At 65.4% G+C, this 54,837-nt stretch carries 57 protein-coding genes, 1 other RNA gene and 1 pseudogene (2 of these 59 only partly in view); 26 read left to right on the top strand and 33 right to left on the bottom strand.

Annotated features, from left to right (window positions below; translation table 11 throughout):
* From ACT53N_RS14930 to ilvN, 4 genes are all read left to right on the top strand, one after another.
* Positions 1–341, top strand: the 3' portion of a protein-coding gene (locus ACT53N_RS14930) for a CinA family protein (protein ID WP_476064627.1). 139 nt of this gene lie to the left of the window's left edge; only the last 341 of its 480 coding nucleotides appear in the window; its start codon lies off the left edge, out of view; it ends in the stop codon at positions 339–341.
* 198 nt (positions 342–539) lie between these two features.
* Positions 540–587, top strand: a complete 48-nt coding sequence (locus tag ACT53N_RS14925) for a hypothetical protein (protein ID WP_024265762.1) — start codon at positions 540–542, stop codon at positions 585–587.
* 102 nt (positions 588–689) lie between these two features.
* On the top strand, positions 690–2,495 hold the full coding sequence (locus ACT53N_RS14920) for an acetolactate synthase 3 large subunit (RefSeq protein WP_476064626.1): 1,806 nt from the start codon (positions 690–692) through the stop codon (positions 2,493–2,495).
* Between the two features lie 42 nt (positions 2,496–2,537).
* Positions 2,538–3,095 (top strand): acetolactate synthase small subunit, encoded by a 558-nt coding sequence (gene ilvN / locus ACT53N_RS14915; protein WP_476064625.1) that lies wholly within the window; start codon positions 2,538–2,540, stop codon positions 3,093–3,095.
* A 15-nt stretch (positions 3,096–3,110) separates the two neighbouring features.
* Here ilvN and ACT53N_RS14910 read toward each other — a convergent pair whose 3' ends face one another.
* Entirely contained in the window at positions 3,111–4,022 is a 912-nt protein-coding gene (locus tag ACT53N_RS14910) for an AraC family transcriptional regulator (protein WP_476064624.1), read from the bottom strand.
* 184 nt (positions 4,023–4,206) lie between these two features.
* Here ACT53N_RS14910 and ACT53N_RS14905 point away from each other — a divergent pair, with 184 nt between their 5' ends.
* From ACT53N_RS14905 to ACT53N_RS14870, 8 genes are all read left to right on the top strand, one after another.
* Positions 4,207–4,359, top strand: coding sequence for a hypothetical protein (locus ACT53N_RS14905; protein WP_476064623.1), 153 nt, complete (start codon positions 4,207–4,209; stop codon positions 4,357–4,359).
* Positions 4,359–4,595 (top strand): Atu4866 domain-containing protein, encoded by a 237-nt coding sequence (locus tag ACT53N_RS14900; RefSeq protein ID WP_476064622.1) that lies wholly within the window; start codon positions 4,359–4,361, stop codon positions 4,593–4,595. The genes ACT53N_RS14905 and ACT53N_RS14900 overlap by 1 nt, the downstream gene beginning before the upstream one ends.
* A 5-nt stretch (positions 4,596–4,600) precedes the next feature.
* Positions 4,601–4,965, top strand: a transfer-messenger RNA (tmRNA) gene (gene ssrA, locus ACT53N_RS14895).
* Positions 4,966–5,223: 258 nt separating this feature from the next.
* Positions 5,224–5,712: an SspB family protein gene (locus ACT53N_RS14890; protein WP_476064621.1), complete on the top strand. Its 489-nt coding sequence runs from the start codon at positions 5,224–5,226 to the stop codon at positions 5,710–5,712.
* Positions 5,709–6,182, top strand: coding sequence for a PaaI family thioesterase (locus ACT53N_RS14885; RefSeq protein ID WP_476064620.1), 474 nt, complete (start codon positions 5,709–5,711; stop codon positions 6,180–6,182). The genes ACT53N_RS14890 and ACT53N_RS14885 overlap by 4 nt, the downstream gene beginning before the upstream one ends.
* 5 nt (positions 6,183–6,187) lie before the next feature.
* The gene (locus ACT53N_RS14880; protein WP_476064619.1) at positions 6,188–6,961 is read left to right on the top strand and encodes a C13 family peptidase; all 774 of its coding nucleotides are present in this window, start codon (positions 6,188–6,190) and stop codon (positions 6,959–6,961) included.
* 79 nt (positions 6,962–7,040) lie between these two features.
* Positions 7,041–9,191, top strand: a complete 2,151-nt coding sequence (locus tag ACT53N_RS14875) for a serine hydrolase domain-containing protein (RefSeq protein WP_476064618.1) — start codon at positions 7,041–7,043, stop codon at positions 9,189–9,191.
* A 76-nt stretch (positions 9,192–9,267) separates the two neighbouring features.
* Positions 9,268–9,654 (top strand): hypothetical protein, encoded by a 387-nt coding sequence (locus tag ACT53N_RS14870; RefSeq protein ID WP_476064617.1) that lies wholly within the window; start codon positions 9,268–9,270, stop codon positions 9,652–9,654.
* Here ACT53N_RS14870 and ACT53N_RS14865 read toward each other — a convergent pair.
* Both ACT53N_RS14865 and ACT53N_RS14860 read right to left on the bottom strand, forming a co-directional pair.
* A complete protein-coding gene (locus tag ACT53N_RS14865; protein WP_476064778.1) occupies positions 9,622–10,062 on the bottom strand; it encodes a RusA family crossover junction endodeoxyribonuclease in 441 nt (146 codons plus the stop codon). The genes ACT53N_RS14870 and ACT53N_RS14865 overlap by 33 nt on opposite strands.
* Positions 10,020–10,559: a DUF1697 domain-containing protein gene (locus ACT53N_RS14860; protein ID WP_476064616.1), complete on the bottom strand. Its 540-nt coding sequence runs from the start codon at positions 10,557–10,559 to the stop codon at positions 10,020–10,022. The genes ACT53N_RS14865 and ACT53N_RS14860 overlap by 43 nt, the downstream gene beginning before the upstream one ends.
* 85 nt (positions 10,560–10,644) lie before the next feature.
* On the opposite strand from ACT53N_RS14860, the gene fumC reads away from it, so the two are divergent.
* Together fumC and ACT53N_RS14850 are read left to right on the top strand one after the other, a co-directional pair.
* A complete protein-coding gene (gene fumC / locus ACT53N_RS14855) occupies positions 10,645–12,036 on the top strand; it encodes a class II fumarate hydratase (protein ID WP_476064615.1) in 1,392 nt (463 codons plus the stop codon).
* Between the two features lie 7 nt (positions 12,037–12,043).
* Positions 12,044–12,478, top strand: a complete 435-nt coding sequence (locus tag ACT53N_RS14850) for a GNAT family N-acetyltransferase (protein WP_476064614.1) — start codon at positions 12,044–12,046, stop codon at positions 12,476–12,478.
* 15 nt (positions 12,479–12,493) lie between these two features.
* Here ACT53N_RS14850 and ACT53N_RS14845 read toward each other — a convergent pair whose 3' ends face one another.
* The 3 genes from ACT53N_RS14845 to ACT53N_RS14835 form a co-directional block, all read right to left on the bottom strand.
* Positions 12,494–12,892, bottom strand: a complete 399-nt coding sequence (locus ACT53N_RS14845) for a YccF domain-containing protein (protein WP_476064613.1) — start codon at positions 12,890–12,892, stop codon at positions 12,494–12,496.
* Positions 12,893–12,980: 88 nt separating this feature from the next.
* On the bottom strand, positions 12,981–13,571 hold the full coding sequence (locus ACT53N_RS14840) for a hypothetical protein (protein WP_476064612.1): 591 nt from the start codon (positions 13,569–13,571) through the stop codon (positions 12,981–12,983).
* A complete protein-coding gene (locus ACT53N_RS14835) occupies positions 13,572–14,582 on the bottom strand; it encodes a polyprenyl synthetase family protein (protein ID WP_476064777.1) in 1,011 nt (336 codons plus the stop codon).
* Positions 14,583–14,680: 98 nt separating this feature from the next.
* Here ACT53N_RS14835 and ACT53N_RS14830 point away from each other — a divergent pair, with 98 nt between their 5' ends.
* Positions 14,681–15,427, top strand: coding sequence for a tRNA1(Val) (adenine(37)-N6)-methyltransferase (locus ACT53N_RS14830; RefSeq protein WP_476064611.1), 747 nt, complete (start codon positions 14,681–14,683; stop codon positions 15,425–15,427).
* Here the strand turns inward: ACT53N_RS14830 and ACT53N_RS14825 are convergent, their stop codons facing one another.
* Positions 15,428–15,811: a c-type cytochrome gene (locus ACT53N_RS14825; protein ID WP_476064610.1), complete on the bottom strand. Its 384-nt coding sequence runs from the start codon at positions 15,809–15,811 to the stop codon at positions 15,428–15,430. It lies immediately after the preceding gene.
* A gap of 70 nt (positions 15,812–15,881) precedes the next feature.
* Positions 15,882–16,442 (bottom strand): nucleoside 2-deoxyribosyltransferase, encoded by a 561-nt coding sequence (locus tag ACT53N_RS14820; protein WP_476064609.1) that lies wholly within the window; start codon positions 16,440–16,442, stop codon positions 15,882–15,884.
* 68 nt (positions 16,443–16,510) lie between these two features.
* Here ACT53N_RS14820 and ACT53N_RS14815 point away from each other — a divergent pair, with 68 nt between their 5' ends.
* Positions 16,511–17,308: a CAP domain-containing protein gene (locus ACT53N_RS14815; RefSeq protein ID WP_476064608.1), complete on the top strand. Its 798-nt coding sequence runs from the start codon at positions 16,511–16,513 to the stop codon at positions 17,306–17,308.
* A gap of 2 nt (positions 17,309–17,310) precedes the next feature.
* Here ACT53N_RS14815 and ACT53N_RS14810 read toward each other — a convergent pair whose 3' ends face one another.
* From ACT53N_RS14810 to ACT53N_RS14790, 5 genes are all read right to left on the bottom strand, one after another.
* Positions 17,311–17,889, bottom strand: a complete 579-nt coding sequence (locus ACT53N_RS14810) for a YceI family protein (RefSeq protein WP_476064607.1) — start codon at positions 17,887–17,889, stop codon at positions 17,311–17,313.
* 101 nt (positions 17,890–17,990) lie between these two features.
* On the bottom strand, positions 17,991–18,467 hold the full coding sequence (locus ACT53N_RS14805) for an SRPBCC family protein (RefSeq protein WP_476064606.1): 477 nt from the start codon (positions 18,465–18,467) through the stop codon (positions 17,991–17,993).
* Complete coding sequence (locus tag ACT53N_RS14800; protein WP_476064605.1) at positions 18,457–18,810, bottom strand: ArsR/SmtB family transcription factor; 354 nt, start codon at positions 18,808–18,810, stop codon at positions 18,457–18,459. The genes ACT53N_RS14805 and ACT53N_RS14800 overlap by 11 nt, the downstream gene beginning before the upstream one ends.
* A gap of 101 nt (positions 18,811–18,911) precedes the next feature.
* Positions 18,912–19,973, bottom strand: coding sequence for a ketol-acid reductoisomerase (gene ilvC, locus ACT53N_RS14795; protein ID WP_181242572.1), 1,062 nt, complete (start codon positions 19,971–19,973; stop codon positions 18,912–18,914).
* A gap of 248 nt (positions 19,974–20,221) precedes the next feature.
* Entirely contained in the window at positions 20,222–21,160 is a 939-nt protein-coding gene (locus tag ACT53N_RS14790; RefSeq protein WP_476064604.1) for an RcnB family protein, read from the bottom strand.
* A gap of 94 nt (positions 21,161–21,254) precedes the next feature.
* On the opposite strand from ACT53N_RS14790, the gene ACT53N_RS14785 reads away from it, so the two are divergent.
* Together ACT53N_RS14785 and ACT53N_RS14780 are read left to right on the top strand one after the other, a co-directional pair.
* Positions 21,255–21,815 (top strand): DUF924 family protein, encoded by a 561-nt coding sequence (locus tag ACT53N_RS14785; RefSeq protein WP_476064603.1) that lies wholly within the window; start codon positions 21,255–21,257, stop codon positions 21,813–21,815.
* Between the two features lie 97 nt (positions 21,816–21,912).
* Positions 21,913–22,755 (top strand): thymidylate synthase, encoded by an 843-nt coding sequence (locus ACT53N_RS14780; RefSeq protein WP_476064602.1) that lies wholly within the window; start codon positions 21,913–21,915, stop codon positions 22,753–22,755.
* Here ACT53N_RS14780 and ACT53N_RS14775 read toward each other — a convergent pair.
* A complete protein-coding gene (locus ACT53N_RS14775) occupies positions 22,752–23,774 on the bottom strand; it encodes a medium chain dehydrogenase/reductase family protein (RefSeq protein ID WP_476064601.1) in 1,023 nt (340 codons plus the stop codon). The genes ACT53N_RS14780 and ACT53N_RS14775 overlap by 4 nt on opposite strands.
* Before the next feature lie 102 nt (positions 23,775–23,876).
* Between ACT53N_RS14775 and ACT53N_RS14770 the strand changes: the two genes are divergently transcribed.
* The gene (locus ACT53N_RS14770) at positions 23,877–24,392 is read left to right on the top strand and encodes a dihydrofolate reductase (protein WP_476064600.1); all 516 of its coding nucleotides are present in this window, start codon (positions 23,877–23,879) and stop codon (positions 24,390–24,392) included.
* Here the strand turns inward: ACT53N_RS14770 and ACT53N_RS14765 are convergent.
* Positions 24,389–24,862 (bottom strand): hypothetical protein, encoded by a 474-nt coding sequence (locus tag ACT53N_RS14765; RefSeq protein WP_476064599.1) that lies wholly within the window; start codon positions 24,860–24,862, stop codon positions 24,389–24,391. The two genes, ACT53N_RS14770 and ACT53N_RS14765, sit on opposite strands and share 4 nt — an antisense overlap.
* A 135-nt stretch (positions 24,863–24,997) precedes the next feature.
* Here ACT53N_RS14765 and ACT53N_RS14760 point away from each other — a divergent pair, with 135 nt between their 5' ends.
* Positions 24,998–25,909, top strand: coding sequence for an SMP-30/gluconolactonase/LRE family protein (locus ACT53N_RS14760; protein ID WP_476064598.1), 912 nt, complete (start codon positions 24,998–25,000; stop codon positions 25,907–25,909).
* 164 nt (positions 25,910–26,073) lie between these two features.
* On the opposite strand, the gene ACT53N_RS14755 is transcribed toward ACT53N_RS14760, so the two are convergent.
* Positions 26,074–27,165 (bottom strand): NADH:flavin oxidoreductase, encoded by a 1,092-nt coding sequence (locus ACT53N_RS14755; protein WP_476064597.1) that lies wholly within the window; start codon positions 27,163–27,165, stop codon positions 26,074–26,076.
* Positions 27,166–27,311: 146 nt separating this feature from the next.
* Between ACT53N_RS14755 and ACT53N_RS14750 the strand changes: the two genes are divergently transcribed.
* Positions 27,312–27,752, top strand: coding sequence for a hypothetical protein (locus ACT53N_RS14750; protein ID WP_476064776.1), 441 nt, complete (start codon positions 27,312–27,314; stop codon positions 27,750–27,752).
* Between the two features lie 15 nt (positions 27,753–27,767).
* On the opposite strand, the gene ACT53N_RS14745 is transcribed toward ACT53N_RS14750, so the two are convergent.
* The 4 genes from ACT53N_RS14745 to ACT53N_RS14730 form a co-directional block, all read right to left on the bottom strand.
* Complete coding sequence (locus tag ACT53N_RS14745; RefSeq protein WP_476064596.1) at positions 27,768–28,979, bottom strand: acyl-CoA dehydrogenase family protein; 1,212 nt, start codon at positions 28,977–28,979, stop codon at positions 27,768–27,770.
* A gap of 6 nt (positions 28,980–28,985) precedes the next feature.
* Positions 28,986–29,276, bottom strand: coding sequence for a putative quinol monooxygenase (locus tag ACT53N_RS14740; protein ID WP_010919993.1), 291 nt, complete (start codon positions 29,274–29,276; stop codon positions 28,986–28,988).
* Between the two features lie 121 nt (positions 29,277–29,397).
* The gene (locus tag ACT53N_RS14735; protein ID WP_476064595.1) at positions 29,398–29,700 is read right to left on the bottom strand and encodes a hypothetical protein; all 303 of its coding nucleotides are present in this window, start codon (positions 29,698–29,700) and stop codon (positions 29,398–29,400) included.
* Between the two features lie 96 nt (positions 29,701–29,796).
* Positions 29,797–30,492 carry a TerB family tellurite resistance protein gene (locus ACT53N_RS14730; protein ID WP_310210036.1) on the bottom strand — a complete coding sequence of 232 codons (696 nt, stop codon included), beginning with the start codon at positions 30,490–30,492 and terminating at the stop codon, positions 29,797–29,799.
* 266 nt (positions 30,493–30,758) lie between these two features.
* On the opposite strand from ACT53N_RS14730, the gene ACT53N_RS14725 reads away from it, so the two are divergent.
* The gene (locus ACT53N_RS14725; RefSeq protein ID WP_476064594.1) at positions 30,759–31,559 is read left to right on the top strand and encodes a hypothetical protein; all 801 of its coding nucleotides are present in this window, start codon (positions 30,759–30,761) and stop codon (positions 31,557–31,559) included.
* An 8-nt stretch (positions 31,560–31,567) separates the two neighbouring features.
* Here the strand turns inward: ACT53N_RS14725 and ACT53N_RS14720 are convergent, their stop codons facing one another.
* From ACT53N_RS14720 to ACT53N_RS14680, 9 genes are all read right to left on the bottom strand, one after another.
* Positions 31,568–33,016 carry a GH1 family beta-glucosidase gene (locus ACT53N_RS14720; RefSeq protein ID WP_476064593.1) on the bottom strand — a complete coding sequence of 483 codons (1,449 nt, stop codon included), beginning with the start codon at positions 33,014–33,016 and terminating at the stop codon, positions 31,568–31,570.
* Between the two features lie 87 nt (positions 33,017–33,103).
* Entirely contained in the window at positions 33,104–35,269 is a 2,166-nt protein-coding gene (locus tag ACT53N_RS14715; RefSeq protein ID WP_476064592.1) for a putative bifunctional diguanylate cyclase/phosphodiesterase, read from the bottom strand.
* 132 nt (positions 35,270–35,401) lie between these two features.
* The gene (metH, locus tag ACT53N_RS14710; RefSeq protein WP_476064591.1) at positions 35,402–38,074 is read right to left on the bottom strand and encodes a methionine synthase; all 2,673 of its coding nucleotides are present in this window, start codon (positions 38,072–38,074) and stop codon (positions 35,402–35,404) included.
* Positions 38,075–38,230: 156 nt separating this feature from the next.
* Positions 38,231–39,307, bottom strand: a complete 1,077-nt coding sequence (locus tag ACT53N_RS14705) for a homocysteine S-methyltransferase family protein (protein ID WP_476064590.1) — start codon at positions 39,305–39,307, stop codon at positions 38,231–38,233.
* A complete protein-coding gene (gene blaCAU, locus ACT53N_RS14700) occupies positions 39,304–40,170 on the bottom strand; it encodes a CAU/MBL1b family subclass B3 metallo-beta-lactamase (protein ID WP_476064589.1) in 867 nt (288 codons plus the stop codon). Before blaCAU ends, ACT53N_RS14705 begins: the two co-directional genes overlap by 4 nt.
* Entirely contained in the window at positions 40,167–41,111 is a 945-nt protein-coding gene (gene metF, locus ACT53N_RS14695; RefSeq protein WP_476064588.1) for a methylenetetrahydrofolate reductase [NAD(P)H], read from the bottom strand. The genes blaCAU and metF overlap by 4 nt, the downstream gene beginning before the upstream one ends.
* Entirely contained in the window at positions 41,108–42,085 is a 978-nt protein-coding gene (locus tag ACT53N_RS14690; protein ID WP_476064587.1) for an ArsR/SmtB family transcription factor, read from the bottom strand. Before ACT53N_RS14690 ends, metF begins: the two co-directional genes overlap by 4 nt.
* Before the next feature lie 43 nt (positions 42,086–42,128).
* Positions 42,129–42,506, bottom strand: a complete 378-nt coding sequence (locus ACT53N_RS14685; RefSeq protein WP_476064586.1) for a VOC family protein — start codon at positions 42,504–42,506, stop codon at positions 42,129–42,131.
* A gap of 1 nt (position 42,507) precedes the next feature.
* Complete coding sequence (locus ACT53N_RS14680) at positions 42,508–42,861, bottom strand: winged helix-turn-helix transcriptional regulator (RefSeq protein WP_476064585.1); 354 nt, start codon at positions 42,859–42,861, stop codon at positions 42,508–42,510.
* Positions 42,862–42,892: 31 nt separating this feature from the next.
* Here ACT53N_RS14680 and ACT53N_RS14675 point away from each other — a divergent pair.
* Both ACT53N_RS14675 and ACT53N_RS14670 read left to right on the top strand, forming a co-directional pair.
* Positions 42,893–43,222: pseudogene (locus ACT53N_RS14675) on the top strand (carboxymuconolactone decarboxylase family protein); the annotation flags it as partial.
* The gene (locus ACT53N_RS14670) at positions 43,208–43,435 is read left to right on the top strand and encodes a carboxymuconolactone decarboxylase family protein (RefSeq protein ID WP_476064775.1); all 228 of its coding nucleotides are present in this window, start codon (positions 43,208–43,210) and stop codon (positions 43,433–43,435) included. The pseudogene ACT53N_RS14675 and the gene ACT53N_RS14670, both read left to right, overlap by 15 nt.
* Here ACT53N_RS14670 and ACT53N_RS14665 read toward each other — a convergent pair.
* From ACT53N_RS14665 to ettA, 4 genes are all read right to left on the bottom strand, one after another.
* On the bottom strand, positions 43,432–44,391 hold the full coding sequence (locus ACT53N_RS14665; RefSeq protein ID WP_476064584.1) for a 2-hydroxyacid dehydrogenase: 960 nt from the start codon (positions 44,389–44,391) through the stop codon (positions 43,432–43,434). The two genes, ACT53N_RS14670 and ACT53N_RS14665, sit on opposite strands and share 4 nt — an antisense overlap.
* A 143-nt stretch (positions 44,392–44,534) precedes the next feature.
* Positions 44,535–45,086, bottom strand: a complete 552-nt coding sequence (locus ACT53N_RS14660; RefSeq protein ID WP_476064583.1) for a type 1 glutamine amidotransferase domain-containing protein — start codon at positions 45,084–45,086, stop codon at positions 44,535–44,537.
* A 128-nt stretch (positions 45,087–45,214) separates the two neighbouring features.
* On the bottom strand, positions 45,215–49,759 hold the full coding sequence (locus tag ACT53N_RS14655; protein WP_476064582.1) for a hypothetical protein: 4,545 nt from the start codon (positions 49,757–49,759) through the stop codon (positions 45,215–45,217).
* 152 nt (positions 49,760–49,911) lie between these two features.
* Complete coding sequence (gene ettA / locus ACT53N_RS14650) at positions 49,912–51,579, bottom strand: energy-dependent translational throttle protein EttA (RefSeq protein WP_476064581.1); 1,668 nt, start codon at positions 51,577–51,579, stop codon at positions 49,912–49,914.
* 236 nt (positions 51,580–51,815) lie between these two features.
* On the opposite strand from ettA, the gene ACT53N_RS14645 reads away from it, so the two are divergent.
* On the top strand, positions 51,816–54,128 hold the full coding sequence (locus ACT53N_RS14645; RefSeq protein WP_476064580.1) for a TonB-dependent receptor: 2,313 nt from the start codon (positions 51,816–51,818) through the stop codon (positions 54,126–54,128).
* Between the two features lie 157 nt (positions 54,129–54,285).
* On the top strand, positions 54,286–54,837 hold the 5' portion of the coding sequence (gene lepB, locus ACT53N_RS14640; RefSeq protein ID WP_476064579.1) for a signal peptidase I. 216 nt of this gene lie beyond the right edge of the window; only the first 552 of its 768 coding nucleotides appear in the window; the start codon lies at positions 54,286–54,288; its stop codon lies beyond the right edge, outside the window.

Below are 54,837 nucleotides of genomic sequence, written 5' to 3'. Positions count from 1 at the left end.
CGATCGTCTACACGCCCAAGGCCCGCGCCGCCTTGATGGGGGTGTCCAGGGACGAGATGGGCGACATGCGGTCTGCCAGCGAACCCTACGCCCAGTTCATGGCCAGCACCGTGCGCGAGCGCATGGCGTCCACCTGGGGTCTGGCCGAGACCGGCGCTACGGGACCATCGGGCAATGCCTATGGCGATGCCGCCGGTCACTGTTGCGTGGCGGTCTCTGGTCCAGTGTCGCTAAGCCTCGTGATCGAAACGGGCCACGGTGATCGCGCCGCCAACATGGAAACCTTCCGTGACACAGCGCTGAAGCTGCTGCTTGAGGCGCTGAAGACCCAGCCCCTCTAGCGAGAAAATCGCAGCGGCGATGGCGCTAGCGTCGCCGCGTTTCGCGACAGCGGTCCTGACGGGTGAAACTTGCCCTTCAGACCCGCGCACCCCGGTAAGGTCACACCGCCTCGAAAGGCACATCCTTGCGGCAAAGGGTGCCTTGACGCTCCACCTAGCGCATGTCATGACCCTTTCCGTAGCTTTGGAGCAAGACTCGTGCGCAAAACCATGATCGTACTTATGGAGCGGCCGTTCGCGGGGTGACCTTGAAGTCACGTCGTAGCTCGGTCGCGCGCGCAAAGGTCCTTCGGGACCTTTTTTCTTTTCCAGCCCCCTCTTCCGCCCCATCTCCACCCGGATCGTCCCATGACCGCCCACCAGACCATCGAGAGCAAAGCTCCGACCGACACCGCCGATCGCGCCATGACCGGCGCCGAGATCGTGGTTCGCGGCCTTGTGGACCAGGGCGTCGAAGTCCTGTTCGGCTATCCGGGCGGCGCAGTCCTGCCGATCTATGACGCGCTATTCCACGAGCCGCGCCTGCAGCACATTCTGGTCCGTCATGAGCAGGGCGCGGCGCACGCGGCCGAGGGCTATGCGCGCAGTTCGGGCAAGCCCGGCGTCGTGCTCGTCACTTCGGGCCCCGGCGCGACCAACGCCATCACCGGCATCATGGACGCCCTGATGGACTCGATCCCGATGGTCGTCATCACGGGTCAGGTCCCGACCCACCTGATCGGCACCGACGCTTTCCAGGAAGCCGACACGGTCGGCATGACCCGTTCGTGCACCAAGCACAACTACCTGGTCAAAGACGTCCGCGACCTGCCCCAGATCATCCACGAGGCTTTCAAGATCGCGACGACGGGCCGTCCGGGTCCGGTGCTGATCGACATCCCCAAGGACGTCCAGTTCGCCAAGGGCGAGTACTATGGCCCGACCGAAGTGGCCTCGACCCACGCCTATGCGCCGCGCATCAAGGGCGACGCGGGCCGCATCGCCGAGGCCGCCAAGATGATCGCCCAGGCGCGCCGACCGATCTTCTACACCGGCGGCGGCGTCATCAACGCTGGCCCGAAAGCCAGCGCCGCCCTACGCGAGTTCGCCGCCCTGACCGGCGCGCCGGTCACCTCGACCCTGATGGGCCTGGGCGCCTTCCCTGCGGCGGATCCGGCGTGGCTGGGCATGCTGGGCATGCACGGCACGTTCGAGGCCAACAACGCCATGCACGACTGCGACGTGATGATCTGCGTCGGCGCACGCTTTGACGACCGCGTCACGGGTCGCCTGGACGCCTTCTCGCCGGGCAGCAAGAAGATCCACATCGATATCGACCCCTCGTCGATCAACAAGAACGTCCGCGTCGACCTGCCCATCGTCGGCGACGCCGGTTCAGTTCTGGAAGACCTGATCGCCGCCTGGAAGGCCGCCAACCTCCAGCCCAACAAGGCCGCTCTGACGGACTGGTGGGCGCAGATCGACCAATGGCGCGCTCGCCAGTGCCTGGCCTACAAGCGCTCGGACTCGGTCATCAAGCCGCAGCACGCCATCGAGCGCCTGTACGAGCTGACCAAGGACAAGGATGTCTACATCACCACCGAAGTCGGTCAGCACCAGATGTGGGCCGCGCAGTTCTTCCGCTTCGAACAGCCGAACCGCTGGATGACCTCCGGCGGTCTCGGCACCATGGGCTATGGCCTGCCCGCAGCCCTGGGCGTGCAACTGGCGCATCCGAACAGCCTGGTCGTCGACATCGCCGGCGAGGCTTCGATCCAGATGTGCATCCAGGAGCTGTCGACGGCGATCCAGTTCGACCTGCCGGTCAAGATCTTCATCCTGAACAACGAGTGGATGGGCATGGTCCGCCAGTGGCAGCAGCTGCTGCACGGGGAGCGCTACAGCCACTCGTACTCGGACAGCCTACCGGACTTCGTGAAGCTGGCCGAAGCCTACGGCGCGGTCGGCATCCGCTGCGACAATCCCGCCGAGTTGGACGGCAAGATCCTGGAGATGATCAACAGCGACAAGCCGGTGATCTTCGACTGCCGCGTCGAGAAGCACGAGAACTGCCTGCCGATGATCCCGTCGGGCAAGGCGCACAACGAGATGATCATGGGCGAGGTCGAGGACATCGGCAACGTCATCGGCGAGGACGGCGCGGGGCTGGTCTAAGACCCCTCGCCCTTTCGCAACCCTTTGGCTTAGAAGCGATCCATGACCGCCAACGTCCAACCCGCCCCCGCCTCGGCATACGACCTTAGCCCCAAGGATCAGGTCGAACAGTCCGCCACCTTCGCCCTCCTCGTCGACAACGAGCCCGGCGTCCTGCACCGCGTGGTCGGCCTGTTCGCCGCGCGGGGCTATAACATTGAGAGCCTCACCGTCGCCGAGACCGACCGCAAGGCGCACACCAGCCGCATCACCGTGGTGACGCGCGGCACCCGCCATGTGCTCGACCAGATCGAGGCCCAGCTGAACAAGGTGGTGAACGTCCGACGCGTCCATGACGTCACCCGCGACCCCAACGGCGTCGAGCGCGAGCTGGCTCTCGTCAAGGTGCGCGGCTCGGGCGTCGATCGCCTTGAGGCGCTGCGGATCGCCGAGATCTTCCGCGCCAAACCCGTCGACACCACGCTGGAGAGCTTCGTGTTCGAGATCTCGGGCGCGCCGTCCAAGATCGACAAGTTCCTCGACCTTATGCGCCCCCTGGGCCTGGTGGAGCTGTCGCGTACGGGCGTCCTGTCCATCGAGCGGGGCTTTGAAGGGATGTAATCAGGGCGCGCCGGTTTAGGCGCCCGCCGCCATCGGCTCTGGCTGCTCGCGCAGCCGCGCCACGTCCCTGAGCGGCGGCGCGCCGAACAGGCGCGCGTACTCCCGGCTGAACTGGGACGGGCTGTCATAGCCCACGGCGTGACCAGCGCTCGCCGCGTCCAGACGCTGGACCAGGATCAACCGTCGCGCCTCCTGCAAGCGGATCTGTTTCTGATACTGCAGCGGCGACAGCGAGGTCACCGCCTTGAAGTGCTGATGCAGAGCTGAGGCGCTCATCCGCGCTTCCTCGGCGACGACGTCAATACTGAACGGCTGGTCGAAGTTGCGCTTGATCCAGCCGATGGCGCGGTTGATTTGCCGCAGACGGCTGTCGCGCCGCGCGATCTGGGCCAGGCGCGGCCCCTGGGGTCCTGTAAGAAGCCGGTAGAGGATCTCCCGCTCGATCAGCGGAGCCATCACCGCGACGTCTTCGGGCGTTTCCAAAAGTCGCACCATGCGGACGACGGCGTCGAACAGGGCGGGCGTCATCGCGCCCGCCGACATCCCGCCCACCAGGGGCGCGGCTGCGTCCAAGCGCGCGGCCAAGCCCGCCTCCATCATCATCTCGCTGATCAGGTTAGCGTCGAGAACGATACGGAAGCTCAGATACGGCTTGTCCGGCGAGGCCTCCACGACATGACCGACGACCGGCACGTCGATCGACGACAGGAAGAAGTTGCGCTCGTCGTACTCGTGCACCGTGTCGCCTACAGCCACGCGCTTGCGCCCCTGCGCCAAGACGCAGAACGAGGGATCATGCAGCCCGTGCGAAGGCTCGCTGGGCTGGCTGAGGCGATACAGATTGACCCTGGGGCAACAGGTGTCGACCGGGCCTTCCGCCGGCGTGAATCGTTCAATCAGCGCCGCAAGCGTCTCGCGCGTGCTCATCAGATTTTCCCTGGTTTGATGAGAACTTCTGTAGGCCTTGATGCCGTGGCCGTCACGCGACCACCCGCCGTTCCGGAGCATCGTGCAATCAAGCCGGAGCATTGGTCTACGTCGGAAAAGTCTGGCGAGGCATAGTCGTCGTATTCCGCCTCGACGCGGTGACCCCCACAATCAGAGCTTGGTGATGAGACGATACACGCCCCGCCGCGGCGTGACGGCTCCGCGCTGGTTCGTCGCCGCCCTGCTGGGCGGGACCGCCGCGCTGACCGCCGCGACCGCCGTGCTCCCCGACACCGCGCCGCCCCAAAGGGCCACAGCCTGGAGGACCGCCCCGTGATGACCGCCGCCGTCGTTCCCCACCAACCGGTATCCGGCGTCTGGACCTCTTCGGACGGTCGTGTCTCGCTGGAACTCCGCGCCGACGGGCGTTTCGTGGAGACACGCGCCGACCTGGCCGAGGCGTTCGCCGGCGCCTACGTCCTGATCGGCGAAACCCTGAAACTGTTCGAGGACCATGGCGCGGTCATCAGCGGCAAGCTGGTCGACGGACGCCTCAGCCTGGGGACACCTTAGGACAGGCCCTTCCCTCACCGCGCCCGTCTCCCTATATAGGGATTGTCCGGCTTCGGCCGAACTATGGGGATAAACGCGCACGTAATAAGCGGACTGGACCCGGGTGCGATTCCCGGCGGCTCCACCAAATCTCTCCCAAGTTATCATGGGACTGCATGGGGCCGATCAGCATCGACAGACGTGTAAAGGTGTCTGCTTTCTCTCGGCTTGGCCCACCGTTTCGGGCCTTTATCTAAATGCGAACGATAACTTCGCTGAAGAGTTCGCTGTCGCTGCGTAATGCGGCGCCGGTGAATTCGCCTCTTAAGTCCTAGGGGTTCAGATCCCTAGGCGGGGCCCGGAGGGAGCCTGCCAACAGAATCCCTCCACCTTCCACGACCTTGCCGAGGCTCCCTCCTCTCTTTTCGAGATGGAATGGGGGAGCCTGCCAACAGAATCCCTCCACCTTCCAAGACCTTGCCGAAGCTTCCTCCCCTCTTTTCGAGATGGAGTGGGGGAGCCTGCCAACAGAATCCCTCCGCCTTACTCCGACATCGCCGAGCGGATTCCGTAAGCGCCCGCTTTGCGCGTGGCCCACGACGCGCTAGGTTTGGAATCTCGTTTTTCAGTACGAAGTTTCACGCCGAGCATGTCCCAGACCGAACAGCCCGAAGACCTCATGCAATACGAGGCCATGGCCCAGGACGCCCTCCGCGGCGTGGTCAAGGCGGCTCTCAAAAAGGCCGCCGCGCCGGGCGGCCTGCCCGAGCCTCACCACCTCTACATAACCTTCAAGACCAAGGCGCCGGGGGTGTCCGGGCCCCAGGACCTGCTGTCGAAGTATCCGGACGAGATGACGATCGTCCTGCAGCACCAGTATTGGGACTTGGCGCCGGGCGAGACCTTCTTCTCGGTCACCCTGAAGTTCGGCGGCCAGCCCAAGCGCCTTTCGGTACCCTACGCGGCCTTGACCCGCTTCTATGATCCTTCGGTTCAGTTCGCCCTGCAGTTCTCGGCGCCGGAAGTGGTCGAGGACGAGCCCGAGCCGGATCCCGAACCCGAGGACAAGGCCACGAGCGCCGCGTCGAGCGAAGAAGGCCCCAAGATCGTCTCCCTCGACCAGTTCCGCAAAAAATGAGCGATATCGCCTCGGACGCGCCGGAAACCCTGACGGACGAGGCGATCCTCGAGCGCTTCCGTGCGTCCAAGCGACAGCCGACCGGCTCCCAGACACTGGGCTTCGAGATGCTGGCCGTCCGCCAGGCCGCGCGGGAGGTCGAGGTCGGCTTTACCGCCCGCGCCGACCTGCTCTGCAACCCGATGGGTCAGATCCAGGGCGGCTATGTCTGCGCCATGCTGGACGAGTGCATGTCGGTGGCCGGGATGGTCACGTCAGGCATGACCCATGTGGTTCCGACCCTGGAGATGAAGACCAGCTTCCTGCGCCCCGCCATGCCGGGGCCGCTGCGCGGGATCGGCCGGGTGGTGAAGTGGGGACGCACCATCTGCTTCATGGAAGGCGAACTCTACGACGCCGAAGGGCGGCTGCTCGCCAAGTCTACCGGCACGGCGATCCCGACCCCCTTCGCGAACTTCAAGAAGACGTAGGCGCGATGCGGAGAGCGGCGGCGGTCATAGGACTTCTGGTTTTGCTCTTCTCGCCCGCCACGGCGGCGTTCGCTGACGGGCCGTTTTCCAACTGGAGCGCGGTCGTCATCGCGGGCGACTTTCAGGCGCATTCGGGCGGCCCCACCGAAGCCTTCGACAATGCGCGTCGCGACGTGACCAAGACCCTGGTCGACATGGGCTTCGACAGCGCGGCGATCCAGCAGTTCTCCGTCCGCCCCGAGCGCTATCCATCCGAGGCGCCCAGCCGATCTGAAGCTCGGACGATCTATGACGCGCTCCGCAGCAAGGCAGAAACCGCCAAGGCCGGCTGCCTCTTCTACATCAGCACGCATGGCAGTCCCGAGGGCGTGATTCTCGGCAAGCAGTTGCTGCGCCCTCACCTGCTGGCGGCGATGCTGAACGACGCCTGCCCCGCGCGCCCTAGCGTGGTGGTGATTTCAGCCTGTTTTTCGGGCGTCTTCATTCCGCCGCTACAGAAGCCGGACCGACTGATCCTGACCGCGGCGCGCCCTGATCGGGCGTCGTTCGGCTGTGGCGAGAGCGACAAGTATCCGTTCTTCGACGACTGCTTCCTGTCCGCTGCGCCCAGCGCCCGGGACTTCGCCGCCCTGGGCGCAGGCCTCAAGGCCTGCGTGGCGCACAAGGAAAAAGAGACAGGCGCAGAACCCGCCTCCGAACCTCAGATCTGGGTTGGTCCGGCGCTACGCCCCCTGCTGCCGCTTTACGCCTTCGAACGAGCGTCAACAAAGGCGCCGTGATGGGGCGTTCGGGTTTGACCCTGGCGAGGAGCGCGGTACACAAACCCTAGAAGTTTTCCGCTTCACCCAGGGGACATCGTTGACGTCGCGCGTTTCGCCCGCAGCCGCCTTCATGGCGGCCATGCTCGCCCTTTGGTCCATCACCGGATCGAAGGCATGGGCCCAGGACACCGCGGTGAGCGCGCCGGCGACGGCGCCAGCGACGGCGCAGCAGGAAACCTCCGTCCGTCCTTACTCCAGCCTGCGCCAGAGACGCGCGCGCCCGCAGCGCGCCGTTGCAGTCACTTCGACGACCGCGTCGCGCCCGACGCCGATCGCCGCCGCCACCGCGCCGGCCCCGACGCCGCCACCGCCCGGGATCGCGCCTCTGCCCCGTCCCGAGCTAGAGGCCTTCGTCGACGGGGTCGTGCAACGCGCCATGACCCGCGACCACATCGCCGGCGTCACCCTGTCTGTGGTTCAGAACGGGCAAGTCGTGCTCAAGAAGGGCTACGGCTTCGCCAATCTTGGTCAGCGCAAACGGGTTGATCCAGACAGGACCCTGTTCCGGGTCGCCTCGATCTCGAAGACGTTCACCTGGATCACCCTCATGAACGAGATCGAGGCCGGCCGCATGCGCCTAGACGGCCCGGTCAATCTGTATCTGCCCGAAGCGCTGCAGGTGAAGGACCAAGGTAAGAAGACGCAGGTGCGGTTGCGCGACCTGATGACCCACACGTCCGGCTTCGAGGATCGCGCCTTGGGTCAGCTCTTCGAGCGTGACCCCAACCGCGTGCGGACGCTCGCCGACTATCTGCGCCAGGAAAGGCCTCGCCGCGTACGAGAGCCCGGCCTTCTGCCAAGCTATTCCAACTATGGCGCCGCTCTGGCGGGCGCTGCGGTCTCCAACGTCACAGGCAAGCCGTTCGAGCAACTGGTGAGCGAGGAGATCATCATCCCCGCCGGCCTCACGCGCACCACCTTCCGGGAGGCCCGTCCCTGGCGCGACGACCTGCCGGCGCCCATGGCCGAGACCCTGGCCGCAGATCTCTCCGACGCTTTCTCCTGGACCGCCATGGGCTGGAAGACCCAACCGCGCGAGTTCATGGGCCAAGTCGCTCCCGCAGCCTCCGCTTCCAGCACCGCCAGCGATATGGCGCGATACATGACGCTGCTGCTGAATGGCGGCACGATCGATGGGAGAACCATCTTCTCCGCGAGGACCGCCCAAGCGTTCCGGACGCCGATGTATCGCCCTTCGCCTGACGCCGCAGGCTGGAACGCCGGGTTCCAAGACGTCCCGCTACCCGGCGGCCGTCGAGGCTTCGGGCATCAGGGCGCGACGCTGTACTTCCACTCGAACCTCGTGATCGTGCCCGAGCTTGGTCTTGGGATCTTCGTCTCGGTCAACACCGACAGTGGCGCCAATCTGCCAGCCACCCTGCCCTCGACCATCGTCGAGCGCTTCTACGCCCCGGCCTCGCCCGTGCCCGCCGGCAGCGCTCTAAGCTATCAGGAGGCCAAGGCGTTCGAAGGCGACTATTTGACCACTCGGCGCGCCTACAGCGGACTGGAAGGCTTCACCAACCGAATGATCGGTCGCGCCCAGGTTCGCGCCACAGCGGACGGCAGGCTTTCGGTGACCGACGGCGGTTTCACCACGCTGTTCAACGGGACGAGCCGCCCCGGCGTGTTCAAGGCCGTGGACGGCCCGCTGACCCTGGTCTTCGACACGAACGGCGACCGTCCATCACGCTTCTACGCCGCCCGAGGCTTCGCGACCTATGAGCGGATCGGCTTCCTGCGATCGGCGTCGCTGCTGTCCTGGACGGTGACGATCGCAGGCCTGGCCTGCGTGGTGACGATCCTTGGAGCGCTGTTCCGCAATCGACGTGAGGCGCGACAGACGCCGATCCAGGCCCGAGCGGGCCAGATGCAGGTCATGCAGGCCGTGCTTTGGCTGATCTCGGCCTGCTGCATGGGCGTGTTCGCGGTCAAGGCCGCAGACCAGACCACCGTCTTCTTCGGCTGGCCCAGCGGTTGGCTGCTCAGCGGCTCGGCCTGCGCGCTTGTGGCGGCCGCGCTTGGGGTTCTCACCCTGGGCTTGCTGCCCATGGTCTGGCGCGGCGGTCGGCGGGTCGATAGCTGGAACGAAGCCCGCAAGGTCGCCTTCACGTTCACCGCCTTACTCCTCGCTTTCCTCAGCCTGTTGCTGGGCCTTTGGGGCTACCTGCTGCCCTGGATGAGCTGACATCGCCCAAGTCTCCTTCGCCCCCGGCGCCGACCTTGCAGATCAGCGTTCGGGGAGACGAGAAAGGAGACGCGACGTGTCAAAACTGGACGGTCTGGCGTTTGGGGGAACAGGACTAGCGGCCTGGTCGGCGGCTACCCTGTTTTACGCAGCTTTCGGCGGGGGAGTTCTCGAAAGCGCCTTCTGGTTCTACGCACTGAACGCGTTCGCGGCTGCAGCCGCCGTAACGTTCGCCTTCCAGGCGGTGGCGCGGCTGACGCACACGCCGCGCCGCCGCCGCTTGTTTCCTATGCTGATGTTTTCCACACCGGGCCTCGTAGCTGGCGCCCTGGTGGTGTCGCGCTACGCCGAGGTGATGCCGACCACGGATCCGGTCAGCGTAGGTCGCTACGGCGCCTTCCTGGTGGTGCTCTACGTGGCCGTGGCCGCGTCAATCTTCGAGCGTGCGCCGCATAAGGCTTGAGTTCAGCTTCCGCACCTGGATGACGATCCGTTCGCGATCGCCCGGCCGTCGCTCGACCAGCAACCGCGCGACCTGGGCGTCATCGTGGAAGGCATAGCCCTTGATCGCGTCCAGCAGCGCCTTGGCCAGATTGTCGAGATCCATCCACGGCGGCTCGCCGACATATTCCATGCCGATCTCGACGCTGAACTCGCCCCAGGCCGGACGCGAACCGCGCCAGGACTTGCGGAAGAACTCGTAGATCAGCGGCTTGTAGTACTTGCCTTGGGTGGTGAGGCCGTCGACCACGAGGGTCAGTTCGCCGCCCGCCTCGCGCGCACGGACCTTGCCGTGGTGGGTCCAGTCGGATCCGTCGAAGACCTGACTCACGCGTCCATCATCCCGGCCAGGGCCATCACCGTATTCCAGTTGCGCGTGGTCCCAACGGGCGAACGCTTGGTTTTCTTCCAGTCACGATCCAACACCGAGTCGGCCATGCTGATCGGGAAATCCAGATAGAGTTCGCAGGCCCCGACCGTGAAACGTTCCGGACCGGTGATCGCCGCCCTCAAGACAGTCTCATCCCCATCAGGCAACGGCGACTTGAGGAAGTTGACGATCACATGGCTTGGATGGTCGAGGGCTTCGGCCATGAAGGGATTGCCGTCGATGATCGCCCTCAGTTCGGCGGGCGATCTCACCATGAAATCCGTCCGTAGGCCGATCCGCGCCTCCAACGCATCCTCCAACGCGCGCTCCAGGACCGCGCCACCTTCATGGTCGCCCCACAGCACCAAGTTGCCGCTGGCGAGATAGGTCTTGGCGGACTTGAAACCCGTGTCCTGAGCGCCCCCCAGCAGGTCCGCCTTGAGCACCTTGCGCTTGCCGGTGTTGATCGAACGGGGCAGCGCCAAGTAGGGGCTCATGCGGGTCTCCTTCTCGCGTGCGAACATTGCCCTCTCGGCGCTCAAGGTCTAGACCGCGCTCGACCGTTTTTGGGAGACACGCCGCATGACCGCCACGCGTATCGAGACCGACACCTTTGGCCCGATCGAAGTCGCCGCCGACCGCTACTGGGGCGCGCAGGCCCAGCGCAGCCTGGGCAACTTCAAGATCGGCTGGGAGAAGCAGCCCCTGCCCGTCGTCCGCGCCCTGGGTATCGTCAAGCGCGCCGCCGCCGAGGCTAACCTGGCGCTAGGCAAGCTCGATCCGAAGATCGCCGAGACGATCATCGCCGCCGCCAATGAGGTGATCGAAGGCAAGCTGAACGACCACTTCCCGCTGGTGGTCTGGCAGACCGGCTCGGGCACGCAGTCGAACATGAACGCCAACGAGGTCATCTCGAACCGCGCCATCGAGATGCTGGGCGGCGAGATGGGCAGCAAGAAGCCCGTCCACCCGAACGACCACGTCAATATGAGCCAGTCGTCGAACGACACCTTCCCGACGGCCATGCACATCGCCTGCGCCGAGCAGGTGGTCCACGACCTGATCCCGGCGCTGAAGCATCTCCACAAGGCCCTGGCCGCCAAAGCCGCCGAGTGGAAGGACATCATCAAGATCGGCCGCACCCACACCCAGGACGCCACGCCGCTGACGCTGGGCCAGGAGTTCGGCGGCTACGCCCAGCAGATCGAGAACGGCATCGCTCGCATCGAAAGCACCCTGCCGATGCTGATGCAGCTGGCCCAGGGCGGCACGGCCGTGGGCACCGGCCTGAACGCCCCCGTCGGCTTCGCCGAACTGGTCGCCGAGAAGATCGCCGGCATCACCGGCCTTGGCTTCACCACCGCCCCGAACAAGTTCGAGGCCCTGGCCGCCCACGACGCCATGGTGTTCACGCACGGCGCCATCAACACGGTCGCCGCCTCGCTGTTCAAGATCGCCAACGACATCCGCTTCCTGGGCAGCGGCCCGCGCGCGGGTCTGGGCGAACTGGCCCTGCCGGAGAACGAGCCGGGCTCGTCGATCATGCCGGGCAAGGTCAACCCGACCCAGTCGGAAGCCCTGACCCAGGTCTGCGCCCAGGTGTTCGGCAACCACTCGACCCTGACCTTCGCCGGCAGCCAGGGCCACTTCGAGCTGAACGTCTTCAACCCGGTGATGGCCTACAACTTCCTGCAGTCGGTGCGCCTGGTGGCCGACGCGGCGATCAGCTTCACCGACAACTGTGTCGTCGGCATCGAGCCGCGCGTCGACAACATCAAGAAGGGCGTCGAGAACAGCCTGATGCTGGTCACGGCCCTGAACGGCAAGCTGGGCTATGACGCCTGCGCCAAGATCGCCAAGACCGCGCACAAGAACGGCACCACCCTGCGCGAGGAGGCCGTCGGCGGCGGCTACCTCACGAACGAGGAGTTCGACCAGTACGTCCGTCCGGAGAACATGATCTCGCCGGGCTGATCCTGACGTGCTCCAGCTCGTCCGCATTTTCGACGAGCTGCCGGAAGGCTTTGGCGACCTAGTCGCCGAAGCCTCCGGCCAAGGCGTGCGCAACATGGCCATGCTGGAGGAAAGCTGGCGGGCCGGCGCGCGCTTCCAGAACGACGGCGAGGCCCTGCTCGCCGCCTTCCTGGCCGGGGAATTGGCGGGGATCGGCGCCATGACGCCCGAACCCGCCGCCCTTGAGCCGGCGCGGCGCCTGCGCCGCTTCTTTGTCCGTCCCGCCATGCGCCGGCTCGGCGTCGCCACAGCTCTCGCTTCAGCGCTGATTCACGAAGGCTTCGACAACGTCAGGCTTCTGACCGTCAACGCCCGCGCCTCAGACGCCGCCGCGCCGTTCTGGGAGGCGCAGGGCTTTGAACCTGACGCCTCCGGCCCGTGGACACACGTCTTGCGACGCTGACAGGCCGCCGGCTTTCTACCGCTTGACCACCGCGACGCCGATCGGCGCCAGGGCGATGCGGGCGAGTTGCAGGTCCTTGATGGCGAACGGGATGCCGATAATGGTGATCGCCTCGGCCACCGCGACCAGCACGTGGCTCAGCGCCAGCCACCAGCCGGCGAGCAGGAACCAGATCACGTTCAACACCGCGCCGATCGGACCCGTGCCGATGTCTTCCTGACCAGTCACGATCTGACGGCTGACAATCTCCTTGCCGAACGGCCAGAAGGCGAAGCCGGCGATGCGCCAAGCCGCGCCCGCGTAGGGCAGGCCCACGATGGTGATCGCCAGGATCACGCCAGCGAGCAGCCAGCCCAAGCCGGTGACCAGACCGCCGAAAAAGAGCCAGAGAACGTTGAGAATGAAGCGGATCATGTGTTGCCCCAAAGCGAGGTCCTAGAGGTGGCCCCGCAAGGCCTCGCTGTGAAGGCCCATCGGCGTGCATTACGCCGAATTCACCGCTCTACTTCAGGAGCTGCCAGCGGCGCGCCCAGCGGCTTTTCACCACCGGCGCCAGAGCCAGCAGATAGACGCCGGCATAGATGACCGATCCGAAGACGATCAGCGCCCAGGACCAGGGCCCGGGCATCTGGAGGGTCGGCGCAGTCGTCACCCAGTCGTGGCGAGGCGAGTTGAACTCCAGCCACAGCCCGCCAACCCAGAGCACGGAGAAGAGGGTCACTATAGGGTAGCGCAGCGCCGGGTGGCGCTGAAGCAGCAGCCAAGTCTGGAGCATCGCCATCGTCACAAAGGCGGCAAAGCCTGCGAGCCACGGCTGCCATGACCCGCTCAGGAAACGCGCGATCCTTAGGCCTGCCCAGCCTGGCGCCCACAGCACCGGACCCAGCAGTAGCAGCACGCTGATAGTCACCAGCAAGACACCAAGGCCGCCGCCGATCACCTTGCCGGCAGCTTCCCCCGCCTCATGTGGGCGGATGTTGGGATCGCCCGCCGGGTTCTCGGGCGAAGTCGCGATTACGGTCTGCAGGCGCGGCGGCTTCTCACCCGGCCTCAGCGGCGGAAGTCCGCCCAGCATGGACTTCCGGCTGGACATCTAGGCGCGGCGGCTGACCGCAAAATCGGCCAGCTCCTCCAGCGCCTCGCGCCAGTCGTTGGCCGGGAACATCGCCAGCGAAGCCTTGGCCTTGTCGGCGTAGTCGGCGGCCAGATCCAGGGTCGCATCCAGCGCGCCCGAACCGATGATCAACTCGCGAGCGCGACGGAAATCCGCCTCGGTCTGCTCGCGACGGCCGATGGCGCGCTCCCAGAACTCCGCCTCGCGCGGACCCGAACGGGCGATGGCCAGTAGCAGCGGCAGCGTGGCCTTGCCTTCGCGGAAGTCGTCTCCTGCGTTCTTGCCCAGCGTCTCGGTGGCGCCGCCATAATCAAGGGCGTCATCGGCCAGCTGGAACGCCAAGCCGAGGTTGAGGCCGTAGTCACGCAAGGCCTGGGACTGGGCGGCGTCGACACCGGCCGAGACCGCGCCGGCCTCCGAAGCGGCGGCGAACAGCTCAGCGGTCTTGGCCTGGATGATCTCTAGATACACGGCCTGCGAAAGGTTCAGGTCGTGGCTGCGCATCAGCTGCAGAACCTCGCCCTCAGCGATGACGCGGCTGGCGCGGGCCAGGATCTCCAGCGCCTTCATCGAGTTGGTCTCGACCATCAGCTCGAAGGCGCGGGCGAACAGGAAGTCGCCGACCAGCACGCTCTGAGCGCCACCCCAGATCAGGTGCGCGGCGACCTTGCCACGGCGCAGCTGGCTGCCGTCAACGACGTCGTCATGCAGCAGAGTAGCGGTGTGGATGAACTCGACGGCGGCGGCGAGCTTCTGGAAATGATCGTTGTCAGCGCCGGCCAGACGGGCGGCGGCGACGGTCATCAGCGGACGCAGGCGCTTGCCGCCGGCGGCGATCAGGTGCTCGGCCAAGGCGGGAATGATCGCCACATCGCTCTGCATGCGATCGGTGATCAGGCGGTTGACGCCCGCCATGTCGGCCTCGGCGAGGCGCACGAGACGATCCACCGATCCCGACTTCCGGGGCAGGGTCGCTGCGGCTACGTCCAAAACCATGCTCTCCTTAAAGCGGCCCCCCACGAACCATTGCGAGGGACAATGGTGGCGGGATAGGTCAGGGTCAAGGCGAGCACAAGGCCTGACGAGCATTGAACGACTTAGGTGTGACCGAGGATCGGGTTCTGGGCGGCCGAGTAAGGCTCCGTCAGGCTCCGGACGGATACCGGCCCGGCATGGACGCCGCGCTGCTGGCGGCGACGTGCGACGCGCTGCCGGGTCAACGCGTGCTCGAGCCCGGCTGCGGCGTTGGAGGCGCTCTATTGGCGGCGGCGACTCGCCGACCGGAGGCGATGTTCCAGGGCGTGGAGCGGGATGAAGCCGCTGCTGTGCTGGCCAACGAGAACGTTTCCCTGAACAGCCTGGCGGCGCGCGTGCGCGTGATGACGGGCGACGTCGAGGCCGGCTTTCGCGCGCTGAGCCTGCCCGTCTTCGACGCGGTGATGGCCAACCCGCCCTATTTCGATGACCCCAGCAGCCTACGCGCGCCCGCCCTGGCCAAGACCGGCGCCTGGATCGCCGACGGCGGCTTGGCGGCCTGGACGGGGTTCTGCCTGAAAGCGGTGCGTGAGGGGGGCACCATCACCTTGATCCATCGTGCCGACCGGCTGGCCGATATCCTGGCCTTGCTGGCGCCGAAGACGGGCTCCTTCCGCATCCGTCCCGTGGCCCCGTTCGTCGACGCGCCGGCAAAGCGCGTGATCGTGCGCGCGATCAAGACCGGCAAGGCGCCTTTGGTGCTTCTGCCGCCGCTCGTCATGCATGATCGCGACGGGGGAAAGCATACCGTCGAGGCCGAAGCCATTCTACGCGGCGAGGCGAGCCTTCCCTGGAGCTAGTTAGGGACGCGGCTCGCTTGGCGGTGTCGTGGCCGCCCCAGCCCGGGTCTGGATCGACTTCAGATAGGCCACGATCGCCGTCACGTCTTCGGGCGGAAAGGTCCACTCGGGCATCGGGCCATGCCCCACGGTCAAACCCTCGGCCAGCCCTTCAGCCAGGGCCTCGACATCATATCGCTCCTGCAGTTGGCGAAAGCGGGGCGCCGTCGGGTTCGGGCTGTCGCCGCTTGTCTCCACCGCGTGGCAGGCGGCGCAGTTGCGCGTCACGATGGTCTTGCCTCGGGCCACCGGATCCTGATCCGGCGCGGCGTGGCTGGCGGTCGCCATTGCCAGCAGGGCTCCCAAAACCAAGGCGCTGCGCAGCTTCCCGATTGTCATGGTCATCCCTCCAGCACCAACGGCCAAGATGCGGCCCCCAAGCAGGCTCACCTTGACCCAACTCAAGTCCGAAACGCTATTCCGCGTAGAGCGCCAGCGCCTCCAGGCACAGCTCCAGGCCCGTGAGGTCTCGCAAGGGATCGTCGGTGACGATCACGAACAGACGTCGCGCCTCGCCCCACAGCATCACGGTCTCCGGCAGGCCGTGGTCCTCGATCATGCATCCCTCAGCGTCTCGCCAAACCCGATTCTCGTCCAGCGTCGCGCCAAGGTCCGCATCGACACGAGCTATGTACTCCGCGCGCAACTCGCTGGTCACGTTCATGTAGGCGAAAGTCGGCTTGCCAAGTCCCGCCAGCACCCCGGCCTCGAACACCGTCGCGGTGTCCGCCGTAGGCCCCCGGAATGGGGTGAGATTGATCACCCCGGCGTCAGCTTGGCGCAATTGCGCCATGCGCTCGGCGTAGAATTGTCTAGCCTCCAGTTCGTCGCCGGTATCGCCGAGAGGCATACGGGCTGGGATCAGGGCCTCGAGCCCGGCCTCCAGGCAAAGCGCCCGCTGGCGCGAGGCCTGGATGTCGAAATCGGGGAGCCAAGCCTCGGGACCGGCCAGCCATAGGGAACGAACAGGTTTCATGGCCCTTACGTCTGGTCGCAAGGGGCGGGTGTCAATGCTGGGCCTGAGGTTAGGCCGTCGGAGATCGCATGCGGACAATCGCGCGTAGAAGCTTGCTGACCGGCGGTCTAGCTCTGGCCGCCCCCCCCGCCCTGGCCGCGCCAGCGACGCCCTGGCTCGCCTACGAGCGTCGCTTGCGCGCGCTGCTATCCGATCCCCCCGGCGGTGACTTCGATCCCGCGTTCGAAGAAACCTTGCTCGACCTCAACAACCTCTACCGTCGCCGTCAGGGTCCCGCGGCCCTGGCCTTGGACGAGGGACTGCGCCTCGCCGCCCGCTCGCACGCAGCGGATATCGCGGTAACGGGCGTCTTCGAGCACCTCACGCGAGAAGGCTTCTCGCCAGCGGGTCGGGTCGGCTTGTTCGCACGCGACCTGGTCGGCGCGCCGGGCGAGAACATCGCCATGCGCCGCAACGCCGCCAGCGCCGTCACGTACGACCAGATCATGAACCAGTGGAAGACCAGCCCAGGCCACCGCGCCAACCTGCTGGCGCCGGGCTTCACCCACGTCGGCTACGGCGTCTTCCGCCAGGGCCCGCGCGTCATCGCCGTGGGCGCCTACGCCGAGGTCAGCGCACGGCTGGCAGGCCCTGCGCCGCTGCGCGTTCGATCAACCGACGAGATCGCCCGCGCCCTGTCCTACGCGACGCCGGCGATCCGCCAATTCTCGGTCTCGGAGCCCGGCGGCGAGATTCTGACCGCGACCTACCTTGAAGATCGCGCCGCCTCGGCCCTCAAGCCCGGCGCCTGGCAGTTGCGCCCGCATCTGTCGACGGGCGAGCGCCGCTACCAGGTGGCCTGGGGCCCTGTGTTTGTGCTCGGCTAGCCCTACTGGGCGACGGCCAGGGCCTCGATGCGGATGTTCACCGCATCACCGATCGCGCCGGCGCCGATCGTGTGCCCAAAGGCCTTGCGGCTGATCTGGCCGGTGATGGTGAACCCGGCCTGCTTCTTTTGACTGTTGCCGACGCCCATCTTGTTCAGCTTGACGTCAAGGGTCACGGGCTGGGTCACGCCCATCACGGTCATGTCGCCGGTCACCTTGGCGGTCGTGTCGCCCGTCTTCTCGACCTTGGTCGACTTGAAGGTCATGGTCGGGTTCTTGGCCGCGTTCAGCCAACGCTCCGCCTTCAGGTGCTCATCGCGCGCGGTATTGGCGGTGAGAATGCTGCCGACCGCGACGCTCGCCTCGACGCGCGACTTCTCCGGCGCCGCCTCGTCCAACCAGATCGTGCCTTCCGACTGGGCGAACAGGCCCAGGATCGACGTGAAACCCATCCGGTCGATCGAGAAGAAGGTCTCGGTGTGCGAAGAGTCCAGCTTGTAGGCGACTTCTTGGGCAAAGGCCGGGGCGGCGGCGACCGACAGGGCGGCGCCGGCGATCATGGCGGCGAGCAGGCGTTTCATGGAGCGTCTCCTTCGTCATTCCCAGGCGGGAGCGGCGGCAAGCTTCCCGTGCGGCGATGAACCGCGCAACCCACAAACGCCAGCCCTCTCCCCTGTCGATCTCAGACCACCAGTTCCGGCAGTAGCTCATCCAGTTGCTCGAACTGGATCGGCAGGCCCGCGGCGGAGCCCTGAAGGGCTTCATCGCAGGCGTCCTTGCTGGGATAGAGCTCGCTGAGCGTCAGCAACGTCTTGCCGGCGCGATCCTCGAACGTCACCGTCGTCACGGTGATCTCGCCGCTCTCTTCATTGGTCCAGACGATCCGTGAGGGTGGCGTCACGTCTGTGTACTTGCCGTAGAACGCCATGGAATTGGCAGCGTCGAGCCCGAACTCCAAGCGATAGCCGCCGCCGATGCGGACATCCATCTCGCAAGCTCGCAAAGGCACGCCCAGCGCCTTGGGAACCCACCAGCGCTGGAACAACTCGGCCTTGGACCAAGCCTCGAACACAATCTCGACCGGGGCGTCAAACAGGCGGGTCACCACCAGTTCGCGGTCCGAGGTACGCTCCACCGCAGTTTCATACTTACCGGCCATTCTGGTTGTCCCTCTGCTTCAAATCCTCGACGATCTCGTCCAGCGCATCGAACCGCAGCGCCCAGCGCTGGCGATAGCGTTCGATCCACGCCGCCTCGGCCTCCAGCCCGCCATCCTGCAGGCGACAGAGTCTGACCCGCCCAACCTTCCGAGTGGTCACCAGCCCCGCCGCTTCCAACAGGCTGACGTGCTTCTTCATGCCCGTGAGGGTCATGTCGAACCGCTCGGCCAGATCCGTGATCGAGGCCTCCCCTCGTCCCAGATGCTCCAACACCCCCCGCCGCGTCGGATCCGACAGGGCAGCGAACGAAACATCGAGGCGGGCGGCGCTTTGCTGAACCATTTAGTTCAGTATGCACGCGCGCAGATCCAGCGCAAGCGACAAGCAAAAAGCCCCCGGCCTGGGAGGACCGGGGGCTTCGTGGGATCGTCTGGGAAAGAAGCTTAGTTCTTGGCCTGATCGACGAGCTTATTCTTGGCGATCCAGGGCATCATGCCGCGCAGGCGAGCGCCGACCTCTTCGATCTGGTGCTCGGCCGAACGACGACGCGTGGCCTTGAAGCTGGGCTGACCCACGGCGTTCTCCAGCATGAAGTCGCGGACGAACTTGCCCGACTGGATGTCCTCCAGCACGCGCTTCATCTCGGCCTTGGTTTCCGGCGTGATGATGCGCGGCCCGGTGACGTACTCGCCGTACTCGGCCGTGTTCGAGATCGAGTAGTTCATGTTGGCGATGCCGCCTTCGTACATGAGGTCGACGATCAGCTTCAGTTCGTGCAGGCACTCGAAATAGGCCATTTCCGGCGCATAGCCGGCTTCAACCAGCGTTTCGAAGCCGGCGCGGACCAGCTCGACCGTGCCGCCGCACAGGACGGCCTGCTCGCCGAACAGGTCGGTTTCGCACTCTTCGCGGAAGTTGGTCTCGATAATGCCCGAGCGGCCGCCGCCGATAGCCGAGGCGTAGGCAAGGCCCAGGTCGAGGGCGTTACCGGTGGCGTTGTGGTGCACCGCGATCAGGCAGGGCACGCCGCCGCCCTTCTGGTACTCGCCGCGCACGGTGTGACCCGGGCCCTTCGGCGCGACCATAAGCACGTCGATGGTGTCTTTCGGTTCGATCAGGCCGAAGTGGACGTTCAGGCCGTGGGCGAACAGCAGGGCCGCGCCGTCACGAATGTTAGGGGCGATTTCGTTCTTGTAGATCGCGGCCTGATGCTCGTCGGGCGCCAGGATCATGATCAGGTCGGCCCAGGCGGCGGCTTCGGCCACCGTCATGACCTTCAGGCCTTCGCCCTCGGCCTTCTTGGCGGTCGGCGAACCGGCGCGCAGCGCAACGGCTACGTTCTTGATGCCCGAGTCCCGAAGGTTGAGCGCGTGGGCATGGCCCTGGCTGCCATAGCCTACGATGGCGATCTTCCGGTCCAGGATGCGGGCCAGATCAGCGTCGCGGTCGTAGTAGACGCGCATGTTTTTTCTCCAGGACTGGTCAATCGGGGCCGCTCGGCGCAACAGCAAAGCGACAAAGGCCGGGCGTTTGAGCGTTTTTTTGCCGTTTCGTCAAGGCGAAGCCGACAGAACGCCGAAATGCGAGCGCCTTCGAGATCTCTTTTACGCGCTCACGAAGACCCGCGCTATGCGGCGCCGCACGTAGCCGGCTTTCGCAAACGCGAAAAGCTGGTCCTCAGTCCATCGGCAGCGATCACGAAAAAGGGGCGGAAGCTCTCGCCACCGCCCCTTGGACCTTCAACCGAGGGCCCTTACCAGAACAGGTCGTAGTAGACGCTCAGCACCTGACCGCTCCAAACGTCGACCAGCAGGGCGTTGTCACCGACCCGGATCCACTCGCAGCCGATCGGCGGCTGGGGCAGGTCATAGCGCCAAGCGTCCAGATAGTACGACGGCGTGTACCAGCCATACGGCAGGTAGTCGCCGAACGACCAAGCCCGGGCGTACCAACCGCTGGGGTAGCGATAGGCCGGGGCGCGATAGCGCTGGATCGAACGGAAGCTCGGACGATAGTAGCCGCGATCATAGTGCTGACGCCCCCGGTCACGGTCACGATACTGGCCATAACCCGGGCGACGGTCATCACGGTCCCAACCACCGCGATCCCAACCACCGCGATTGTCCCAGCGGTTGTTGTCGCGGCCGCGATGGTCGTCGCGATCACGGCCACGATCCTGACCCCGGTTGTCGGTTCGGTCCCCGCGAGGCTCGCCGCGACCATTGTTGTCGCGGTTCCAGCCGCTGCCGCCGCGATTGGCGTCGTCGCCTCGGTTCCAGCCGCTAGCGCCGCCATTGACGGGGGGCGCCTGCGGTTGGGGCTGAGGCTGGGGTTGGGGTTGAGGGCGATCGCCGCCACGGTTCCAGCCGCCGCCGCTCCCGTCCGGGCGGCCACCACGATCACCGCGATCACCACGATCACCGCGATTCCACCCGCCGCCTTGGTCCTGCTGCTGGACTTGCGGCTGCGGACGGTCGCCGCCCCGGTTCCAGCCGCCCTGCCCGCCGCGCTCGCCACCGCGCTCGCCGCTGGGCCGACCGCCGCGATCACCTCGGTCACCACGCGGACCGCCGTCGCGCTGCTCGCGCTGGGCCTGCTGCTGCTGGGCGACCACTGCCCCGGCGGCGCCGGCCTCGGCGGCCGCGCCTCCGATCAGCGAGAGCAACATCGCGGTCGTGATCAGACGTTTCATTTCCTGCTCCGAAGGGCCTTGAAGCGTGGCCCGGGCTTGTCCCTTGATAGCAGCATCGGACTCGCCGGATGAACCGAGCTTGAACGGAGCCAGGATGAGCGCGCACCCCAACGATATCGTCGGCTTCTGGCGCAATGCCGGCCCCGGCAAATGGTTCGCCAAGGACCCGGCCTTCGACGCCGCCATAGCCCTGAAGTTCGAGCAGACGCACTATCGCGCCTCGATGCGCAAGTATGACGCCTGGAACCAGACCCCAGAAGGCGCCCTGGCCTTGCTGATCCTGCTCGATCAGTTCCCGCGCAACATGTACCGCGGCACGCCGCACGCCTTCGCCACGGACCCGCTGGCGCGGATGTTCGCCCGCGAGGGCATAGCCGCCGGCCATGATCAGGACCCTGCGATCCCGCTGGAGCTACGCCGGTTCTTCTACCTGCCGTTCGAGCACTCTGAGTCGCTGGTCGACCAGGAGTTCAGCGTCCAGCTGTTCGCGACGCTGCAAGCCGACACCGGCGACGAGGAAACGATGAAGTACGCGATCATCCACCGCGACGTCATCGCCCGCTTTGGACGCTTCCCGCACCGGAACCCCGGCCTGGGCAGAGAGACGACCGAGGCTGAACAGGAATTCCTCGATGAGGGCGGCTTCGCGGGCTAGCCGGCCCTTAGGTTGGCGCCGGATAAGTCAGTCCGCGCTGTGGACAGGCCAAGGCGCCGCAGTGTTCAACTCAGCGATTCGCGGCCAAAGTGGCGACATGAGCATCGCCGTCCTCGACGCCCCCACGAAAGCCGCCGCAGACCATCCCGAGCGGCAGTACCTGAATCTGCTGGCCGACATCCTGGACAACGGCGTCCAGCGCGGCGATCGCACGGGTACGGGCACGCTGGGCGTCTTTGGCCGCCAGATCCGCTTTGATCTCTCCAAGGGCTTCCCAGTCCTGACCACCAAGAAGCTGCACCTGCGCTCGATCATCATCGAGCTGCTGTGGTTCCTGAAAGGCGACACCAATATCGCCTACCTCAAGGACAACGGCGTACGCATCTGGGACGAGTGGGCTGACGAGAACGGCGACCTTGGCCCGGTCTATGGCAAGCAGTGGCGCTCCTGGGCCACGCCCGACGGCCGGGTGATCGACCAGATCTCGACCTTGGTCGAGAACCTGAAGACCAACCCCAACAGCCGCCGCCACATCGTCACGGCCTGGAACCCAGCCGATGTCGATGACATGGCCCTGCCGCCCTGCCACTGCCTGTTCCAGTTCTTCGTCGCGGATGGAAAGCTGAGCTGCCAGCTCTATCAGCGCAGCGCCGACGTGTTCCTGGGCGTGCCGTTCAACATCGCCAGCTACGCCTTGCTGACCGTGATGGTCGCCAAGGTGGCGGGCCTGGAGCCCGGCGAGTTCGTCCATACCTTCGGAGACGCCCACCTCTATCTGAACCACCTCGACCAAGCCCGCGAGCAGCTGACCCGCGAGCCCTTCGACTTTCCCACGATGAAGATCGCCGACAAGCGCGACCTCTTTGGGTTCGAATACGAGGACTTTACGCTGGAGGGCTATCAGGCCCACCCGCACATCAAGGCCGAGGTTTCGGTCTAGGGTTTCAGAACAATCTTCCCCGCCAGCTTGGCCGACTGAAGCAGGGCCTGAGCCTCGCCAGCCTCGCTGAGCGGCAGGACCTTGGCGATTTTGGGCTGGATCGCGCCGTCGGCGATCAAGCCCAGCACCTTGGCTAGATCCTCGCGATAGGGCTCCGGTCGCGCATTCCGCCAAGACGTGACGTTGTAGCCCAACACGCCCCGGCTGCCGCTGAACAGCTTCAGCGCCGATAGACGATCAGCCAGCAGCATCTTGATCATGGCCCCGGGACGCGCCTTGCCGCCCTTGGTCGCGTCATAGCCGCCGTAGAGGACGGCCGTGCCGCCGTCGCGCAACGCGGCCATCGAGGCGCGCTTGAGGTGCGGACCGCCCACATGGTCGAACGCCGCGACCACGCCGCCACCGGAGATCGCCAGTGCCCGCTCGGCGACGGCTTCAGCGCGGTAGTCGACGTGGACGCCGCCCTTGGCCTCGACCTCGGCCTTCTTGCTGACTGAGGCTGTCCCGATGGCCTGCACGCCGCTAAGTCGCGCCAGATCCAGAAGCAGGCCGCCGACGCCGCCGGCCGCACCGTGGATCAAGACCCATTCTCCCGCCGCCGAGCTCGCGACCCGATGGAACATCTGCCAGGCCGTCAGTCCGTTCAGCACGCCCGCGACCAGGGCCTCGGCCGGCGCATCCTCGGGCGCGGCCACCAGATAGCGGGCTTCGATATTGCGGCGTGAGGCGTAGGAGCCCGTCACCGTCAGGGCTGCGACACGCTGGCCAACCACGAAGCCTTGCACCTCGGTACCCAGGGCCTCGATCCGGCCGACGAAATCGTAGCCCGGCGTCACCGGGGCCTTCACGCCCGGATACAGGCCCGTGCGCATCACGATGTCGGCGAAGGCGACGCCGGCGGCCTCGATCGCCACCCGCGCTTCGCCAGGACCGGGGGGCGGCAGGGCGACCTCGCGCCCCTCCAGCACCTCGACGCCGCCCGTCCGGGCCATGTGCATCTCGAACGCCGTCACCGACATCGCATGTCTCCCCGATCCTTGTTCTTCGACGCGCAGAGTTATCGACGTTCAGATTGGGATCAAGGCATGGCGTACAGCGCCGACGCTCGCTAATCAGGAGGCATGAGCATGCCCACCCTCGCCATTGTCGTCGCCCGCGCCGCCAATGGGGTGATCGGTCGCGACGGCGACCTGCCCTGGCGGCTGAAGTCGGACCTGGCCTTGTTCAAGGCCAACACCCTTTTCAAGCCCATCATCATGGGCCGCAAGACCTGGGACAGCCTGCCCCGCAAGCCCCTGCCCGGCCGGACCAACATCGTCCTGTCGCGCGACCAGAGCTTCGAGCCCGAGGGCGCGGTGGCCTGCGAGACCTGGATGGAGGCCGTCGAGATCGCGCGCGAGCAGGCCACCGACGACGGCGCCGATGAGGTCTGCGTGATCGGCGGCAGCGCCCTGTTCGAGCTGGCCTTGCCCAAGGCCAAGCGCCTCTATCTCACGGAGGTGGCCGCCGAGGTCGAGGGCGACGTTCGCTTCCCCGCGTTCGATGAAAGCCTCTGGACCGAAGTCCGGCGCGAAGAGCACCCCGCCGGCGAAGGCGATGACCACCCCTTCGTGTTCCGGGTTCTGGAAAGGCGCTAGTTCGTCGCTGGGGCCGTCGGCAGCGGCCGGGGCTTACGCTCTAGATTGGCCAGCTTGCGAGTCTTGACGAGCTCGCCGGTGCAAGGACGGAAGACCGCCTCGACCTCGCCACCCTCGCCGGGCTCAGGCAAGGCGTAGCCAGCCGGCCCGATCCGGTGGGCCGTAATCACGACGTTGTCCTGGTTGTCCCGGCTCCAACCCGTGCGGAACTGGACCGCCGTATCACCAAAGCGCTTGCGCAGGGTGCGATCGAACGCCTTGTGGATCGCACCGTCCAGCACCGGCTTCCATTGGGCGTCCGTCATGGCTGGACAGCTTGGGCGCGTCGGCATCACGGCCATCTTCTTGGGCGGCTTCGGCGGCTTGGGAGCCGAGACCGTGGCGGGCTTGTGTGGCAGGAACGGAACCTTGATCCCACACCCGGCCACCACCAGACCCATCGCCGCGGCGGCCAAAACGGAAGAGCGCATCCCAGAATCCCTTACACGCAAGTCTGGCCCCGACTCACCGCGAATACGCACGCGGCGCAAGTCACCCTGGCCAGATTCAAACGCGCGTTTATAGTCTTCGCCATCGCCCGACAGAGGCGCGCAGGGAGACGTGACATGGATATCCAGCTGGTGGCCGAAGGCCTGCAGTTCCCCGAAGGTCCGATCGCCATGGCCGACGGTTCGGTCATCCTGACGGAGATCCAGGGGCAGCGCCTGACCCGGGTCTGGCCGGATGGCCGCAAGGAGACTGTCGCGCAGACCGGCGGCGGCCCTAACGGCGCAGCCATCGGCCCGGACGGGGCGATCTATGTCACCAACAATGGCGGCAGCTTCCAGTTCTTCGAAGCCAACGGCCTGAATATCCCCGGTCCCACGCCGCCAACCCACACTGGCGGCTCCATTCAGCGCGTAGACCTTAAGACCGGTGCGATCACGACGCTGTACACCGAATGCGACGGCAAGCCGCTGGTCGGCCCAAACGACCTGGTCTTCGACAGGCAGGGCGGTTTCTGGTTCACCGACCATGGCTGCTCAACCCCGGACGGCCGCAAGTACGGCGCGCTCTACTACGCTTTGCCCGACGGCTCGAAGATCACCCGCTGGCGCGATCACTTCGTCTCGCCCAACGGCGTGGGCCTCTCGCCTGATGAGAAGACGGTCTACATGGCCGACACCATGCTGGGCCGATTGTGGTCCTTCGACGTCGCCTCGCCGGGCGTGCTGGCGGACGCAGCGCCCCTCCTCCCTGGCAATGTGGTTTGCAACCTGCCGGGATATCAGTTGCTGGACAGCTTGGCGGTGGAGGCGGACGGCAAGGTGTGCGTGGCGACGATCATCAACGGCGGGATCACCGCCTTTGCGCCGGACGGCTCCACCGAGCACTACGCCTTCCCGGACGTGATCGTGACCAACATCTGCTTTGGCGGAGCCGACATGCGGGATGCCTGGATCACTGCGTCCGGCACCGGCAAGCTCTACAAGGCGCGGTGGCCGCGACCAGGCCTGAAGCTGAACTTCAACGCCTGAGAGGATCTATTCCTCGCGCAGGAACGATCCGGCGATCAGCAGGGCCACGGCCAGCACGGCCAGAAGGCCTGAGATATAGGGCAACCAGGACATCGTTCACCTCCCAAGAGCGGCGGTGACGATGCGCCGGGGCTGTCCGCGCGGACAGCCCCGGAACAAGGGGGTTAGTACAGGGTGCCGAGCGCGGCGCGTTCGAACGCCTTCAGCTCGTTCGAACGCCCTTCGCGGATCTTGGTGACCCACTCCGGATCCTGGAGCAGGGCGCGGCCGACGCCGACCATGTCGTACTCGCCGCGCTCAAGCCCGCCGATCACGTTGTCGATCGAGGTCGGTTGGCTGCCCTCCCCGCCGAACGCGGCGATGAACTCGCCCGACAGCCCGACCGAGCCAACCGTGATGGTCGGCGCGCCGGTCAGCTTCTTGGCCCAGCCGGCGAAGTTCAGATCGCTGCCCTCGAACTCCGGCTCCCAGAAGCGGCGCTGGCTGCAGTGGAAGATGTCGGCGCCGGCGTCGGCCAGCGGCTGCAGCCAGGCCTCCATCTCCTGCGGCGTCTCAGCCAGGCGGGCGGTGTATTCCTGCTGTTTCCACTGCGACAGGCGGATGATCACCGGATAGTCGGGTCCGACCGCGGCGCGCACAGCTTTCAGGATCTCAGCGGCGAAACGCCCCCGCTCGCCGATCGTGGGACCGCCCCAGGCGTCGCTACGGACGTTGGTGCCCGACCAGAAGAACTGATCGATCAGATAGCCATGGGCGCCATGCAGCTCGACGGTGTCAAAGCCCAGACGCTTGGCGTCGGCCGCAGCGGTGGCGAAGGCCTGGATGGTGTCGGCGACCTCGGCGTCGGTCATCGGCTCGGTGAAGGGGTTGCCGCCGGCCTTGGACAGGCCCGAGGGGCTGTCGACCTTGCCCAGCACGTCCTTACCCTTGGCGGCGCCCACGTGCCAAAGCTGCGGCGCGATCTTGCCGCCGGCGGCGTGAACCTCGTCGACGACCTTCTTCCAGGCCGCCAATTCCTTTTCGCCGTGGAAGCGCGGCACGTTGGCGTCGTTCAGCGAGGCGGGACGCGCGACGCCCGTGCCTTCGGTGACGATCAGGCCAACCTGGTTCTCGGCGCGGCGACGGTAATAGGCGGCGACCTCGTCGGTCGGCACGCCGCCCGGCGAGAAGGACCGCGTCATCGGCGCCATCACCACCCGATTGGGCAGCTTCAGCGACTTGAACTCGAAAGGCTGGAAGAGAGCGTCGAGCGACATAGGGGCTCCAGAGGAGAGAAGATTGCAGTCAAAATTCAAACACGCGTTCGAGACCTAAGCCAAGGCAGAAAAACTGCAACGGCTACGGTTCCGCGTCTGAAGGCTTGCGCCGGCGCGATCGCGACGCGACAACCGGCGCGGTGGAAATGGGAGGGACGGCTATGGCTCGCAAGCCGGCGAACTGGTGGATCATGCTCGCCGCAGGACTTTTCGCTGCGGTCTTCCTGTTGAAGGACTTCATGGACCACGGCCATGCGATCCTGGCGCATGCCGGTTACAAGGGCCTTCTGACCTCCCCGACCATCCATCACAAGGTCGGCGAAGCGCTGATCGGTGTGATCCTGTTCATGACCGCCCTGATGCGATCAATCTGGCCAGCCGAACGCCTGATCGCCAACCTCAAGGCTTCTTATCCCTTGATGCTGGTCGGCGCAGCGCTAAACACCCTGGCCTGGTTCGGCAGCGGACAGCCAGCCACCGACTTCAACAAGATCTGGTTCGCGCTGCTGGTGGTCGTCGGCGTGGGCGCGCCGCCTCTGCTGATCCGCTGGATCGGCAAGTCCAAAGGGGCCCAGGCCTCAGCCTGAGCCCCTTCAAGCTCTCTAAAGACCAAGAACCATCTTGGCCATGATGTTGCGCTGGATCTCGTTGGATCCGGCGTAGATCGAGGCCTTGCGGTAGTTGAAATAGGCCGGCGCGGCGGGACCAGCGTAGTCCGGACCCGCACGACCGTCATTCGCGGCCGACCAGGTGTCCCGTACGAACGGCGCGGCGTAGTTCCCAACGGCTTCCAGGGTCAGTTCGGTGATCGCCTGCTGATGTTCTGAACCGACGCATTTCAACATCGACGAGGCCGGACCAATGTTCTTGCCCGCGCCGCGTCCGGAAAAGATCCGCAGCTCGGTGGCGTTCAGCGCCTCCACCTGGATTTCGAGATTGGCGATCTTGTTGCGGAAATCCGGATCGTCGATCAGACGGCCGCCGTCGTCAGCTCGCTCCAGAGCGGCGATGCGCTTGACCTTCTTGAGCATGTTCATGAGGCCGGGCGCATAGGCGTTGCCGCGCTCGAACTCGAGCAGGTACTTGGCGTAGGTCCAGCCCTTGTTCTCCTCGCCGATCCGATTGGCGACCGGCACGCGGACATTGTCGAAGAAGACCTGATTGATCTCTTGCTCATTGTCCGGCGGACCGTCCAGCGTGGGTAGCGGCTTGATCTGAATGCCGGGCGTATCCATCCGCAGCAACAGGAACGAGATGCCTTCCTGTGGCTTGCCCTCGGTCGAGGTGCGCACGAGGCAGAACATCCAGTCGGCCCACTGAGCGTGGGTCGTCCAGATCTTCGAGCCGTTGAGGACATAGTCGTCCCCGTCGCGCACGGCCCGCATCTGCAGGCTGGCCAGATCGGAGCCCGAACCCGGCTCCGAATAGCCCTGGCACCACCAGATATCAGAGTTGAGGATCGGCGGCAGATGCTGGGCCTTCTGCGCGTCAGAGCCGAAGGCCATGATCACCGGAGCGACCATCTTCAGACCCATCGGCGACGAGGCCGGCACGCCGGCGAGGCTCATCTCCATGTTGAAGATGTAGCGCTGCGAGGGCGTGAAGCCCGCGCCGCCCAGCTCCACCGGCCAGTCCGGCGCGGCCCATCCGCGCTCGGCCAGCTTCTTCTGCCATTTCACCTGGCCAGCCTTGTCCAGATAGCCGTTCTTGGACTGGCTCATCTGGCGGCGAAGATCGTCGTCATAGGCGGTGGCGATCCAATCGCGCACCTCTTGCTGGAAGGCCAGGTCCTCGGCCGAGAACGCCAGATCCATCGCGCCCTACTCCACCGCGTCGAGATATTCGATGACCGGCGCGCCCGCCATGGTCGGCCCCATGGCCGCGCCGGCGGCCTTGAAGTAGTCGGTGCCGCCGTGGTGCTTCAGCGCATCCATAGAGGCGTAGAGTTCCAGGACCTTGTAGACGCCCTCTTCGGTCTTGGAGCGCGTCAGTTGGTATACGAGGCAGCCCGGCTCATTCGCCTTCACCTTGGCGGCGAGATCCAGGAACACCTTTTCGAATTCCGCAGCCTTGGCCGGCTGCACCTTCAAGGTTGCGACAACGCCGATCATGTCTTCCTCCCAACAATTGTTTGAATGGCAGGATGAGCGAGCGGACGGCGCGCGGCAAGGGCGACGTGAGGGAAGTTGACGGACCTCGGCTCAGCGGCGAGCCGATCAGACGCGATAAACCTTAGGAGCGCTCGTTCCAGCCGTAAGCGACCCAGGAGTGGCCGCCCACATTACGGGCCTCGATCAGACCATCGTCGGCGGGCGCCTTGGGCACCTTGCGGCCCCGGAAAGCGAAAGCGGCGAGGCCAAACAAGGCGCTGCCGATGAAACCAACAACGACAACCGTAGCCGCGAAGATGACCGCCAGCACCGCCCCCACGACCACCGCGACCGACGTCGCCAGGGCGCCGGCCAGCCAAGCCAGGTTTCGCAAGGGCGAAGCGATGGTGCTCATCGGGGTCCTTTCATCGACGCTCATGGTCAATCACGTTGGTTCACAAGCGCTGAACGTCAACTGAACACCCCCACGCGAGGGATGAAAAGCCTTTTTCGACGCCCGTCGCGAGACGGATTGTCTCGGCTAGCCCGCTACGGCTAGGCCAAGTTCGCGCCGCTCGCGCATCACGGTGGAGAACGCCGCATTGATCGCGGCCGCCTTGGCTTCGGCCACTTCGATAAACTCGCTCGGAAGCCCGCGCGCCCGGGCCCGATCCGGATGCGCACTGGACAAGGCTGTTTTCCAGGCCGAACGCACCGTGGCGTCGTCGGCGTCCGGCGGCACCTCCAAGATGGCGTAAGGGTCGTTGGCGTCGACGCCCAGATGAGTCGCGCGCAACCGGCGAAACGCTAGCGGCGACATGCCGAACAGGTTCGACACCCGCTCAAGGTAATCAAGCTCGTCCTGGGAGACCATTCCGTCGGACTTGGCGATATGGAACAGGCCGTCGACGACGTCTTCCAAGAGTTGCGGGCAGCTCGAATAGCGCTTGGCCAGCCGCTTGGCGTAGCTTTCGAAGCCGTGCGTGGTCTGACGCGCCAGATCGTACAGGCGATGGATGTTGGGCTCGGACGCCGGATCGGGCTGGAAAACCTCGGTGAAAGCGGCGAACTCGCCGCCATCGGCACGGCCATCGACCTTAGCCAGCTTGGCGCCCAGCGCCGTCACGGCCGTCGAGAACGCCGGATCCTCGCCCGGCAGGCCGCCCGGACATTCGGTGCAGTCGGCCAGATCCAGGCGCCGGGCGGCGATGCTCGCAATGTTGCGCCAGAAGGACATGGGCCGCCTCGAAACCAGCAACGGATAGGAGAGATACGCACGACGAAGCGACCGGATCACCTCATTTGGTGCTTCTAGCACAATGAGAATGATCGTTCACATGACTTTAGTGCAATGCGGCGAAAGCCCACTGGACGGCGCCAGGGAGCCGAACGCTGTCCTGTTCGTTACGGTAGCGCTTAACCCGCATCGCCACGCTACGGTCCCAATCCGGACCGAAATGCTCTAGTGACAAGACCCGGTAAATCGAAAGGACCTCCGCCCGCATGGCGAACGCCCTCCTCCTCGCCCTGGCCCTGCTGACCCAAGACGGCCAAGCAAGCACCCAAAGCCCCAATGCGCCGCCGGCCGATGAGTACGGCTATGTCGCCTGGTGCTACGGCGCCCTGGGCGGCTACGCCTCGCTCTATGACCAGGTGATGCCGGAGGTTACCCGCATCGAGAAGGCCTTCCCGGGCCCTGATGGCGTCGAGGCGTCGCTGAAGACCTATCCGGAACTGCGCGCGCAAGCCCAGAAGGACCTCAAGATCTTCGCCTCGGCGATTACGGCCGCTGAGAAGGCCAGCCCGCGGCCGATCTCGGAATATGGCGGCTCCCAGGTGAAGCGCGGGGCGGCGATCTGGCAAGGCGCCAGTTCGGTGGACAAGGCGCGTCTGGCCCAGATGTGGATGAGCTGGAGCCCTCCCGGCGATTGTGAGAAACGCGCCAAGACGCTGGAGATGAAATCCTCGATCCTGGGTCGCGCCCTGAATTTCAACGCGGCCTCTGCAACGACGCAGACGCCTGCGCCCGCAACTCCGGATCCTGTCGCTGCGCCGCCGGAAAGCCCGGCACCTGCAGCGCCACCGGTCGAGGCTCCAGCCGCCGCGCCGGCTTCAATCCCGGCGGTCGCGAAGGCCTCACCGGTAGCGCCGGCGAAAGCGAAGACCAAGCCCGCCCCGGCGAAGCCTGCAGCCGTGACGTCGAAAGAGACTATCGTCGATCCCGCCAACCCGGCGCCCTGCGCGGGCAGCCTGTTTCCCGCCAAACGCGGCGGCAAGGACGTCTTGATCTGTAAGGCGGACTAAGTCTCTCCTCACGGAGAGGGCGGCAAGATTCCGCTCTGCGCCAGGGCCTTATACCAGTCGTAGGAGACCTTCGGGATCCTACGGCCGCTGGCGGCCTCCATCGTGGTCAGGCCGAACTTCGAGGTGTAGCCGAGATCCCATTCAAAGTTGTCGATCAGGGTCCACTCGAAGTAGCCGCGGATGTCGCAGCCCGCTTCGCGGGCGGCCAGCACCGCCTCAAGATGCCGCCGCAGATACTTGATGCGGAAGGTGTCATCCAAGAGCGCGGGCCCGATGCTGAACGGGTCCGAACAGCCGTTCTCAGTGACCAACATCTTGGGCGCGCCATACTCCCGACGAACGCGGTCCAGCACCTCGAACAGGCCGGACGGATCGATGTGCCGCCCGAACGCGTCCTGCTCGACGCCCGCCGGCGCCTCGGCCGCCGCAATCTTGCTCGGCGCCGACAGATCCAATCTCACATAGGCCGGTGCGTAGTAGTTCACGCCCAGGAAGTCGACGGGCTGACGCGTGATCTTCAGGTCGCCGTCCCGGACGACGCCCTTGAGCGGCTCCTCCATCGCTTTCGGATAGGTTCCCTTGAACAGCGGGTCCAGCCAGGCGAGGTTCCAGATCTCATCCAGGCCGTCGGACGCCAGACGATTCCAGAACGCCAACGGTCCGCCCGCTGGACGGCACGGCTGCAGCGCCATGGTGGTGCCTGCCGAAAGATCACTGCGCGCCGCGCGCAGCGCCTGGATCGCCAGACCCTGACCCAGGTTCATATGGTGGGTGACGGGCCCAAGCAGCGCGGCGTCCTTTAGGCCGGGCGCATGCTCGCCCAGCACATGGCCGAACACGGTGTGTACGGCCGCCTCGTTCAGGATGATGTAGTTCTTCAGCCGATCGCCCATCCGCTCGACCACGGCTTGCGCATAGTCCGCCAGACGCTGGGCGGTGTCGCGGTTGGACCAGCCGCCCTTGTCCTGCAAACCCTGCGGCAGATCCCAGTGAAACAGGGTGGCGTAGGGTGTGATCCCCTTGGCCAGCAGGGCGTCGACCAACCTGGAATAGTGATCCAGCCCGGCGGCGTTCACCGCGCCCTGCCCGCTCGGCAGGATCCGCGACCAGCTCATCGAGAAACGATAGGCGTTGAGGCCGGCGCCGGCGATCAGGTCGACATCGTCCTGGTAGCGCCGATAGCTGTCGGTGGCGTCCACCGCCGTGTCGCCGTTCTTGATGGCGCCCGGCACTCGTTCAAACACATCCCAGATGCTGGGCCCGCGCCCGTCGGCGGTCTGCGAGCCTTCGGTCTGGAACGCGGCCGTGGCCACGCCCCACACGAAGTCTTTCGGAAACTGCCGACCTTTGGGCGCGAGATCGGTTTCATGACGCGGCGCGCAACCCGACAATCCAGCCGCCGCCCCGCCCAGCGCCAGCGCGCCCAAGGCGCGGCGGTTCAAGCCCGATCCTGTCATGGTCCCCTCCCGTTGCATCGGCGGGGGCAGGATGCGGATGATCGAGGTCTTTGACCAGCTTCCGCTTGGGTAGCGGAGCCTAGAGGCTTAGCGCACCTTGAACAACGAGCGCGCCTCGGCGATCGCTTCGGCAGGCATCGGGCGCCCTAGCAGGTATCCCTGGAACTCCGAACACCCCAGCTTCACCAGAGCATCCAACTGCCGCTTGGTCTCGACGCCTTCGGCGGTCGTCTTCAGGCCCAGCGACCTGGCCAAGCTTACGATGGCGCTGGCGACGGCCATCGACTCCTCATTCTTCGGCAGGCTGGACACAAAGGAGCGATCGATCTTCAGCTTGTCGATCGGGTGTCGGCGCAGATAGGCGAGGCTGGCGTAGCCGGTGCCGAAATCGTCCAGCGCCAGACGGAAACCCATTCGCTTCAAGCGGCGCAACGCTTCATGGACGCCGTCGCTGTCCTTCAGCAGGGCCGTCTCGGTGATCTCAAGCATGAAGGCGTCAGCGCGCGCGCCCGTCTCGGCGAGGGTGGCCTCGATCTCGTCGACAAAGCCTGGATTGGAAAGCTGGATCGCCGAAACATTGACCGAGACTTCAAGGTCGGACCAGCGCAGGCTGTCGTAGCAGGCGCGGCGGAAAACGGCCGCTCCAACCTGGCAGATCAAGCCGCAGGACTCCGCAAGCGGGATGAAGATCGCGGGTGAGATCTCGCCGCGGTCGGCATGATTCCAGCGGGCCAGAGCCTCGACCCCGACCATAACGCCCTTGGCGTCGGTGAGCGGCTGGTAGGCGACGGTAAGCGCCTCACGCTCCAGCGCTGCGCGCAGATCGCGCTCAAGCCCCTTCCGAAGGCGCAGGGCTGCGTCCATCTCAGGCTCGAAGAAGGCGAAACGGCCGCGACCGGCCTCCTTAGCGCGATAGAGTGCGACGTCGGCCTGCCGAAGCAGTTCGGCTTGGCCCTGCTCGGCGTCTGACACCACAGCAACCCCGACGGAGCAAGAGAGCTCCGCGCGGCCAATAGACAGGTCGACCTCGCCCGAAAGCCCCTCGACCACGCGCTGCGCCAAGGCCGCAGCGCCTGCGGGATCGGTGTCAGGCTGGATGATCGCGAACTCATCGCCCCCCAGGCGGCAGATGGTGTCGGTCTCGCGACAGATCGTCTTCAGGCGCCGCGCGACCTCGCGGATCAGCTGATCGCCAGCGTCATGACCATAGCTGTCGTTCACTTCCTTGAACCGGTCGAGGTCGATGCACAGAACCCCCAGGTGTCCTGGCTTGCGGCGCAACAAGGCGTGGGCGTGGATCAGCCGGTCGGTGAACAAGGTGCGGTTGGCCAGGCCGGTGAGCGGATCGTGCAGGGCCAGATGCTTGGCCTCGGCTTCTGAGAGCAGGAGCTTCTTGGCGGCGCGGCGGGTGACGCGGAACAACAGAAGTGAGCCGATCGTCGCGGCCAGGACCGCGCCGCCCAGGATCGGCGACGCTGACTTCAGCAGATCCTGCCCTGGCCGGCGCGGGGTCCATCGCATCACGATGCGGCGACCATCATCCGCCTTACCGACGACACGCTGCGCCAGGTCGGTCTGGAACTGGTTCGCATCGACCACCCGAATATGGGCGTCGTGCAGCAGGAAGCGGTCTGAGAAGGCCGTCACGACGCTGTCGGCGACGGAAATACCCGTGACCAGCAACGGCGCCCGCCGCCCTTTGAGCTTCGCTTTTAGATCAGGGCGAACCAGCGACACGGTAGCCAAGATGGGCGTCTGGCCCACCAGGATGACACGGCTCTTATGCACTGCGCGCAGCGCGGCGACCTTTTCGGGGTCGGCTTCGATGGCGCGCACCTGCGCCACCAAGCTCGTCAACCGCGCCTGGTACGCGGCGTACTGATCCAGCGGCACGTCTTTTCCGGCGATGCGGGCATAGATCGGCCGATCCTCCGCGTCGAGCACAAAGACCATATCGTTGCCCAGCACATCGCCAACCGAGGCGCCGATATTCTGGACGGTCCAGTCTCGATCGAACCTGTTGTCGAGCCTGATGATCGCTTCATCCCAGATCACATAGGGATTGAGGGCGGTCTGGACCTCGCGGCCACGTTGGCGCAGACCGTTCTCGACCAGCATTTGCTCGTACTGGCGCTCACGAACATCGGCTTGGCGGGCCGCGACGGTCAGGGCGAAACCGGCGAGCAAGATCATGCCCGCCGCCATACCGGCGATCAGGCCAAAAATCTTCAGCTCGATGTTGCGGCGGTCCATCTCGCTCCCCCGGAGATGCCGCATGGTTCATACCAACGGTTGCGGAAATCCTTACCATGTCCCGACGCGAGACATTTTATCGCAGACCGCTACACAAAATGGGTTTGCGGCAGGGCGATCGCGCCTCGAGGGTTAAGCCGCCGCGCCGCGCGCGCGTTCGAGGGGGTCGTAGTTGAGGATCGGCGACAACCAGCGCTCGGCCGTCGCCAAGTCCCAGCCCTTACGGCGGGCGTAGTCCTCGACCTGGTCGGCGTCGATCTTGCCGACGCCGAAATAGTGCGCCTTGGGGTGGCTGAAGAACAGGCCCGAAACCGCAGCCCCGGGGCTCATGGCGTAGCTCTCAGTCAATTGCAGGCCGGTAGCCGCCTCGGCGTCGAGCAGCTTGAACAGCGTACCCTTTTCCGTGTGGTCGGGCTGGGCAGGATAGCCGGGCGCGGGGCGGATGCCCTGGTACTTCTCAGCGATCAGGCGCTCGACGTCAGCGTCCTCGTCGGCGGCGTAACCCCACAGCTCGACACGGGCCTTGTGGTGCAGCCACTCGGCGAAGGCTTCGGCCAGGCGGTCGGCCAGGGCCGAAGCCATGATGGCGTTGTAGTCGTCGCCGGCATCCTTGAAGCGCTTGACGATCTCGTCCTCGCCATGGCCGGCGGTGACGGCGAAGCCGCCGACATAGTCAGCACCCTGCCCGATCGGCGCGACGAAGTCCGACAGCGCCACGTTCGACTTGCCTTCGCCCTTGTCCATCTGCTGACGCAGGGTGTGCAGGCGGGAGAACTCGGCGGTGCGGGTGTTGTCGGTGTAGAGCACGATGTCGTCGCCCTGGGCCTGGGCCGGCCAGAAGCCGATCACGCCCTTGGCGCCGAACCACTTCTCGGCGACCACCTTGTCCAGCATGGCGCGGGCGTCGCGATAGAGGTCGGTGGCGGCCTGGCCGACGACGTCGTCCTCCAGGATCTGCGGGAAGCGGCCGATCAGCTCCCAGCTGGCGAAGAACGGCGACCAGTCGATGAACGGCACGAGCTCGGCCAGCGACGGCTCGAACACGCGCGTGCCGATGAAGGCGGGCTTCGGCGGCGTATAACCCTTCCAGTCGATGGCGAAGGCGCGCTGGCGAGCCTCCTGGATCGAGGCGCGGGCCTTGGTGGTCTGGCCCCGCGCGTATTGCTCGCGGACCTTGACGTATTCGGCTCGGGTCTCGGCGATGATCCGGTCGCGCTCGCCCTCGGACAGCAGACCCGAGACCACGCCGACGGCGCGGCTGGCGTCGACGACATAGGTCGTGGGACCGCGACGATAGGCCGGCTCGATCTTCACCGCCGTGTGCGTGCGGCTGGTGGTGGCGCCGCCGATCAAGAGCGGGATGTCGAAGCCCTGGCGCTCCATCTCGGCGGCCACGAACACCATCTCGTCCAGCGACGGCGTGATCAGGCCCGACAGGCCGATCATGTCGACCTCGTGCTTGCGCGCCTCATCGAGAATCCGGTCGGCAGGCACCATGACGCCCAGGTCCACCACCTCGTAGTTGTTACACTGCAGCACGACGCCGACGATGTTCTTGCCGATGTCGTGGACGTCGCCCTTGACTGTCGCCATCAGCACCTTGCCGGCGGCCTTGCGTTCCTGGCCTTCCTTCTCGGCCTCCATGAACGGCATCAGCCAGGCCACGGCTTGCTTCATCACGCGGGCCGACTTCACGACCTGGGGCAGGAACATCTTGCCTGCGCCGAACAGGTCGCCGACGACGTTCATGCCGTCCATCAGCGGGCCTTCGATGACATGCAGAGGCCGCTCGGCGGCCAGCCGCGCTTCCTCGGTGTCGGCTTCGATGAACTCAGTGATGCCGTGGACCAGCGCGTGGGTCAGGCGCTCGTTCACCGTGCCCTCGCGCCAAGCCAGATTGGCGACCGGCTGCTGGCCCTTTTCGCCCTTGTAGCGGGGCGCCATCTCGACCAGGCGCTCGGTGTTGGTCTGGTTCGGATCGCGCTGCGGGCGGTTGAGGATCACGTCCTCAACGGCCTCGCGCAAAACGGGGTCGATGTCGTCATAGACCGGCAGGTCGCCGGCGTTGACGATGCCCATGTCCATGCCGGCGTTGATCGCGTGGTAGAGGAACACCGAGTGGATCGCCCGGCGCACCGGTTCGTTGCCGCGGAAGCTGAACGAGACGTTCGACACACCGCCCGACACACGCGCGTAGGGCAGCATCTGCTTGATGCGTCGCGTGGCCTCGATGAAGTCGACGGCGTAGTTGTCGTGCTCTTCGATCCCCGTCGCCACGGCGAAGATGTTGGGGTCGAAGATGATGTCCTCGGGCGGGAAGCCGACCTTCTCTACCAGGGTGTTGTAGGCCCGCTCGCAGATCTCGACCTTGCGCGCCTCGGTGTCGGCCTGGCCGACCTCATCGAAGGCCATGACCACCACTGCTGCGCCATAGCGCAGGCACAGCTTGGCCTGTTCGAGGAACTTTTCCTCGCCTTCCTTCAGGCTGATCGAATTGACGATCGCCTTGCCCTGGACGCACTTCAGGCCCGCCTCGATCACCTCCCACTTGGAGCTGTCGATCATCACCGGCACGCGGGCGATGTCGGGCTCGGCGGCCATCAGGTTCAGGAAGGTGACCATGGCCTGCTGGCTGTCCAACAGACCCTCGTCCATGTTGACGTCGATGACCTGGGCGCCGGCTTCTACCTGCTGGCGCGCGACCGACAGCGCCTCGGGATAGTTCCCCTCGACGATCAGCTTCTTGAACTTGGCCGAGCCGGTGACGTTGGTGCGCTCACCGATGTTGACGAAGACGGGTCTCATGGTCGTGTCTCACGCCCCTCTGCTTGATGGGGAGGGGTAGGGGTGGGGTGACGCGGCGGTCGGCCACGACCACGGCGTTCTATTCTAAAGCGCTGCCACCCCATCCCCTGCCCTTCCCCATAAAAGAGGAAGGGAGAAGAGAGGGCTGCGAGAACTCTAAGCCAATTCGAACGGTTCGAGCCCCGCCAGACGCATGGCCTTGGGACGCTCGGGGATCTGGCGAGGGGTCACGCCGCGCACTTCGTCGGCGACATGACGGATGTGGTCGGGCGTGGTGCCGCAGCAGCCGCCCAAGATGTTGACCAGCCCGTCTTTGGCCCATTCGTGCAGGGCATGGCCAGTCTCATGCGGCTCCTCGTCGTACTGACCCATGGCGTTGGGCAGGCCAGCGTTCGGATAGGCCGCGACCAGGGTGTCGGCGATGCGGGCCATCTCGGCGATGTGCGGGCGCATCAGATCAGCGCCCAGGGCGCAGTTGAAGCCCACCGCGAACGGCTTGGCGTGCTTAACGCTGTTCCAGAAGGCTTCGGCCGTCTGGCCCGACAGCGTGCGGCCCGAGCGGTCGGTGATGGTGCCGCTGATCCAGATCGGAAGCTCCTCATGGCCCTCATCGCGCCAGTCGAGGATCGCCTTGATCGCCGCCTTGCAGTTCAGGGTGTCGGTGATCGTTTCGATCAGAAAGAGGTCGACCCCGCCCTGGTAGAGGGCGTCCACCTGCTGGCGATAGGCCGCGTAGACCTGGTCGAAGGTCACCTTGCGCGCGCCCGGATCGTTCACGTCCGACGACATCGACAGCATGACGTTCAGCGGCCCCATTGAGCCGGCGATGAACTTAGGACGCTCGGGGTTCTCCACGTTCCAGCGATCGGCGACCGACCGGCCGATCTTCGCGCCCTCGATGTTGATGTCCCAGACGTCCTGAGCGGACAGGTGATAGTCGGCCTGGGCGATGGTGGTGCCCGAGAAGGTGTTGGTTTCCGAGATATCGGCGCCGGCCGAGAAATAGGCGTCGTGCAGCTCGGCCACGAGATCGGGCCGCGTCAGGCACAGGATGTCGTTGTTGCCCTTCATCTGGCCGTTGTAGTCGGCGAAGCGCTCGGCGCGGTAGTCGGCCTCGGTCAGGCCCTTCTTCTGGAACATCACGCCCCAGGAGCCGTCGAGGATGAGGATGCGCTCCTTGGCGGCGGCCTTGAGCGCGGCCACGCGGTTGGCGCGGATGGATAGATCGGTCATCGGTTGGGCCCCGCGGCCTGCTGGCGCGCGAGCTCCTTGTTGAAGGCGGCTTCGGAGGCGTCGACGAACCGGGCGAGCTCGGTTGGATCGACAAAGGCGTTGGGGTCGCCGCGCAGTTGCTTCTGACGCTTGGCGAGCAGGTCGCCCTGCTCCTCATGCGCGGGCAGCATTACCTCGGTCGGGATGACGCGCAGCTTGGCGAAGCTGGCGCGATAGTCGGCGACGATATTGCGGTGGGTCTTGTTGCCGACCAGTACGTTACCAGCCACCGACAGCGAACAGGGGAAGGTCACGTTCAGGGGCCGGCCCTTCTCGACGACCGCCATCGTCCAGCTGGTGCAGCCGATGGTGTGGCCCGGCGTGAGGTGGGACACCAGGGCGATCTCGCCTAGCTTCAACTTGGTCTGGTCGCCAAAGGTCCTATCCGGTTTCACAGGCGGCATCGGCGTCGCGCCATAGATGTTGTCGCCGATGTGGTGGCCCGCCGTCATGGCAGGCGCGTCGCCGCGAGAGATCCAAAGCTTGGCGCCGGTGTCGGCCTTCAGCTGCGCCAGCCCACCGGCGTGATCATAGTGAGCGTGGGTGTTGATCAGGATCTTCACATCGGCAAGCTGGAAGCCCAGCGCCGTGATGTTGCGCTCGACCTGCTTGCCGGTGTCGGCGTTCGGCCCGCCGTCCAGCACCACATGACCTTCGGACGACGTGATCAGCCAGGATGAGATACCCTCGGTGCCGACGTAGTAGATGTTGCCGACCACGCGGTAGGGCTTGGTGGGCTTGGTCCAGTTGGCCGGCATGTCGTCGGCTTGGGCGGCGGTGGCCAGGGTCAGCAGTGAGGCGGCGGCCAGGACCAGGCGTTTCATGCGGCGACCTCCGACGCAGCGGGCGACACCTCTCGTACGCCCAGCACACGGCAGATGGCGTAGACGAGGTCCGCCCGGTTCAGGGTGTAGAAGTGGAAGTCCTCGAACCCCTGCTCCTGCAGCTTGGCGCACATCTCGGCGGCGACCGAGCAGGCGATTAGGCGGCGGGTCTCTGCGTCGTTCTCTAGCCCGTCGAACAGGTTGCCCAGCCAGGCAGGGATCGCCGTCTGGCAGGCGGCGGCCATCTTTTTCAGCCCAGCGAAGTTGGTCACCGGCATGATGCCAGGCACGATCGGGATGGTGATCCCCGCCGCGCGGACCTTGTCGACGTAGCGCAGGAAGGCGTCCAGATCGAAGAAGAACTGGCTGATGCCCAGCGTCGCGCCGGCGTCGACCTTCTGCTTGAGCACGTCGATATCGTGCTCCAGCGACGGGCTCTCGGGATGCTTTTCGGGATAGGCCCCGACCAGCACCTCGAACGGCGCGATCGCGCGCACGGCCTTGGTCAGCTCGGTGGCGTTGGCGTAACCGTCGGCGCGCGGAACATAGACCCCGCCGATACCCCCCTCGCCGGGAGGCGGATCGCCGCGCAGCGAGACGATGTGGCGAACCCCCGTCTCCCAGTATTCGCGGATAACCTCATCGACCTCTTCGCGGCTGGCGCCCACGCAGGTCAGGTGAGCGGCCGGCTTGAGGCTAGTCTCATCGAGGATACGCTTGACCGTGCGGTGCGTGCGCTCACGCGTCGAACCGCCGGCCCCATAGGTGACCGACACGAACGCCGGATCCAGCGGCGCCAGGCGCGTGATCGCCGCCCAGAGGCTCTCTTCCATCTGCGGGGTCTTGGGCGGGAAGAACTCGAACGACACGCGAGGACGGCCGGTCCGCTCGCCGGCGCGAGCCACGGGACCGATGACGCGGCGGGTGGGCGGAAGGGTCATGCGGCGGTCCTTTCGAGGGCTGCCTTGCGGGGACGGCGCGCCGTCCAGATCTTTACGGTCAGCCCCTCGGTCGTGGCAGGCGGCAGGGCGATATTGCTTTCCAAGACAAGACCGGCAGCCTCGATCCAGGCGACGATCTCCACGTCGTCGAAGCCCAGTCGGCGGTGCTGGTGAACCTCGCGCAGGAACTCGTGATCATGCGGCGCGAAGTCGGCGATCAGCAGCAGGCCGCCGGGCGTCACGAGGCGGGCGGCCTCAGCGACGGCTGTCGCGGGATCGGTGAGGTAGTGCAGCACCTGGTGGACGGTGACAAGATCAGCACAGCCGCCCGGCAAGCCGGTTCGGAATATGTCGCCATGCCGCAACTCACAGGCGGTGAGGCCTGCCTTGGACACCTCGTCGCGGGCGATGTTCAGCATCTGTTGCGAGAGGTCCAGCCCCAGCGCGTTGCTGGCCCGCTTGCCCAGCAAGGTCAGCATGCGCCCGGCGCCGGCGCCCAGGTCGACCATCTCGTCGAACGGGCCCTCGCCGGTGGCGCGCAGGATCGCCGCCTCGACTTCCGCCTCGTCGACATAGAGCGATCGGATCTCGTTCCAGCGCGCGGCGTTGCGGGCGAAATAGGCCTGGGCGTCGGTGGAGCGCTCGGCGCGGACAGCGGCCAGTTTGTCGGCGTCAGCCTGGATGGTCTCGTCGCCCTCATCGATCAGGTCTAGCGCCTGCTCGACCAGCAAACGGCCGGGCGACTTGGCGGCCAGGCGATAGAACACCCAGGCGCCGTCTGGGAACCGCTCCACAAGGCCAGCCTCGGCCAGGAGCTTCAGGTGACGCGACACGCGCGGCTGGCTTTGATCGAGGATCCGGCAAAGCTCCAGGACCGACAGCTCCTCGGCCGCCAGCAACGCCAGAAGCCGCAGGCGCGTGGACTCGCCGGCGGCGCGCAGCACCTCGACAACCTGTTCGGCGGTAAGCTTCATGGGGACATAAAGATATCTTTATGTCCGATTTGGCAAGAGAAACTTATGCCTCGGAGTCGCCTTTGACGGGCTCCCAGAGCTCAATCTTGACCCCCGCAGGGTCCATGAGCCAGGCGAAGCGCCCCATGCCGTCCTCGTCCTGGCGGCCCACAGGCTCAACGCCCTCAGCGGCCGCCTTGGCCAACACGCCATCCATATCATCGACAATGAAATTGATCATGAATGGCGCTGTCGACGGCGCGAAGTACTGCGTATCCGCCGCAAATGGCGACCACGTCGTCGAGGTCGACCGGGGATGCTCGAACAGCGCCCCACCCCAGTCGTGGATCTCAAAGCCCAGCACGCGCGCGTACCAGTCACGGACCACCTTGGGGTCCTCGGCTTTGTAGAAGATCCCGCCCAGTCCCAGCACCTTTGCCATGTCAGGTCTCCAGCGCGCTCGCCCAATCCTCGGACCACCTTAGCAAAGGCCACAGCGCGACGATCAAGTCCGCGCCGCGCGGGGTCAGGCGATATCCGCCCTCCGCATCGACGATATCAGCCGCGCGCAGTTCGGTCAGGCGCGTGTTCAGCGTACCGGGCGGAAGTTCGGCAGCCGCCTGCAGCGCCCGAAACGTCAGCACACGCCCTTCCCGCAACTCCCAGACGATACGCAAGGCGCCGCGACGTCCCAGCAGATCGAGGGCGGCCATGATGGGACGGCCGGTATCCGAACCGCGGACCGCGCCGCCCGGAAAGGGCGCTTCATTTTTTGTAGCACCATCACGATCTTGCATGATACAAATTTTGTAGCACGGAGGATTTCAAATGTCGCCCAGGATCGAGCCTGCAAAAGCGCCCTACCCGCCCGCCCTCGCCAAGACATTGGACCGACTTAAGACGCCCAGCGATGAACCCCTGTCGCTGTTCCGGACCCTGGCGCGAGACGAGCGGCTCTTCGCGCGCTTCACCGGCGGCGGCTTGCTGGATCCCGGCCACCTGTCGCTGAGAGACCGTGAAATCGTCATCCACCGCATCTGCGCCCTCAACGGCTGCGGCTACGAATGGGGCGTTCACGCGGCGATCTTCGCGCCGGCGGCGGGACTGGACACAGAGCACCTAGCTGCGACACTCGCTCCTAGCATCGCCGAATGCTGGACTGCGCACGAGGCCTTGCTGATCGCTTACTGCGACGCGGTGAACGCCCGAGCCGACATCGACGACGCGCTCTGGGCGCGCCTCAGCAAGGCCTTCAGCGAAGAGGCGCGGATCGAGTTGATGATGCTGACCGGTTTCTACCGGACCGTCAGCCTGCTGGCGAACGGCCTGCGCCTGGAGCCAGAAGCTTTCGCCGTTCCGTTTCCAACCTAGGCCGCGACCGGCGTCGCCAGCGGCTCCCCGTGGAAGTACCGGCGAAGATTCTCAAGCGTCAGGCTGACCATGGCCGGAATGCTGTCCAGGGTCGCGCCGGCCGTGTGCGGCGTCAGTACGGTGCGGGGCACATCAGCCCACCGCTCCGCCGGCGTCGGCTCGGTCTCGAACACGTCGAGCGCGGCCATGCCAAGGGTCCCGGACTTCAAGGCCTCGATCAGTGCGTCCTCGTCGATCAGCGACCCGCGGGCGACATTGACGATCAGCCCTTGCGGCCCGACGGCCTCGATCACCGCCTTGTTGACCAAGTGCCGATTGGTCGCGTCGGGACGGGCGCAGACGATCAGCACGTCGCTCTCACGCGCTAGGGCCATCAGGCTTTCGGCCCGGGGATAGGTCGTCTCTTTGAGGCGCGGCGCCCACCAGGCGACTTTCATGTCGAAGGCGCTCAGACGATAGGCCACTGCTTCACCGATGTGCCCCAAGCCGACAATCCCCGCCTTCCGCCCCCGAAGCCCGTGGCGTGGCGCCATCCGCTCGGCATGCGACCAGCGCCCATCGCGCAGGCGCTGATCGCCTTCGACGATCCCGCGCCAAGCGGCCAGGACAAGCCCCACCGCGTGATCCGCAACGTCTGCGGCGTTGAGGCCGGTGGAATGCGTCACCGCGATCCCGTGCGCCTTGCACCAGGGCACGTCGACGCCGTCGTAGCCGACGCTGACGCAGGCGATCAGGCCCAAGCGCGGCATCTCGGCCAGCATGTCGCGGCTCAGGGCCATTTCGCCGGCATGCACGACCGCCCGAACGCTCTGCCCAGGCCCCTCAAGGAACGCCATGCGGTCCGGATAGTCCCACAGCCGATGCACGACATAGGCGCTCTCCAGGAGCGGCTGCAACGGCATCAGCATTTCGTGCGAAAGAAGGACTTGGGGCTTGTCGGCGGCGGTCTGCGGCATCCGTTTCCTCCGAAGCGCCGACCTGCCCAGCCGACGCTAGACGCGTGTTTCGTCCAAGCTACTCCACCTGTCGCTTTTGCCCAGACCAAAGCGGCGCGGCGGCGCGTCGCTGGACGCGCCGCCACGTCTCCGAGCGACAAGCTTTAGTGTCGACCTTCGGCGAACTCCTCGACCATCTTGGCGCAGAACGCCGGCAGGTCATCGGGTTTACGCGACGTGACCAGGCCACTGTCGACCACAACCTCACGATCCACCCAGCGGGCGCCGGCGTTCGTCAGGTCCATCTCTAGCGACGGCCACGAGGTCACTTCTCGCCCCTCCACGGCGCCAGCGTTAATCAAGGTCCAGGGACCATGGCAGATGGCGGCGATCGGCTTCTTTTCGGTCACGAAGTGACGGATGAACGCGATCGCCTTCGGTTCGAGACGCAACGCGTCCGGATTGATCACGCCGCCTGGCAACATGATCGCCTGATAATCTTCCGGACGGGCCGCCGAAAGTTCGCGGTCGACCGGCACGGCGCGGCCCTTGTCGTGATGCTCCCAGCCCTGGATTTCGCCCGATTTGGGAGAGACCACCTCCACAATGGCCCCGGCGGCTTTCAGCGCCTCGACGGGCTTTTCCAGTTCGGACTGCTCGAAGCCGTCGGTGGCGAGCACGGCGACCTTGCGGCCAGCGAGGGTTTGATCGGTCATGGGGGTCTCCTGTCGGGCCGAGCGTGGCCCGCCAACAACCCCGCGCCCCACCGACGAGTTCCCTTTGGCCGATCGTCTTCGCCCGCCTTGGGAGCCTGTAGCCTCAGCAGACGGACGCGCTCGGATCGCTATTGCCCGCCGAAGACGAAGTCGGCCTTGTAGTACCCGTTCGCGGGGTCCAGCAGGCTGACGGCGAAGGGGGCCGAGCCGTCGGCGAGGTCCGTGAGCCAGGCGTCGTTGGATCTCACCATGACGCCAAGGTCAGCCTTCTGCGCCTCCGCCAGAAGCCAGCCCACCATGGCCGCCTTAGTCCCAACGCCGTTCAGTCCGTCGCCGCCATAGGCCGCGAAATAGTCGACGCGGCCGTCGATCATCGCGTGGATCTTGGCGTCGGTCGGCGCCGCGCCGAAGATTGTCTTGTAGGCCTCGCGCGTGGCGTCGACCATCGACAGCGCCCCGTACTTGGCCGCAAACGCATCCTTCCCTTCGCCCAGCTTGCCCAGATTGACCGCAAAGTTGATGTAGCGGTTCTCCAGATTGAAGGTCTGGTAGTAGGCGCTGTTGAGATTGTTGGCGTTGGGGCCCGTCGGCGAAACGAGGTAGTCGACGCCAGCCTGGCTGGGGATCTTTCCAGTGAAGAACTGATAGGCGAGCGTGGCGACCGAGGTGCTGGCGCCGGCCTTGGTGACCAGTTCTGACACGGCTTGGGTGGTGGTCAACGTCCCGTCACTCAGCCGCCCCGAGAGATCAGCAGCCACGGCTATGCCCGAAGCGCTACTGTTACGCAGGATGTTGCCGACCACGAGCGGCATTCCGTCACCCAGAGTCACGGTCTTATCGTAGTACTGAATGAACTCGACATTCGTGACGAGATCCACGCCATCGTAGATGGTGCCGGTCGCGCCAGGAGCCGCGAAAGTGCGCGTGTCGGCCACTCGCCAGCCATTCACGGTCCAAGTCACCACGAAATTACTGCTGTAGCCGCGCATCCAGACCGTATCGGAACCCGCACCGCCGTCGATTATGTCATCACCGTTGTAACCACCGATAACATTGTCACCTGCATCCCCTATCAGCTTGTCCGCGTACTCACCACCAAACAGCCGTTCGATGTTCTTGATGCTTAGCGTAAGTCCCGGTGCAATCTGTTGGACGCCCGAAATGCTCAAGTTGATCGTAAAGCCCTCGGTGGCGAAGCCGATTTGGGCAGTGTCGAAGCCATCACCGCCATCGATGACGTCAGAGCCCATGTCGTAGAGACCGTTTTCGCTAGACAGCCAAATATAGTCGTCGCCCGCGTCGCCATAGACGAAGTCATTGCCGGAGCCGCCCGACAGATTGTCGCTACCAGCTCCGCCGCGGACGATATCGTTCCCAGCGTCCCCGCTGACGGAGTCGTTGCCCTCGCGCCCATCCAACTGGTCATCGCCACCCTGGCCACTCAAGCCGTTCGCACCGGCGTCGCCATAAAAAATGTCGCCATAGGCGCTGCCCGACAACGCCTCGATCGACTGGAAGGTGTCGTAGCCTTCGCCGGTATTCTGCGCGCCGATGATCGCCAAATCGACCCGCACGGCTTGCGGCGATTCCAGAAACAGGACCAGGTCACGACCGTCGCCGCCGTCGTAGATGTCGTTACCAGGGCTCCCGTAGAGGAAATCGAGATCGCCGCCGCCGCGGATAATATCGTCACCGACGGTGCCTCGCAGGTTGTCGGTGCCGCTCGTGCCGAGGATGACATTGGCGGGCGCGGAGCCAAGTGGGACGAGCTTGTCCGTGAACTTCAGCTGCTCGACGTTCTTCAGGGTGTCGACACCATCAGCGCCACTTAGATGTCGGACAGTCCACGAGCCATCCGACGACTGCGACCAGGCGTAACTGCTCGCAAGGCCAGCGTACTCGACCGTATCGGCGCCATCGCCGCCGTCGATCGTGTCGTCTCCCCCTCCTCCGCTGAACCAGTCGTCGCCACCGCCGCCACTCAAGCGGTCGGCGCCCATTCCGCCCGTCAGACGATCCGCGTAGGCGCTGCCGATCAAGCCTTCGATAGAGATCAACTGATCAAAGCCTGCGCCGGTGCTCTGCGACCCCGTATTCAACAGACTAACCTGAACGCCGTTTGTCGCGCTGGCGTAGGAGGCCAGGTCGAAGCCGCTCCCACCGTCCAGAGTGTCGTCACCCGCGCCACCATCGAGCGTGTCGTCGCCGCCCTCGCCCTTGAGGGTGTCGTTTCTCTCCGTACCCACGAGCAAATCGCCGGCGGAGGAGCCGATGACGGTCAATCCCGTCGCGCTGCCTAGCGTCACAAACTTGTCGGCGAACCGGAGGATCTCGACGTTCTTGAGCGTGTCTACGCCGTCGTAGCCCGACGTGCGCAGATCTCTGATCGTGACGACGCCATCGGCAGCGATGGACCAGCTATAGTCGCTCGAGTCGCCGTCAAGCTGCACGGCGTCCTCGCCAGCGCCGCCATCCATGACGTCGTTACCTTCGGCGCCTGTCAGGACATCGTTTCCGAGACCGCCAATCAGCGTGTCGTTTCCATATCCGCCTTTGAGTCCATCGTTCCCGCTAGATCCAACAACGTAGTCGTCCCCCTCACCCGCATCGACAATCACCCCGACGGAGTATCCATCACCAATGATTATTCGATCAGCGAGGTCGCTTCCGTAGGCGTCGCCAATGCGTTCGATGTTCTTGATCTTGGCGTCAGCCACGCCTTCCCAGTTTGGCCGCAGGTCAATGTTCAATGCCTCGACCGGCCGGAACCACCAGGCGCCGAAGGACAGGGTGTCGATCCCCGCGCCGCCATCAATCGTGTCGTCACCATCCAGTACGATGGTGTCGTCGCCGGCCCCGCCGGACAACTTGTCGGCGCCCTGATCGCCGTAGATTTTGTCGGAGCCGCCTGAGCCAACGATCGTATCGTCGCCCCGGTAGCCACGAATAATCTGCCCGAAGAAGGTCTCTCGCCCCGCATAGGCGAAATAGTCGATGAGCGGCTTCACGTCGTCGCCCACCATCAGGACGTCAGCGGCGTTGGTCCCGTACAGGTCGTAAATATTCTCGATGTTCGTGACGGTCCCACCGTTGAATGTTCCGGTCCCGCCAGTCCACACTGCGCGCAGGTCAAGGTTCATCGCGTCGCCCGCGCGGTCGAGCGCGAAGCTGATCGTGTCGAATCCAGCCCCCCCATCGACGACATCGCGATCGCCCATGACGAGCTGGTCAGCGCCCTCCTCGCCGTAGAGATGGTCTACGCCCAGACCGCCGTAGAGCCCATCGGACCCCGCACCGCCGTATAGGGTGTCGGCGCCGTCACCGCCCGAGAAGTTGTCATTGCCTGCGCCGCCGTAGGCACGATCATCCCCCGCGCCCAGATCAACGCTCACCCCGGCGGTGACAGATCCCGCGCCAACCGTCACCGTGTCGTCGGCGTTACTGGTCTTGAAGGCCTCCAAGCGTTCGACGCTGCGGATTTCCAGCCCACCCACAAATCCCGAACCGCCGGTCCAGAGATTGCGCAAATCCACGTTTATCGCTGTCTCGCGGAAGGTGTTGCGCTCAAAAACCACGATGTCGTTGCCGCTTCCTCCGACAACCAGTTGGTCGTCGAGATCCACGTAAAGGAAGTCGTCGCCGGCCCCGCCATCGATGGAGTCGCGGCCAAGCCCGCCATAGATCAAGTCGCCGCCCGCGCCGCCCGAAAGGATGTCGTCGCCAGCCAGGCCATCCAGTTCTACGCGGTCTGCATAAGCCGAGCCGACAACAATACTGTCGGCTTGGCCACTGGCCGTGATCCTCCCCAAGCGCTCGATACCGATAATCGCGGCGCCATTGACGACGCCCTGCCCCCCGCTCCAAAGCGCCGAGAGATCCGCCTTCAGCCCTGCAGCACCCGCAACCAAGTGAAGCGTGTCAGAGCCGGCGCCGCCGATGACCTTATCGGAGCCCACCCCAGCATAGATCTGGTCATCGCCGTCGCCTCCGTCGAGCAGATCATCGCCAGTCCCGCCGTACAGCAGGTCTCCTCCGCCGCCGCCCAGGAGCGTCGAAGCGGCGCTTCCGGCCTTCAGCACATCGCCCTCGGAAGAGCCGATCACGCCTTCAATGTTCAGCAGCGTGTCGTAGTCGGCTTGAAAGCCCTGTGACCCAGTTCGGGAGAGATCAACCGTAATATTCCGGTACTGGGGCGCGCTATAGTCGACGAAGTCGAAGCCGTCGCCGCCGTCGATCAGGTCAGCGCCGGCGCCGCCGTCCAGCACATCGTCGCCGCCTCCGCCCATAAGCGTATCGTTCGAATAGCCGCCTGAGAGCCTGTTATCGCCGCCATCCCCAATGAGGTTGTCCGCGTAGTTGGAGCCGACAATGCCCTCAATGTTTCTCAAGGTGTCAGAACCGGCCCCGCCGGTAACCTGAGCGCTGAGAATGCTGAGATCGACTCTGACCCCTGCCGTAGCGTCGCTGTAAACAGCGTAGTCGAAGCCCGCGCCTCCATCGAGGGCGTCGTCGCCTGCCCCGCCGCTCAGCCTGTCATCACCGTCGCCGCCTTCAAGCGTGTCGGCGCCGAGTTTGCCCTGCAGCACGTCATTGCCAGCTAAGCCGCTCAGGGTGTCGGCGTCGTCAGTTCCAACAAGCGTGTCACTCGCTTCCGAACCAATGATAATGGCCAAAATCTCGCCCCCTGGAAACGCGAGCGAAAGCGCGCGAAAATATACCTAAGATTGATCTATTCCCGCCCCGCGCGCAGGTCAACTTGGACCGACGGCAAAGAAAAAGGGCGGTGGAGAACCACCGCCCTTTTAGCCGTTTGGAGCCTCGCGCCCTACCGCGCGAACTTCTGGAACTTGATGCGCTTGGGGATGAGGCTGTCGGCGCCCAGGCGGCGCTTCTTGTCTTCCTCGTACATCTCGAAGTTGCCTTCGAACCATTCGACGTGGCTGTCGCCTTCGAAGGCCAGGATGTGGGTCGCCAAGCGGTCCAGGAACCAACGATCGTGGCTGATGACCACGGCGCAGCCGGCGAACTCTTCCAGCGCCTCTTCCAGAGCCTGCAGGGTTTCGATGTCCAGGTCGTTGGTCGGTTCGTCGAGCAGGATCAGGTTGCCGCCGGTGGCCAGCGTCTTGGCCAGGTGGACGCGGTTGCGCTCACCGCCCGACAGCAGGCCGACCTTCTTCTGCTGGTCGCCGCCCTTGAAGTTGAACGAGCCCACGTAGGCGCGGCTGTTGATCTCGCGCTTGCCGACGATCATCACGTCGGTGCCGCCGCTGATCTCCTCCCAGATGGTCTTGTTCGGGTCGAGGGCGTCGCGCGACTGGTCGACATAGGCCAGCTTGACGGTCTCGCCGACCTTGATGGTGCCCTGGTCCGGCTGCTCGCGGCCGGTGATGAGCTTGAAGAGCGTGGACTTACCGGCGCCGTTCGGGCCGATGACGCCGACGATGCCGTTCGGCGGCAGGCGGAACGACAGGTCCTTGAACAGGACCTTGTCGCCGTACTCCTTCTCCAGGCCGTTGACCTCGAGCACGACATTGCCGAGGCGCGGGCCGGGCGGGATCTGGATGTGGGCCTGGGTCTGGGCGGCGCGGGCGTTCTCCTGCGCGGCGACCATTTCCTCGTACGAGGCTAGACGGGCCTTCGACTTGGACTGACGGGCCTTGGGCGAGCTGCGAACCCATTCGAGTTCACGGGTGAGCGCGCGCTGGCGGGCTTCCGATTCCGACTGCTCCTGGACGACGCGCTTTTGCTTCTGCTCCAGCCAGCCCGAATAGTTGCCCTCGTAGGGGATGCCCTTGCCGCGATCCAGCTCCAGCGTCCACTTGGTGACCTGGTCCAGGAAGTAGCGGTCGTGGGTCACCAGGATGACGCAGCCCGGGAACTCTTCCAGGTGGTGCTGCAGCCAGGCCACCGACTCGGCGTCCAGGTGGTTGGTCGGCTCGTCGAGCAGCAGCATGTCGGGCTTGCTGAGCAGCAGGCGCGCCAGGGCGATCCGGCGCTTCTCCCCCCCCGACAGCGTCTCGATATTGGCGTCGTTGGGCGGGCAGCGCAGGGCGTCGATCGCCATCTCGACCTTGGAATCGATATCCCAGAGGTCCTTGGCGTCGATGATCTCCTGGAGCTTGGTCATCTCCTCCATCAGCTCGTCGGAGTAGTCCTCGCCGAGCTTGGCCGCCAGTTCGTTGTACTTGTCGAAGATCTTCTTGTCTTCGCAGTCGGCGATGACGTTGCCCCAGACGTCCAGCGTCGGGTCCAGCTGCGGCTCCTGCGGGAGATAGCCGCGCTTGATGCCGTCGGCGGCCTTGGCCTCGCCGGAGAATTCCTTGTCGAGGCCCGCCATGACCTTCAGCAGGGTCGACTTACCCGAGCCGTTGACGCCCACGACGCCGATCTTGGCGTCGGAATAGAACGACAGCCAGATGTTCTCGAAGACCTTCTTGCCGCCGGGATAGGCCTTGGTCAGGCCCTGCATCTGGAAAATGTATTGCTGCGCCATGAGGCTCGCGATCTCGCTGGGACGATGTTTCGGGGATTGGCGCTGAAATAGCCGTCCAGAGGCCTTCGCGCAATCGTCGCCGCAGCGAGGCGAAGCATCGGCCAGGCGCAGACTGTCATCGTTCATTCGCGAGACCGTCGGAAACCCGACACGGAAGCTTCGCCTTGGCGTCGCCAAGCGCTGCTAGCCGGACCCCCAGCCAGCGCCGCTAGCGCTGGAACAAAGGGGATGCCTTGATGAAGAACCACCTGTTGCTGAGCGCCGCTGCGGGCGCGCTGCTGATCGTCGCCGCCCCGGCCTTCGCCGCCGACACGGCCGCCGACACCGCGCCGATCGCCACAAACGCCACGCCGCCCGAAACGTCGGAAGTCGACGCCGTCATCGTCATCGGTCAGGGCCAGAGCCGTCAGGTCCAGACCCTGAACAGCGAAGCGATCAGCCTTCAGGCCGCCGGGACGAGCGCTTTGAAGGCGATCGACAAGCTGCCGGGCGTCACCTTCCAATCGGCCGACGCCTTCGGGGCCTATGAGTGGTCGACCCGAATCTCGATCCGCGGCTTCAATCAGAACCAGCTGGGCTTCACGCTTGACGGCGCGCCGCTGGGCGACATGAGCTACGGCAACCACAACGGCCTGCATATCAGCCGCGCGATCGCTTCTGAAAACATCGGCCGCGTCGAGCTGGCCCAGGGCGCAGGCGCCCTCGGCACGGCCTCGACCTCAAACCTGGGCGGCACGCTGCAGTTCTTCTCCCGCGACCCGTCCGAAGCAATGGGCGGCGAAATCGCTTTGACCGGCGGTTCGGACAACATGCAACGCCTCTACGGTCGGTTCGAGACCGGCGCCATCGAACAGATTGGCGGTCTGCGCGCCTATGTCTCCGTCGCCGACCAGAAGAGCGACAAGTGGAAGGGCGGCGGCGAACAAAAGCAACGTCAGTATGACGCCAAGCTGGTGCTGCCGCTGGGCGAACGCGGCGAGCTATCGGGCTTCTACCACCGCTCGGAGCGCCGCGAGCAGGACTACCAGGATCTGTCGTTCGACATGATCAAGCGTCTGGGCCGCGACTGGGATAACACCCAGCCCAACTGGGGCCTGGCGGTCGCCGCCGCCCGCGCCTACCAGACCGGGACCGCACTGCCCGCGCCGTTCGCCACCGTCGACGACGCCTACTACGCCGGCGCTGGCGTGCGCGATGACGACCTCTACGGCGCGAAGCTGAACCTCGACATCACCGATCGGGTCACGCTTGACGCCACCGCCTACCAGCACAAGAACAAGGGCCAGGGCCTGTGGTACACGCCCTATCTCGCCAGCCCGGGCTTCGGCACGGCCGGTTCGACCGCCGCTCCGCTGTCGATCCGCACCACCGAGTATGACATCGACCGCGGCGGCCTGACCGCCGGCCTGACCGTCGATATCGGCGCGCACCGCCTGGGCGGCGGCTTCTGGTACGAAGTGAACAACTTCAACCAGGCCCGCCGCTTCTACGCCGAGACGGCCGCTGCGCCCTCGCGCGACCCGCTGGACTTCCAGTCGAACCCGTTCTTCACCCAGTGGCAGTATGCGTTCGAGACCAAGACCACGACGGGCCACGTCGAGGACGAGTGGACCATCAGCGACGCGCTGAAGGTCAACTTCGGCTTCAAGGCGATCAAGGTCGAGAACACCGTCAAGACGGTGGTCGGCAACCCCTTGGCGGGCACGATCGAGAGCAAGGACAACTTCCTGCCGCAGGTCGGTTTCGTCTACAAAGCCTCGCCCGACTTTGAAGTGTTCGGCGGCTATACCGAGAACATGGGCGCCTATGTCTCGGCGGCCACCTCGGGCCCGTTCGCTTCGCAGAACCAGGCGCGGGTCGACTACATCACCCAGACGCTGGACCCGGAAAGCTCCAAGACCTTCGAACTGGGCGCTCGCTATCGCACCGAGCGCTTCCAGGGCGTGGCGGCGCTGTACCATGTGACCTTCGACAACCGCCTGCTGGCGGTGGCGCAGGGCTCATCGATCCAGGGCAACGCTCCGGTGCTGTCGAACGTCGGCTCGGTAGAAACCAAGGGCGTTGAACTGGCGGGTACGTACCGTCTGTCAGACGCCTGGAGCCTCTACGGCGCCTACACCTACAACGACTCTCAGTACGAGAACGACGTCGTCTCCCTCGACGGCAAGGTCCAAGCCCGCACCAAGGGCAAGACCGTGGTCAACACGCCCAAGAACATATTCAAGGGCGAGATCGCGTTCGACCAGGCCGGCTTCTTCGCCAAGCTGGGCGTCGCCTACACCGGCGAGCGCTACTACACCTACGAGAACATTGGCGGCCTTGCGGAATCGACGACCGTCGCCGATCTCACGCTGGGCTATCGTTTCGAAGGCGATGGCTGGGCCAAGGGCACGCAGATCCAGCTGAACGTCACCAACGTGACGGACGAGGACTACATCTCGACCATCGGTTCAGGCGGCTTCGTCAACAGCGATCCGACCGGCACGGCCCAGACCGTTCTGACCGCCCCGCCGCGTCAGGTGTACCTGTCGATCAAGAAGTCCTTCTAACCCTTCATTTCCCCTCGAACTTGGGCCGGACGCACGTCGTCCGGCCCTTTCTTTTTTGGATGAGCACTCGACGCGGAGGCTTGTCCGGACACGAAATCCGGGCGTCCCGACACGGTCTTGCTGGCGAACACCGCGTCGCTCCGGCTGACTATGAGCCATGACCGAAACCCTCTCCCCCACCGCCCCCGCACCGACCGCGCTCCGCCGGGAAATCCTCGAAACCCTCCGCGTTATCGGAGCCGGCCTCGCCATCGCCTTGGCCCTTCGCGTCGTGGTCTTTCAGCCCTTCACCATCCCGTCGTCCTCAATGGAGCCAGGACTGGTGACGGGCGACTACATCGTGGTCTCCAAGTTCGCCTATGGTTGGAGTCGGGCGTCCGTTCCGTTCAACCCGCCGCTTCCCTCAGGCCGGCTGATGGGCGAGGGTCCTGAACGCGGCGACGTCGTGGTGTTCCGCCTGCCTCGCGATCCCAGCCAAGTTTGGATCAAGCGGGTGATCGGCCTGCCGGGCGACCGCATCCGCGTCGCAGACGGCCAGGTGTTCGTCAACGAGGTTCGGTTGCCCCAGGCGCCCCTGGGCCTGACCCGGGATCATGACGCTCCGGGGCGCACCGTGCTGCAAGTGGGAGAGCGACAGGCCGACGGTCGCAATTATGTGACCTATGACGGCGGCGCTGGTCAGCCGGGCGACGACACAGAGACCTATGTC

The organism is Caulobacter sp. DMC95 (assembly GCF_056313785.1).
This window is presented reverse-complemented; position numbering and strand designations above follow the sequence as displayed.

Coding starts and splice junctions, on each gene's coding strand:
- ACT53N_RS14920 (WP_476064626.1), top strand. CDS start 690: ATGACCGCCCACCAGACCATCGAGAGCAAAGCTCCGACCGACACCGCC.
- ilvN (WP_476064625.1), top strand. CDS start 2,538: ATGACCGCCAACGTCCAACCCGCCCCCGCCTCGGCATACGACCTTAGC.
- ACT53N_RS14910 (WP_476064624.1), bottom strand. CDS start 4,022: ATGAGCACGCGCGAGACGCTTGCGGCGCTGATTGAACGATTCACGCCG.
- ACT53N_RS14905 (WP_476064623.1), top strand. CDS start 4,207: ATGAGACGATACACGCCCCGCCGCGGCGTGACGGCTCCGCGCTGGTTC.
- ACT53N_RS14900 (WP_476064622.1), top strand. CDS start 4,359: ATGACCGCCGCCGTCGTTCCCCACCAACCGGTATCCGGCGTCTGGACC.
- ACT53N_RS14890 (WP_476064621.1), top strand. CDS start 5,224: ATGTCCCAGACCGAACAGCCCGAAGACCTCATGCAATACGAGGCCATG.
- ACT53N_RS14885 (WP_476064620.1), top strand. CDS start 5,709: ATGAGCGATATCGCCTCGGACGCGCCGGAAACCCTGACGGACGAGGCG.
- ACT53N_RS14880 (WP_476064619.1), top strand. CDS start 6,188: ATGCGGAGAGCGGCGGCGGTCATAGGACTTCTGGTTTTGCTCTTCTCG.
- ACT53N_RS14860 (WP_476064616.1), bottom strand. CDS start 10,559: ATGAGCCCCTACTTGGCGCTGCCCCGTTCGATCAACACCGGCAAGCGC.
- fumC (WP_476064615.1), top strand. CDS start 10,645: ATGACCGCCACGCGTATCGAGACCGACACCTTTGGCCCGATCGAAGTC.
- ACT53N_RS14845 (WP_476064613.1), bottom strand. CDS start 12,892: ATGATCCGCTTCATTCTCAACGTTCTCTGGCTCTTTTTCGGCGGTCTG.
- ACT53N_RS14840 (WP_476064612.1), bottom strand. CDS start 13,571: ATGTCCAGCCGGAAGTCCATGCTGGGCGGACTTCCGCCGCTGAGGCCG.
- ACT53N_RS14825 (WP_476064610.1), bottom strand. CDS start 15,811: ATGACCATGACAATCGGGAAGCTGCGCAGCGCCTTGGTTTTGGGAGCC.
- ACT53N_RS14820 (WP_476064609.1), bottom strand. CDS start 16,442: ATGAAACCTGTTCGTTCCCTATGGCTGGCCGGTCCCGAGGCTTGGCTC.
- ACT53N_RS14815 (WP_476064608.1), top strand. CDS start 16,511: ATGCGGACAATCGCGCGTAGAAGCTTGCTGACCGGCGGTCTAGCTCTG.
- ACT53N_RS14810 (WP_476064607.1), bottom strand. CDS start 17,889: ATGAAACGCCTGCTCGCCGCCATGATCGCCGGCGCCGCCCTGTCGGTC.
- ACT53N_RS14805 (WP_476064606.1), bottom strand. CDS start 18,467: ATGGCCGGTAAGTATGAAACTGCGGTGGAGCGTACCTCGGACCGCGAA.
- ACT53N_RS14800 (WP_476064605.1), bottom strand. CDS start 18,810: ATGGTTCAGCAAAGCGCCGCCCGCCTCGATGTTTCGTTCGCTGCCCTG.
- ACT53N_RS14790 (WP_476064604.1), bottom strand. CDS start 21,160: ATGAAACGTCTGATCACGACCGCGATGTTGCTCTCGCTGATCGGAGGC.
- ACT53N_RS14785 (WP_476064603.1), top strand. CDS start 21,255: ATGAGCGCGCACCCCAACGATATCGTCGGCTTCTGGCGCAATGCCGGC.
- ACT53N_RS14780 (WP_476064602.1), top strand. CDS start 21,913: ATGAGCATCGCCGTCCTCGACGCCCCCACGAAAGCCGCCGCAGACCAT.
- ACT53N_RS14775 (WP_476064601.1), bottom strand. CDS start 23,774: ATGTCGGTGACGGCGTTCGAGATGCACATGGCCCGGACGGGCGGCGTC.
- ACT53N_RS14770 (WP_476064600.1), top strand. CDS start 23,877: ATGAGCATGCCCACCCTCGCCATTGTCGTCGCCCGCGCCGCCAATGGG.
- ACT53N_RS14765 (WP_476064599.1), bottom strand. CDS start 24,862: ATGCGCTCTTCCGTTTTGGCCGCCGCGGCGATGGGTCTGGTGGTGGCC.
- ACT53N_RS14760 (WP_476064598.1), top strand. CDS start 24,998: ATGGATATCCAGCTGGTGGCCGAAGGCCTGCAGTTCCCCGAAGGTCCG.
- ACT53N_RS14755 (WP_476064597.1), bottom strand. CDS start 27,165: ATGTCGCTCGACGCTCTCTTCCAGCCTTTCGAGTTCAAGTCGCTGAAG.
- ACT53N_RS14750 (WP_476064776.1), top strand. CDS start 27,312: ATGGGAGGGACGGCTATGGCTCGCAAGCCGGCGAACTGGTGGATCATG.
- ACT53N_RS14745 (WP_476064596.1), bottom strand. CDS start 28,979: ATGGATCTGGCGTTCTCGGCCGAGGACCTGGCCTTCCAGCAAGAGGTG.
- ACT53N_RS14740 (WP_010919993.1), bottom strand. CDS start 29,276: ATGATCGGCGTTGTCGCAACCTTGAAGGTGCAGCCGGCCAAGGCTGCG.
- ACT53N_RS14730 (WP_310210036.1), bottom strand. CDS start 30,492: ATGTCCTTCTGGCGCAACATTGCGAGCATCGCCGCCCGGCGCCTGGAT.
- ACT53N_RS14725 (WP_476064594.1), top strand. CDS start 30,759: ATGGCGAACGCCCTCCTCCTCGCCCTGGCCCTGCTGACCCAAGACGGC.
- ACT53N_RS14720 (WP_476064593.1), bottom strand. CDS start 33,016: ATGACAGGATCGGGCTTGAACCGCCGCGCCTTGGGCGCGCTGGCGCTG.
- ACT53N_RS14715 (WP_476064592.1), bottom strand. CDS start 35,269: ATGGACCGCCGCAACATCGAGCTGAAGATTTTTGGCCTGATCGCCGGT.
- metH (WP_476064591.1), bottom strand. CDS start 38,074: ATGAGACCCGTCTTCGTCAACATCGGTGAGCGCACCAACGTCACCGGC.
- ACT53N_RS14705 (WP_476064590.1), bottom strand. CDS start 39,307: ATGACCGATCTATCCATCCGCGCCAACCGCGTGGCCGCGCTCAAGGCC.
- blaCAU (WP_476064589.1), bottom strand. CDS start 40,170: ATGAAACGCCTGGTCCTGGCCGCCGCCTCACTGCTGACCCTGGCCACC.
- metF (WP_476064588.1), bottom strand. CDS start 41,111: ATGACCCTTCCGCCCACCCGCCGCGTCATCGGTCCCGTGGCTCGCGCC.
- ACT53N_RS14690 (WP_476064587.1), bottom strand. CDS start 42,085: ATGAAGCTTACCGCCGAACAGGTTGTCGAGGTGCTGCGCGCCGCCGGC.
- ACT53N_RS14685 (WP_476064586.1), bottom strand. CDS start 42,506: ATGGCAAAGGTGCTGGGACTGGGCGGGATCTTCTACAAAGCCGAGGAC.
- ACT53N_RS14680 (WP_476064585.1), bottom strand. CDS start 42,861: ATGCAAGATCGTGATGGTGCTACAAAAAATGAAGCGCCCTTTCCGGGC.
- ACT53N_RS14665 (WP_476064584.1), bottom strand. CDS start 44,391: ATGCCGCAGACCGCCGCCGACAAGCCCCAAGTCCTTCTTTCGCACGAA.
- ACT53N_RS14660 (WP_476064583.1), bottom strand. CDS start 45,086: ATGACCGATCAAACCCTCGCTGGCCGCAAGGTCGCCGTGCTCGCCACC.
- ettA (WP_476064581.1), bottom strand. CDS start 51,579: ATGGCGCAGCAATACATTTTCCAGATGCAGGGCCTGACCAAGGCCTAT.
- ACT53N_RS14645 (WP_476064580.1), top strand. CDS start 51,816: ATGAAGAACCACCTGTTGCTGAGCGCCGCTGCGGGCGCGCTGCTGATC.